The sequence below is a fragment of the Kribbella sp. NPDC054772 genome (assembly GCF_053611945.1).
Window position 1 is genome coordinate 439,537 of the sequence record NZ_JBSHBJ010000001.1, and the last position, 55,556, is coordinate 495,092.

At 69.1% G+C, this 55,556-nt stretch carries 57 protein-coding genes, 1 tRNA gene and 1 pseudogene (1 of these 59 running past the window's edge); 30 read left to right on the top strand and 29 right to left on the bottom strand.

The window, feature by feature from the left end:
• Positions 1-970: ornithine cyclodeaminase family protein (locus tag ACWGID_RS02190; protein ID WP_452193582.1), on the bottom strand; the 970-nt coding region annotated here is incomplete at its 3' end.
• Positions 971-1,015: 45 nt separating this feature from the next.
• On the opposite strand from ACWGID_RS02190, the gene ACWGID_RS02195 reads away from it, so the two are divergent.
• From ACWGID_RS02195 to ACWGID_RS02205, 3 genes are all read left to right on the top strand, one after another.
• Positions 1,016-2,032: a dipeptidase gene (locus ACWGID_RS02195; protein WP_452193584.1), complete on the top strand. Its 1,017-nt coding sequence runs from the start codon at positions 1,016-1,018 to the stop codon at positions 2,030-2,032.
• Between the two features lie 4 nt (positions 2,033-2,036).
• Positions 2,037-3,386: a serine hydrolase domain-containing protein gene (locus tag ACWGID_RS02200; protein ID WP_452193586.1), complete on the top strand. Its 1,350-nt coding sequence runs from the start codon at positions 2,037-2,039 to the stop codon at positions 3,384-3,386.
• A 181-nt stretch (positions 3,387-3,567) separates the two neighbouring features.
• The gene (locus ACWGID_RS02205) at positions 3,568-3,804 is read left to right on the top strand and encodes a hypothetical protein (RefSeq protein ID WP_452193588.1); all 237 of its coding nucleotides are present in this window, start codon (positions 3,568-3,570) and stop codon (positions 3,802-3,804) included.
• 26 nt (positions 3,805-3,830) lie between these two features.
• Here ACWGID_RS02205 and ACWGID_RS02210 read toward each other — a convergent pair whose 3' ends face one another.
• From ACWGID_RS02210 to ACWGID_RS02240, 7 genes are all read right to left on the bottom strand, one after another.
• A complete protein-coding gene (locus ACWGID_RS02210) occupies positions 3,831-6,743 on the bottom strand; it encodes a helix-turn-helix transcriptional regulator (RefSeq protein WP_452193590.1) in 2,913 nt (970 codons plus the stop codon).
• 332 nt (positions 6,744-7,075) lie between these two features.
• Positions 7,076-7,243: a hypothetical protein gene (locus ACWGID_RS02215; protein WP_452193592.1), complete on the bottom strand. Its 168-nt coding sequence runs from the start codon at positions 7,241-7,243 to the stop codon at positions 7,076-7,078.
• Positions 7,244-7,256: 13 nt separating this feature from the next.
• On the bottom strand, positions 7,257-7,385 hold the full coding sequence (locus tag ACWGID_RS02220) for a hypothetical protein (protein ID WP_452193594.1): 129 nt from the start codon (positions 7,383-7,385) through the stop codon (positions 7,257-7,259).
• Positions 7,386-7,839: 454 nt separating this feature from the next.
• Complete coding sequence (locus ACWGID_RS02225; RefSeq protein WP_452193596.1) at positions 7,840-7,998, bottom strand: hypothetical protein; 159 nt, start codon at positions 7,996-7,998, stop codon at positions 7,840-7,842.
• Between the two features lie 1,021 nt (positions 7,999-9,019).
• The gene (locus tag ACWGID_RS02230; RefSeq protein ID WP_452193597.1) at positions 9,020-9,721 is read right to left on the bottom strand and encodes a GntR family transcriptional regulator; all 702 of its coding nucleotides are present in this window, start codon (positions 9,719-9,721) and stop codon (positions 9,020-9,022) included.
• Positions 9,718-10,239: a cysteine hydrolase family protein gene (locus tag ACWGID_RS02235; RefSeq protein WP_452193598.1), complete on the bottom strand. Its 522-nt coding sequence runs from the start codon at positions 10,237-10,239 to the stop codon at positions 9,718-9,720. The genes ACWGID_RS02230 and ACWGID_RS02235 overlap by 4 nt, the downstream gene beginning before the upstream one ends.
• On the bottom strand, positions 10,239-11,690 hold the full coding sequence (locus tag ACWGID_RS02240; protein WP_452193600.1) for a purine-cytosine permease family protein: 1,452 nt from the start codon (positions 11,688-11,690) through the stop codon (positions 10,239-10,241). Before ACWGID_RS02240 ends, ACWGID_RS02235 begins: the two co-directional genes overlap by 1 nt.
• A gap of 85 nt (positions 11,691-11,775) precedes the next feature.
• On the opposite strand from ACWGID_RS02240, the gene ACWGID_RS02245 reads away from it, so the two are divergent.
• From ACWGID_RS02245 to ACWGID_RS02260, 4 genes are all read left to right on the top strand, one after another.
• Positions 11,776-12,621: an alpha/beta fold hydrolase gene (locus ACWGID_RS02245; protein ID WP_452193602.1), complete on the top strand. Its 846-nt coding sequence runs from the start codon at positions 11,776-11,778 to the stop codon at positions 12,619-12,621.
• Between the two features lie 114 nt (positions 12,622-12,735).
• Entirely contained in the window at positions 12,736-13,293 is a 558-nt protein-coding gene (locus tag ACWGID_RS02250) for an NADH-quinone oxidoreductase subunit B (protein ID WP_452193604.1), read from the top strand.
• Entirely contained in the window at positions 13,290-14,108 is an 819-nt protein-coding gene (locus ACWGID_RS02255) for an NADH-quinone oxidoreductase subunit C (RefSeq protein WP_452193605.1), read from the top strand. The genes ACWGID_RS02250 and ACWGID_RS02255 overlap by 4 nt, the downstream gene beginning before the upstream one ends.
• Positions 14,109-14,173: 65 nt before the next feature.
• Positions 14,174-15,037, top strand: a complete 864-nt coding sequence (locus tag ACWGID_RS02260) for a GNAT family N-acetyltransferase (protein ID WP_452193606.1) — start codon at positions 14,174-14,176, stop codon at positions 15,035-15,037.
• On the opposite strand, the gene ACWGID_RS02265 is transcribed toward ACWGID_RS02260, so the two are convergent.
• From ACWGID_RS02265 to ACWGID_RS02275, 3 genes are read right to left on the bottom strand one after another with little or no spacing between them, the layout of a single operon-like run.
• Positions 15,028-15,453, bottom strand: coding sequence for a PIN domain-containing protein (locus ACWGID_RS02265; RefSeq protein WP_452193608.1), 426 nt, complete (start codon positions 15,451-15,453; stop codon positions 15,028-15,030). The two genes, ACWGID_RS02260 and ACWGID_RS02265, sit on opposite strands and share 10 nt — an antisense overlap.
• Positions 15,450-15,671 (bottom strand): type II toxin-antitoxin system VapB family antitoxin, encoded by a 222-nt coding sequence (gene vapB, locus ACWGID_RS02270; RefSeq protein WP_452193609.1) that lies wholly within the window; start codon positions 15,669-15,671, stop codon positions 15,450-15,452. The genes ACWGID_RS02265 and vapB overlap by 4 nt, the downstream gene beginning before the upstream one ends.
• Positions 15,672-15,702: 31 nt before the next feature.
• The gene (locus ACWGID_RS02275) at positions 15,703-16,893 is read right to left on the bottom strand and encodes an NmrA family NAD(P)-binding protein (protein WP_452193611.1); all 1,191 of its coding nucleotides are present in this window, start codon (positions 16,891-16,893) and stop codon (positions 15,703-15,705) included.
• Between the two features lie 61 nt (positions 16,894-16,954).
• On the opposite strand from ACWGID_RS02275, the gene ACWGID_RS02280 reads away from it, so the two are divergent.
• Positions 16,955-17,902: a complex I subunit 1/NuoH family protein gene (locus ACWGID_RS02280; RefSeq protein WP_452193612.1), complete on the top strand. Its 948-nt coding sequence runs from the start codon at positions 16,955-16,957 to the stop codon at positions 17,900-17,902.
• A gap of 12 nt (positions 17,903-17,914) precedes the next feature.
• Here the strand turns inward: ACWGID_RS02280 and ACWGID_RS02285 are convergent, their stop codons facing one another.
• The 4 genes from ACWGID_RS02285 to ACWGID_RS02300 form a co-directional block, all read right to left on the bottom strand.
• Entirely contained in the window at positions 17,915-19,138 is a 1,224-nt protein-coding gene (locus ACWGID_RS02285; protein WP_452193805.1) for an ABC transporter permease, read from the bottom strand.
• A 95-nt stretch (positions 19,139-19,233) separates the two neighbouring features.
• A complete protein-coding gene (locus ACWGID_RS02290; RefSeq protein WP_452193614.1) occupies positions 19,234-19,899 on the bottom strand; it encodes an ABC transporter ATP-binding protein in 666 nt (221 codons plus the stop codon).
• Complete coding sequence (locus ACWGID_RS02295) at positions 19,896-20,948, bottom strand: peptidoglycan-binding protein (protein WP_452193616.1); 1,053 nt, start codon at positions 20,946-20,948, stop codon at positions 19,896-19,898. The genes ACWGID_RS02290 and ACWGID_RS02295 overlap by 4 nt, the downstream gene beginning before the upstream one ends.
• A complete protein-coding gene (locus tag ACWGID_RS02300) occupies positions 20,948-21,472 on the bottom strand; it encodes a hypothetical protein (RefSeq protein WP_452193617.1) in 525 nt (174 codons plus the stop codon). The genes ACWGID_RS02295 and ACWGID_RS02300 overlap by 1 nt, the downstream gene beginning before the upstream one ends.
• 105 nt (positions 21,473-21,577) lie before the next feature.
• Here ACWGID_RS02300 and ACWGID_RS02305 point away from each other — a divergent pair, with 105 nt between their 5' ends.
• Genes ACWGID_RS02305 through ACWGID_RS02320 form a run of 4 tightly spaced genes read left to right on the top strand, consistent with a single transcriptional unit; the run spans position 21,578 to position 25,050 of the window.
• Entirely contained in the window at positions 21,578-22,234 is a 657-nt protein-coding gene (locus tag ACWGID_RS02305) for a response regulator transcription factor (protein WP_452193618.1), read from the top strand.
• Positions 22,231-23,472: an ATP-binding protein gene (locus tag ACWGID_RS02310; protein WP_452193620.1), complete on the top strand. Its 1,242-nt coding sequence runs from the start codon at positions 22,231-22,233 to the stop codon at positions 23,470-23,472. The genes ACWGID_RS02305 and ACWGID_RS02310 overlap by 4 nt, the downstream gene beginning before the upstream one ends.
• A 34-nt stretch (positions 23,473-23,506) precedes the next feature.
• On the top strand, positions 23,507-23,851 hold the full coding sequence (locus ACWGID_RS02315) for a YciI family protein (protein WP_452193621.1): 345 nt from the start codon (positions 23,507-23,509) through the stop codon (positions 23,849-23,851).
• Complete coding sequence (locus ACWGID_RS02320; RefSeq protein ID WP_452193623.1) at positions 23,848-25,050, top strand: RNA polymerase sigma factor; 1,203 nt, start codon at positions 23,848-23,850, stop codon at positions 25,048-25,050. Before ACWGID_RS02315 ends, ACWGID_RS02320 begins: the two co-directional genes overlap by 4 nt.
• Positions 25,051-25,071: 21 nt before the next feature.
• Here the strand turns inward: ACWGID_RS02320 and ACWGID_RS02325 are convergent, their stop codons facing one another.
• Both ACWGID_RS02325 and ACWGID_RS02330 read right to left on the bottom strand, forming a co-directional pair.
• Positions 25,072-25,710, bottom strand: a complete 639-nt coding sequence (locus tag ACWGID_RS02325) for a response regulator (protein WP_452193624.1) — start codon at positions 25,708-25,710, stop codon at positions 25,072-25,074.
• Entirely contained in the window at positions 25,710-26,861 is a 1,152-nt protein-coding gene (locus ACWGID_RS02330) for a sensor histidine kinase (RefSeq protein ID WP_452193626.1), read from the bottom strand. Before ACWGID_RS02330 ends, ACWGID_RS02325 begins: the two co-directional genes overlap by 1 nt.
• A 260-nt stretch (positions 26,862-27,121) precedes the next feature.
• Between ACWGID_RS02330 and ACWGID_RS02335 the strand changes: the two genes are divergently transcribed.
• The 8 genes and pseudogenes from ACWGID_RS02335 to ACWGID_RS02370 all read left to right on the top strand — a co-directional run bounded on the left by ACWGID_RS02335 (position 27,122) and on the right by ACWGID_RS02370 (position 36,254).
• The gene (locus tag ACWGID_RS02335) at positions 27,122-29,344 is read left to right on the top strand and encodes an MMPL family transporter (RefSeq protein WP_452193628.1); all 2,223 of its coding nucleotides are present in this window, start codon (positions 27,122-27,124) and stop codon (positions 29,342-29,344) included.
• A 56-nt stretch (positions 29,345-29,400) separates the two neighbouring features.
• Complete coding sequence (locus ACWGID_RS02340) at positions 29,401-30,159, top strand: methylenetetrahydrofolate reductase (protein WP_452193630.1); 759 nt, start codon at positions 29,401-29,403, stop codon at positions 30,157-30,159.
• A gap of 194 nt (positions 30,160-30,353) precedes the next feature.
• Positions 30,354-30,569: pseudogene (locus ACWGID_RS02345) on the top strand (4Fe-4S binding protein); the annotation flags it as partial.
• A gap of 161 nt (positions 30,570-30,730) precedes the next feature.
• The gene (locus ACWGID_RS02350; RefSeq protein ID WP_452193632.1) at positions 30,731-31,225 is read left to right on the top strand and encodes an NADH-quinone oxidoreductase subunit J family protein; all 495 of its coding nucleotides are present in this window, start codon (positions 30,731-30,733) and stop codon (positions 31,223-31,225) included.
• 1 nt (position 31,226) lies between these two features.
• Complete coding sequence (gene nuoK / locus ACWGID_RS02355; protein ID WP_452193633.1) at positions 31,227-31,544, top strand: NADH-quinone oxidoreductase subunit NuoK; 318 nt, start codon at positions 31,227-31,229, stop codon at positions 31,542-31,544.
• Positions 31,541-33,304: an NADH-quinone oxidoreductase subunit 5 family protein gene (locus tag ACWGID_RS02360; protein WP_452193635.1), complete on the top strand. Its 1,764-nt coding sequence runs from the start codon at positions 31,541-31,543 to the stop codon at positions 33,302-33,304. The genes nuoK and ACWGID_RS02360 overlap by 4 nt, the downstream gene beginning before the upstream one ends.
• Positions 33,301-34,806 carry a complex I subunit 4 family protein gene (locus tag ACWGID_RS02365; protein ID WP_452193637.1) on the top strand — a complete coding sequence of 502 codons (1,506 nt, stop codon included), beginning with the start codon at positions 33,301-33,303 and terminating at the stop codon, positions 34,804-34,806. Before ACWGID_RS02360 ends, ACWGID_RS02365 begins: the two co-directional genes overlap by 4 nt.
• Positions 34,803-36,254, top strand: a complete 1,452-nt coding sequence (locus ACWGID_RS02370; RefSeq protein ID WP_452193639.1) for an NADH-quinone oxidoreductase subunit N — start codon at positions 34,803-34,805, stop codon at positions 36,252-36,254. The genes ACWGID_RS02365 and ACWGID_RS02370 overlap by 4 nt, the downstream gene beginning before the upstream one ends.
• Here ACWGID_RS02370 and ACWGID_RS02375 read toward each other — a convergent pair.
• Positions 36,238-37,086: an arylamine N-acetyltransferase family protein gene (locus tag ACWGID_RS02375; protein ID WP_452193641.1), complete on the bottom strand. Its 849-nt coding sequence runs from the start codon at positions 37,084-37,086 to the stop codon at positions 36,238-36,240. The genes ACWGID_RS02370 and ACWGID_RS02375 overlap by 17 nt on opposite strands.
• A gap of 74 nt (positions 37,087-37,160) precedes the next feature.
• Between ACWGID_RS02375 and ACWGID_RS02380 the strand changes: the two genes are divergently transcribed.
• Positions 37,161-38,177: a lactonase family protein gene (locus tag ACWGID_RS02380; protein ID WP_452193643.1), complete on the top strand. Its 1,017-nt coding sequence runs from the start codon at positions 37,161-37,163 to the stop codon at positions 38,175-38,177.
• On the opposite strand, the gene ACWGID_RS02385 is transcribed toward ACWGID_RS02380, so the two are convergent.
• Together ACWGID_RS02385 and ACWGID_RS02390 are read right to left on the bottom strand one after the other, a co-directional pair.
• On the bottom strand, positions 38,174-38,470 hold the full coding sequence (locus tag ACWGID_RS02385; RefSeq protein ID WP_452193644.1) for a hypothetical protein: 297 nt from the start codon (positions 38,468-38,470) through the stop codon (positions 38,174-38,176). The two genes, ACWGID_RS02380 and ACWGID_RS02385, sit on opposite strands and share 4 nt — an antisense overlap.
• A complete protein-coding gene (locus tag ACWGID_RS02390; RefSeq protein WP_452193646.1) occupies positions 38,467-39,333 on the bottom strand; it encodes a phytanoyl-CoA dioxygenase family protein in 867 nt (288 codons plus the stop codon). Before ACWGID_RS02390 ends, ACWGID_RS02385 begins: the two co-directional genes overlap by 4 nt.
• A 102-nt stretch (positions 39,334-39,435) precedes the next feature.
• On the opposite strand from ACWGID_RS02390, the gene ACWGID_RS02395 reads away from it, so the two are divergent.
• Positions 39,436-40,215, top strand: a complete 780-nt coding sequence (locus ACWGID_RS02395; protein WP_452193648.1) for a helix-turn-helix domain-containing protein — start codon at positions 39,436-39,438, stop codon at positions 40,213-40,215.
• A 10-nt stretch (positions 40,216-40,225) separates the two neighbouring features.
• Positions 40,226-40,960 (top strand): hypothetical protein, encoded by a 735-nt coding sequence (locus ACWGID_RS02400; protein WP_452193649.1) that lies wholly within the window; start codon positions 40,226-40,228, stop codon positions 40,958-40,960.
• Here ACWGID_RS02400 and ACWGID_RS02405 read toward each other — a convergent pair.
• From ACWGID_RS02405 to ACWGID_RS02415, 3 genes are read right to left on the bottom strand one after another with little or no spacing between them, the layout of a single operon-like run.
• The gene (locus tag ACWGID_RS02405; protein ID WP_452193651.1) at positions 40,957-41,532 is read right to left on the bottom strand and encodes a hypothetical protein; all 576 of its coding nucleotides are present in this window, start codon (positions 41,530-41,532) and stop codon (positions 40,957-40,959) included. The genes ACWGID_RS02400 and ACWGID_RS02405 overlap by 4 nt on opposite strands.
• Positions 41,533-42,522 carry a phosphotransferase enzyme family protein gene (locus ACWGID_RS02410; RefSeq protein ID WP_452193653.1) on the bottom strand — a complete coding sequence of 330 codons (990 nt, stop codon included), beginning with the start codon at positions 42,520-42,522 and terminating at the stop codon, positions 41,533-41,535.
• A gap of 42 nt (positions 42,523-42,564) precedes the next feature.
• On the bottom strand, positions 42,565-43,056 hold the full coding sequence (locus ACWGID_RS02415) for a YajQ family cyclic di-GMP-binding protein (protein ID WP_452193654.1): 492 nt from the start codon (positions 43,054-43,056) through the stop codon (positions 42,565-42,567).
• A gap of 82 nt (positions 43,057-43,138) precedes the next feature.
• Here ACWGID_RS02415 and ACWGID_RS02420 point away from each other — a divergent pair.
• A tRNA-Tyr gene (locus ACWGID_RS02420) sits at positions 43,139-43,221 on the top strand.
• Positions 43,222-43,299: 78 nt separating this feature from the next.
• Here ACWGID_RS02420 and ACWGID_RS02425 read toward each other — a convergent pair.
• The 3 genes from ACWGID_RS02425 to ACWGID_RS02435 all read right to left on the bottom strand — a co-directional run bounded on the left by ACWGID_RS02425 (position 43,300) and on the right by ACWGID_RS02435 (position 47,932).
• Positions 43,300-43,839: a GNAT family N-acetyltransferase gene (locus ACWGID_RS02425; protein WP_452193656.1), complete on the bottom strand. Its 540-nt coding sequence runs from the start codon at positions 43,837-43,839 to the stop codon at positions 43,300-43,302.
• Positions 43,840-43,956: 117 nt separating this feature from the next.
• Positions 43,957-44,769, bottom strand: coding sequence for a VOC family protein (locus ACWGID_RS02430; RefSeq protein ID WP_452193657.1), 813 nt, complete (start codon positions 44,767-44,769; stop codon positions 43,957-43,959).
• Positions 44,770-45,016: 247 nt separating this feature from the next.
• A complete protein-coding gene (locus ACWGID_RS02435) occupies positions 45,017-47,932 on the bottom strand; it encodes a hypothetical protein (RefSeq protein ID WP_452193658.1) in 2,916 nt (971 codons plus the stop codon).
• Between the two features lie 216 nt (positions 47,933-48,148).
• Here ACWGID_RS02435 and ACWGID_RS02440 point away from each other — a divergent pair, with 216 nt between their 5' ends.
• Positions 48,149-48,637 (top strand): DUF4913 domain-containing protein, encoded by a 489-nt coding sequence (locus tag ACWGID_RS02440; RefSeq protein WP_452193660.1) that lies wholly within the window; start codon positions 48,149-48,151, stop codon positions 48,635-48,637.
• The gene (locus ACWGID_RS02445) at positions 48,634-49,395 is read left to right on the top strand and encodes a hypothetical protein (RefSeq protein WP_452193661.1); all 762 of its coding nucleotides are present in this window, start codon (positions 48,634-48,636) and stop codon (positions 49,393-49,395) included. Before ACWGID_RS02440 ends, ACWGID_RS02445 begins: the two co-directional genes overlap by 4 nt.
• Here the strand turns inward: ACWGID_RS02445 and ACWGID_RS02450 are convergent.
• Complete coding sequence (locus tag ACWGID_RS02450) at positions 49,392-50,162, bottom strand: endonuclease/exonuclease/phosphatase family protein (RefSeq protein WP_452193663.1); 771 nt, start codon at positions 50,160-50,162, stop codon at positions 49,392-49,394. The genes ACWGID_RS02445 and ACWGID_RS02450 overlap by 4 nt on opposite strands.
• A gap of 94 nt (positions 50,163-50,256) precedes the next feature.
• Here ACWGID_RS02450 and ACWGID_RS02455 point away from each other — a divergent pair, with 94 nt between their 5' ends.
• The 3 genes from ACWGID_RS02455 to ACWGID_RS02465 all read left to right on the top strand — a co-directional run bounded on the left by ACWGID_RS02455 (position 50,257) and on the right by ACWGID_RS02465 (position 53,529).
• Complete coding sequence (locus ACWGID_RS02455) at positions 50,257-51,348, top strand: hypothetical protein (protein WP_452193665.1); 1,092 nt, start codon at positions 50,257-50,259, stop codon at positions 51,346-51,348.
• Complete coding sequence (locus tag ACWGID_RS02460) at positions 51,345-51,863, top strand: YciI family protein (protein ID WP_452193666.1); 519 nt, start codon at positions 51,345-51,347, stop codon at positions 51,861-51,863. Before ACWGID_RS02455 ends, ACWGID_RS02460 begins: the two co-directional genes overlap by 4 nt.
• Before the next feature lie 64 nt (positions 51,864-51,927).
• Positions 51,928-53,529: a purple acid phosphatase family protein gene (locus ACWGID_RS02465; RefSeq protein ID WP_452193668.1), complete on the top strand. Its 1,602-nt coding sequence runs from the start codon at positions 51,928-51,930 to the stop codon at positions 53,527-53,529.
• Positions 53,530-53,577: 48 nt separating this feature from the next.
• Here ACWGID_RS02465 and ACWGID_RS02470 read toward each other — a convergent pair whose 3' ends face one another.
• The gene (locus ACWGID_RS02470; protein WP_452193669.1) at positions 53,578-54,003 is read right to left on the bottom strand and encodes a MarR family winged helix-turn-helix transcriptional regulator; all 426 of its coding nucleotides are present in this window, start codon (positions 54,001-54,003) and stop codon (positions 53,578-53,580) included.
• A 92-nt stretch (positions 54,004-54,095) separates the two neighbouring features.
• Here ACWGID_RS02470 and ACWGID_RS02475 point away from each other — a divergent pair, with 92 nt between their 5' ends.
• Complete coding sequence (locus ACWGID_RS02475; protein ID WP_452193670.1) at positions 54,096-54,980, top strand: LLM class flavin-dependent oxidoreductase; 885 nt, start codon at positions 54,096-54,098, stop codon at positions 54,978-54,980.
• A 32-nt stretch (positions 54,981-55,012) separates the two neighbouring features.
• On the opposite strand, the gene ACWGID_RS02480 is transcribed toward ACWGID_RS02475, so the two are convergent.
• On the bottom strand, positions 55,013-55,556 hold the 3' portion of the coding sequence (locus ACWGID_RS02480) for an aldo/keto reductase (protein ID WP_452193672.1). The gene runs 335 nt beyond the window's last position; only the last 544 of its 879 coding nucleotides appear in the window; the start codon falls outside the window, past its right edge; its stop codon occupies positions 55,013-55,015.

The following is a 55,556-nucleotide window of genomic DNA, read 5'->3' on the forward strand; positions in this document are numbered from 1 at the left end:
GCACCCCCGGGGGGGGCCGGGCGGCCCCCCCTGGGGGCCCCACAAAACCGGGGGGCCCCCCCCCCCGGGGGGGCAACCCGCCCCTCGCCAGTTCGGCGGCGATCGCCCAGTCCTGCGGTCCGACGCCGACGGACTTGAAGACGGTCCGGCCGGTACGGCGGGGCGGTTCGGACAGCGCTGGACCGAGCTCGACCAAGTGCTGCAGCGCGCCCGACGTGACGGCGTCGATGATCTCGCCGGACTCCTCCATCGCCGCCTCCTCCTGGTCGACCACGACGACGCCGGCCGTGGCGAGGAGGTCGCGGGGGAGTTCGCGCATGGACGGCCGGAAGGCGCCGATCGCGTTGACGTGCACCTCGGCCGGAAGGTCGTCGGCGGTGAACAGCGGCGTACTGCTGGAGGTCGCGCAGCACACCACGTGCGCGTCGGCGACCGCTTCCTGGATGCTTGTACTCGCGGTGAACTTCACGTCGGCGAACTCCGCGGCGAGATCCTGCGCGAACGCCCCGGCGCGGTCGGCCGAGCGCCCGGTGACGACGACATCCGCGATCGGGCGTACGGCGAGGACCGCGCGGACCTGGTCGGGAGCCTGAGCGCCGGTCCCGATCACGGTGAGCCGGGTGGCGTCGGCCGGTGCGAGCAGGTCGGTCGCCACGCCGACGACCGCACCGGTGCGCAAGGTGGTGATCGAACTGCCTTCGGCCACCAGCTGCTCGCCGTCGCCGGTCCAGATCACCGTCGCGCGGATCGCCGGCACCTGGTCGAGCGCGATCCCGATCTTCTTCACCACCGCGGTCCCGCTCGGCGAGTGGTACGCCGACATCACCAGCACCGCACCGTTTCCGAAAATCTGCCGCGGCGGCAGCACGAAGTTTCCGGCCGCCAGCTCGCGGAACGCGTTCCGGACCGCGTCGACCGCGACCGGCATCGGAACGGCGTGCCGGACATTTTCCGCTGAGAGCACCTTCACCACGCCGAGCATATTCTGGTTTCCGCCGACCTTCAGGGGGATCGAATGAACCTGCACCAGGACGCGATCGTGGCCGACGCGCACAACGACCTGTTGATGCTGGTGGCCCGGCGCCCGAAACAGGTGTGGCCGGCGTATTTCCGGGACCGCTGGATCCCGCAGCTGCGAGACGGCGGGATCGACGTCCAGGTACTGCCGGTGTTCATCGACTCCGAGTTCCTGCCCGAGGGTGCGCTCCGCGAGACGCTCCGGATGATCGAGGCCGCGCACCGCGTCGCCGAGGCGAACGCCGACCAGGTCGCCCTGTGCACCGCGCCCGGTGACATCGAGGTCGCGACCGCGGCCGGCAAGATCGCGCTCGTCCTCGCCCTCGAAGGCTGCCCGCAGATCGACACCGATCTCGAGCTCCTGCAGACCCTGCAGCGGCTCGGTGTCCGGATGGTCTCGTTCACGCACTTCGGGCGCAGCGCACTCGGCGACGGCTCGGGCGAGGACGCCACCGGCAGCCGCCTGACGCACGCCGGTGTCGAAGCGGTCGGCCTGCTCGAGGAGCTCGGCGTACTGATCGACGTCTCGCACGTCGGTCGGGCCGGCACCGAGCACATCCTGGAGCTCGCCACCAAGCCGGTGGTCGCTTCGCATTCGAGCGCGTACGCGCTGCGCGAGCACCATCGCAACCTGACCGACGACCAGCTGCGCGCGATCGCCGCGACAGGTGGGGTGGTGTGCGTGAATTTCTTCGCCGGTTTCCTGACCACCGCCGAGAAACCGACCGTCGACCACCTGGCCGACCACATCGTGCACATTCTCGAGGTCGCCGGCGAGAACGCCGTCGGGCTCGGCAGCGACTTCGTCGCGGAGGTGTTCGGCGAGAAGATCCCGGCCTGCGACCGGCCAGTGGTCATCCAGGGCCTGGACGCCGAGCTGTACGTCCCCGGCCTCGAAGGCCCGGCCGGCCTGCCCCTGGTCACCGACGCACTGCAGCGCCGAGGGTTGCCCGAAGCAACCATCCGGAAAGTCCTCGGCGAGAACCTGGTCCGAGTCCTGACATCCAAGGAGTGACGACGTGCAGAGCTGGCTCGACACCTTCCTCGCGGATCTGATCACCAAGCACGGCGTGCCCGCCGCCTCGGTCGCCGTCCTGGCCGACGGCGAGGTGAGTACGGCGGCCGCGGGCGTACTGAACCTGAACACCGGCGTCGAGGCGACCGTCGACTCGGTGTTCCAGATCGGTTCGATCACCAAGTTGTGGACGACCACGCTGATCATGCAGCTCGTGGCCGACGGGACGGTGGACCTCGACCGTCCCGTGCGGGACTACCTGCCCGAGTTCAAGCTCGCCGACGAGGAGGCGGCCGCGGTGATCACGCCGCGCCACCTGCTCACGCATTCCAGCGGATTCTCCGGTGACGCGTTCACGCCGACCTCCCGCGGTGATGACGGTGTCGAGTTGTTCGTCCGCGACGTGATCCCCGGGCTGGCGCAGGAGGTTCGGCCGGGTGCCGGGTTCTCGTACAACAACGCCGGGTTCGTCGTGCTCGGGCGGATCGCGGAGGTGCTGCTCGGGAAGCCGTACCACCAGTTGCTGCGCGAGCGCATCGTCGTACCGCTGGAGTTGGAGCGTGTGGCGACGCTTCCCGACGAGGCGTTGCTGTATCGGGCTGCGCTCGGGCACGTGTCGCCGACGCCCGGGGCGCCGCTGCAGGCGGCGCCGGTGTGGAGTCTGGTGCATGCGATGGCGCCGGCCGGGTCGTTGCTGGCGATGAGTGCGCGCGACCTGATCGGCTTCGGCCGCGGGTACCTGGACGCGACGTTGTTCGACCTGGCCACGATCGACCGGTTGTGGGAGCCGCAAGTCGACGTACCGGCGATCGGCGGGTTCGCCCAGCACTGGGGGCTCGGCTGGATGATCTTCGACGTCGAGGGCGGGCGGCTCTACGGTCACGACGGCGGGACGGTCGGCCAGTCGGCGTTCTTCCGCCTCGTCCCGGACAAGGGCGTCGCGGTCGCGTTGCTCACAAACGGCGGCGACACCCCGGCGCTGTACGACGAGTTGGTCGGCCACCTGCTCCGCGAGACTGCGGGCGTCGAGCTGCCGACCCGGCCGGAGCCGCCGACCGAGGCGGTCCGGATCGCGCCCGAGCTGGTGACGGGCCGGTACACCGGCGTACTGATGCAGGCCACGATCACTTTCGAGAACGGGGAGTTCTGGGTTCTCGACGAGGCGGTCAGTGACGAGGCGCGGCTGCTGATGCCGGAGCCGCGGCGGACCCGGCTGGTCCCGCTCGACGAGTCGCGGCTGATCGCGGCCGAGCCGGAGCGCGGGGTGTACGAGGTACTGGCGTTCCGGGAGCCGGTGGACGGTCGCGCGGCGTACCTGTTCCGCGGCGGCCGGCTCACGCCGCGTCGTGACTGAGCGTCAGTCGCGAGATCTCACAGCCGTTGCCTGATCACCGTTTGTGATTGCATTCGGCAACGAACGACGGTTTGAAGTGTGTGTGTGTGTTGACGGAAAGCGCACAGACGGTCGCCAAGCGCTGCGTTCAGAGTTATGGTGATTACTCGGGGGAACGGGGCGAGTACATGGCGGTGAGGCTATGTCGTGGCAACTGTGGGTGCTGATCGCACTCGCTGCGGCCGGAGTGTTGTTGCTGGCGGCGGCGCGGATGCGCCATGCCCGCAGGGTTTTCGACGACATCACCGACCTGGAGCGCCCGACGAAACGCATCCCGGCCGACTCGGCGGGCTCAGTGGCGGCCGATGAGTTGGCGCGCGCCCGGGCCCGAGCCCGCGCCGCCGAACCCGAGCCCGGCCGCCACCGCCGACACGGCTGACAAGCACAGTCAGGAGCTGACTCGGCCTAGTCGAGCAGACCGTCCCGGCGGGCTACGGCCGCGGCCTCGGTGCGGGAGCGAACACCCAGCTTCGCCAGGATGTTCGACACGTGCACGCTGACCGTCTTCTCGCTGATGTACAGCTCGCGCGCCAACTGCCGGTTCGTGCGACCTTCCGCGAGCAACCGCAGTACCTCGGTTTCTCGGGACGTCAGCGCACTGGCGCCGCCGGTGTCGACACCGCCGGTCTCCGTCAGCAGCGGCTGTGCGCCGAGCTCACGTCCGACGTCGGCGGCCAGCGCGGTCTGCTCGTTCGCCTCGGACACCCGGCCGGCGGCTCGGAGCGCGGCCGACAGCCGGACCCGCGACCACGCCTGCTCGAGGACATACCCGTACCCGAAGGCTTCCGCGGTCCGCGTCCAGGCGGCGACGTGGTCTTCGGGCGTCGGCGGGTCGATCCCGGTCAGCCAGCGCAGCCGATCCCACTCCGCTTCCAGCCGCGCCAGCCAGGCGAGCCCTTCGACGCCCATCAACCGGCCCGGCGGCAGTCCCTTCTCCGCGGTCGTCTGCCCGAGTGACACCAGCTCGGCGCCGCGCTCGACCAGCTCCGCGGCGGCCGACGGCTCACCTACGGCGCGGTGACACAGCAACTGCAGCCCGAGCGTGGCGAACCGGATCCGGCCGAGGAACCACTCGGTCTGGAAGACGTCGGCGCACAGCGTGGAGACGTCGCTGATCAGCTTCTCCGCCGCCGCCGGCTTGTCGAGCTCGCGGTACGCGTCGACGGCCGGCTGCAGCCCGATGATCGGCAGCATCACGTCCAGGTCCCACCATTTGCGGGACATCTCGAACTCCTCGGCGACCGCGGTGTCACCACGCCCGCCACGGACCGAGAACTCGACGGCCCGCAGCGCCGCAGCCGCCGCGGCGGGCGTCATCGCGTCGGTGCGTGCGGTCGCGACCGCCGCGTCCCACTCACCGAGCATGAACTGGGTCAACGCCAGCATCCGGCGCGCGTCGAACCCGTACGCCGCCCACTGCCGCCCGAGCTCACCGGCGCGCTTCGTCGCGAACGACAGCGCCGCCTTCGCGTTCAGCAGGTCGCCCTGCTCGTAGTGCGTCGAGCCGAGCAGGAACCGGCTCCGCACCTCGGACGCCGGATCCCCGATCAGCTGCGCCCGGACGGCCGCCTCCTCGAGCTGTTTCGCGGCGGTCTCCGGATCGCCGGCCCGGCGGCGCAGCTGAGCCAACGTGATCCCGGCGTCGCTGGCCGCGGACTCCTGACCGGCCTCGCGGGCGATCTCGAGCGCCTTGTGCGCCCAGCGCTCCGCCTCCATCGGCCGGCCGAGCGCGTCGGACACCCGCGCGTACAGCGACGCGACCTGCGCCTTGAAGACGCTGGCGGGCTCGTCCTGGACCAGCTTGAGCGCCTGCGAAACCGCCTCGTTGGCCTCCTGGTCCTGATCGATGACCAACGCGATGTCGGCGAGTGGGAGCAGCAGCTGCGCCCGCTCCAGCTGCGGCGCCTCGGGCGGCAGGTCGGCGAGCGCCTTGCGGAGAATCTTCACCGCGCGCAGGTGCTGCGAGGACAGCGTCGCGGCCGTCGCCGTCTGGACGATCAGCCAGGTCTTGCCGGTCGGGCTGTCGGCCGAGCGGTTCGGGAGCAGCTCCAGCGCCAGCTCGTAGTGCTTCAGCGCGTCCTGCGGAGCAGCGACCGAGATGGCCTCCTCACCCGCGCGGACCCGCGCCTCGAACGCGACCGGCAGGTTGTGCGACCGAGTGGCGTGCCCCGCGAGCTCAGCCGCCGTACCTGCAACCGTCTGGTCCTTCAGGGCCTGGACGTACGACGCGTGCAGGCGAACGCGCTCGCCCGGGAGCAGATCGTCGTACACCGCCTCGGCCAGCAGGGCGTGCCGGAAGTAGTAGCGATCACTGGTCGGTACGTCGATGATGTGGGCGTCGATCAGCTCGCGGAGCGCCTCGTCGAGTTCACGGTCGGGAAGGCCGGCGACTCCGGTCAGCAACGTGTGCGGGACGCGGCGGCCGGCGACCGCGATCACCCGTGCGACCTGGCGGGCGTCGTCGGACAGCGGGTCGAGACGGACCAGCAGCAGGTCGGCGAGATCCGGCGGGACGACGTCGCCGTCACCCAGCGATGCCGCAGCCGCTAGCTCCTCGGTGAAGAAGGCGTTGCCGCCGGCGCGCTCCAGGATTCGGCGCTCCTCGGCCTCCGGAAGCGGCGTGCTGAGCAGCGAATGCAGCAGCGTGCGGGCCTCGTCGGCGTCGAGGGGGAGCAGGTTGACCCGGCGTACCCGAGGGTTGCGGGTCCACTCGGCGATCGGGCGGCGGAGCGGATGCCGACGGTGCAGGTCGTCGCTGCGGTACGAGACCACGAGGGCGAGGCGCTGCGAGGTCAGCCGGGTGATCAGGAAACCGATCAGGTCCCGGGTCGAGTCGTCGGCCCAGTGGGCGTCCTCAATGATCACGAGGATCGGCTCGCTGGTGGACAGCGCGGTGAACGCGCCGAGCACGGCATCGAACAGTGCGGCCCGGTCGAGCTGCCCCTCCTGCGGAACGGGCTGGGCGCTGAGCATCCGGTGCGCCGGCAGCAGGCGGCCGATCGCGGGGAAGTTGGTCAGCACGCTCTCGACCAGATCCGGCCGGTCGCCCGCTAGACGGCCGAAGATCTCGGAGAACGGCTGGTACGGCAGGCCGGCGTCGCCGAAGTCGGTGCAGTGCCCGACCAGGACGCCGAAACCGCGCTCATGCGCTCCCGTGGCGATCTCGTCCAGCAACCGGGTCTTGCCGACCCCGGCGTCGCCGGACAGCACCACGGCGCCGGCGCGACGCGTACGGGCGTCGTCCACCGCGCTGAGGAGGGCGGCCATCTCGGACGAGCGGCCGACGAGAGGTGTCGAGATCCAGGGCACGTCGTCCATTTTCGCCCCTGGCGCCGACACAAATCGACGGCATCCCGTCCGCGGACCGCAAGACCCACTGCCGGCGGTACCGCTTACCGCTCTTTCGCCGGCGTTTCCCGCCCTCCCAACGGTCGTTCCGCGCGCCGTTCCGCCGGTCGTTCCGCGCGCCGTTCCGCCGGTTGTTCCGCCGGTTGTTCCGCGCGCCGTTCCGCCGGTTGTTCTGTCCGCGGTGCTGTCGGCCGTGCGGTCTGCGGTTTCCGTCGTTTCCGCAGTTTCCGTGGACTTTCCGCCGGAAAGTAGAACGCCGTCCCTGATCGCGAGTGCGGAATCAGGGACGGCGAGCCGGGCGGTCATGCGGCCGTGGTGGGTCGGAGGGTCCGGCGCGCGTGGCGCGACTCGGGCTGCGTGGCCCGCTCCGCGCGCTCCCGGCGCGGTACGGACCAGCTACGCCGGTTCCGCTCCAGCCGGTAGGCCGACTCCGCCTTGACGAGATCTTGGCTCAGTGGAGTGTTGAACATGGTTTTCCTCCCCTCAGGCTTTCCGGCCGAACAGGTGGGTGATGCTCCGGCGGCCCCGGGTGCTCCGGTGCTGCCGGAAGTCGCGGCTGAGGCGCTCCCTGCGGTAGTCGACCTCTGCCTTGACCGATGCGTTGGTGAACATGTGTTCCTCCGTTGTGCGATGCCGGCTCTCTGCCGACACCGCTAAATCTGCTCGCCTGAGGTACCCCCGCACATCGGAACTCCTCCCTATCCCCACCGCCCCCGAGGCCTTAGGCATCCGGACCCCGCCTTAGAACCCACCTAAGGCCCCCCAACCACCGGCTGAACGACCGCCGAAACGACGACCGAGACATGGCGGGAACTAACGCCGGAAATGGCGGGGAAGAAACGGGCCGAAGCGGCGGAAACGGCGGGGCTGGGACGGGCCGAAGCGGCGGGAACGACGGGCTGGGACGGGCCGAAGCGGCGGGAACGACGGGCTGGGACGGGCCCGAAGCGGCCGTGGCAGCCGGTGGAGCGGGAGACGGTGGGGGCGGAAATGACGGCGGCGCGGTCGGCTCCGGGGAGCCGGCCGCGCCGGGTGGGAAGGGGGTCTGGTGGCGGTGAACGTGCCGTCACATCGCGGGACGAGCACGCAGCTCGGGCGCGCATTGCTGCGGCGGTACCGTTTTCTCCGGCCGCTGGAACCAGAACGGCCGCTGGAAGTCCCGCCGAATCCGCTCCTGCCGGTACTTCATCTCTGCCCGCACCGCGTCGGTCGAGTAGAACAACATGACGTCCTCCTGTCGTTGCCCCGACTCTCCGCGCCTGAGGACCACCCCCACATCCGCACATCTCCCTATCCCCACCCGCCCCACCCCCTTAGATGCCGAATTCCCCCCGCCGAGTCGTGAATTCCGGCCCCCTTCACCCAACCCCGACCCACGACTCGCACACCGCCCCACCAACCCCCGCCACGACTCGCCAAGTCCCCACGAGCAGGCCCCCCGAGCCAGCGCGACCCCCAGCCCCGCCACCCGATCACCCCGAGCACGCCGGCCGCGAGCACGTCGCTCCGCGAGCTCGCCACCGCGTGGGTACGCCGCTCCGTCGGTACGCCACCGCGTGGGTACGCCACCGCGTGGGTACGCCGCTCCGCGAGTACGCCACCGCGTGAGTACGCCGCTCCGTGGGTACGCCGCCCCGTGAGTACGCCGCCCGGCGGGTCAGACGATGAGCGCGGCGGCGGGTACCGGCGACAGCCGCCAAATCGCCGCAACGCCCCATCCCCACCCGGGCGGCCCGTCTGACCCCGTTCTTCCGTCGAGTCGTGAGGTTCGGCGCGGTTTATACAACCGCGAGCCACGACTCGCGTACCGGTTCACCAGCCATTCGCCACGACTCGACAGGTGGCAGCGAGGGTGGCGGGGTGGAGATGAGGTGGGGCGGCGGCGAGGGTCGCCGTTGCGAGGCGGGGTGGCGGCGGGGCGGTGGCGCGGGCGGTTGCGCGGGCGGCGAGGGGCGGTGGCGCGGGATGGTGGCGAGGCGGCGAGGGGCAGTGGCGCGGGATGGTGGCGCGGGATGGTGGCGAGTGTGGCGGTGCCGAGGGGCGGTGCCGAGGGTGACGGGGTCGAAATGACGTGGGGTGGTGGCGAAGTGCCGAGGGGCGAGTGTGCCGGAACGGCGTGGGGTGGTGGCGAGGGGTGGTGGCGAAGGCGAGGGGGGCGAGCGGCGGGGTGCGGGTGATGGACGGGGAGGTCGCGTGTGGGCGTGGGGCTTGGTTTGCGGCTGGGTGAGGGGCGAGCAGGTGTGGGGCTAGGTGGGGTAGGTGAGGTTTAGTTCGTAGTGGTTGGGGTCTAGGAGTTCGTCGGCGTGTTCGGCGAAGTGGTTGGTGGCGGTCCAGCTGGTGCGGGTGGTGTGGAGGAACCAGGTGCCGTGGGGGCGGTCGAGGTGGCCGGCTTCGGTGGGGGTGAGGGGGCGGCCGCGGAGGCGTTGTTCGCAGTGGTCGAGGTAGAGGCCGGCGCGGTTGAGGGTGACGCTGATCGAGCCGTTGTCGAGGCCGCGTTCGGGTAGGTCGCGGAGCGGCTCGAGGGCGGGGATGCGGCTGCGTTCGAGCGAGATCGCCGTACCGTCGGTGAGTTGGCGGACACGTTCGATGACCACGACCTCGGGCGATTCGAGACCCAGTCGTGCGGCCAGGGCGGGATCCTCCTCGCGCTCGACCCGTACCGTCCGCATCCGCGTTTCGACACCGTTTTCCGACAGCGCGTGCGTCCACCCCAGCCGCCCGTCCAACGGCCGCCCGTCGAAGAGAACGAACGAGCCTTTGCCGGTGTGTGTCGCGATCAGGTTGTCCTCGGCGAGTACGGCGAGCGCGGCGCGAACCGTGTTCCGGCTGACCGAAAAACGTTTCGCCAACTCCACCTCACCGGGCAGTTGCGATCCTCGCCGTACGACGCCGGACCGGATCTCCCGGGCGAGGACCCGGGCGACCCGCTCGTGCTTCAACGAGATCACCGCAGCTGCTCCAGCCGGACGATCTCGATCATCGGTGCGTACAGCCGCAGGATGTGGAGCGCCTTCTGATGGCTCTCCTCGGTCGAGCCGACACACGCGTCCTCGACGACCTGGACGTGGACGCCCGCATCCACCGCGGAAAGCGCTGTACTGATCACGCAGCAGTCCGTCGTCACGCCGCCCAGTACGAGCCGACCATCGCTCCCCACCCGCGCCGCCAGTTCGGGGCCCCAGGCACTGAACGTCGTCTTGTCCAGCGTCGGCTCCCCGCGGAACTCGTCCACCAGCTGGTAGTCGTCGGCATCCGGCGGCTGCAGCGCGAACGGAAACGCCTCGTAGTAAGGAATCCACGCGCCATCCGGCCGCTCCGGCGCAACGAACCGAGTGAACACGATTTCCGGTGTGAACAACTTGATCAGTTCCCGCGCCGGCTCGATCACGCGCTCGAAGCCTGGCGTGGCCCAGCCCGACGACGGGTCGGCGAAGATCCGCTGCAGGTCGATGAGTGCGAGCACCATCAGGCCTCCTGGCGGCGTACGGCGGCCCGCCCGCCGAACCACTGCGCGGCGAACCCGAGCACCAGCGCGACCAGTACGCCGAGGTTCGCGAACGCCCACGCGCCTTCCTTGCCACCGAGACCGAACGCCCCGAGCAAGTAGCCCTGCCATGTCAGCCAGGACGCAAGCGTGTTCGTGACGAGCCCCCAACCGATGCCGGTAGCAACAATCATCGTCGCCACGGGCAACCAGCGGATGTCGCCGTACCGCCCGCTCGGCCGGTAGAGATCGTCCTCCGCGTAGTCGCGCCGGCGCGAGGCGATGTCGGCGAGCATAATCCCGCACCAGGCCGCGATCGGTACGCCGAGGGTGATCAGGAAACCCTGGAACTGTCCGAGGAACTCGCCGCCGTAGAACACCACGTAGATGGTCCCGCCGATCATCACCACACCGTCGATGAACGCGGCGACGTACCGCGGAACCGGCAGGCCGAGCGACAGCAGCGCCAGCCCGGACGAGTAGATGTCGAGCACCGCCCCGCCGACGAGCCCGAGCACCGCGACGATCACGAACGGCACCAGGAACCAGGTCGGCAACGCCTCGGCGAGCGCACCGATCGGGTCCGCGGCGATCGCCTTGCTCAGGTCCGCCGACGACCCGGCCAGCAGCAGACCGAAAATCAGCAGTACGACGGGAGCCACCGAGCCACCGAACGTCGTCCAGCCGACCACGCCACGACTCGACGCCCGCCGCGGGAGGTACCGCGAGTAGTCCGCGGCCGCGTTCACCCAGCCGAGCCCGAACCCGGTCATCAGGAACACCAGTGCGCCGATCACGGCCTGCGTGGACCCGCTCGGCAGCGCGGACACCGTGCTCCAGTGGATCTGGTCGGCGACCAGGATGATGTAGACGACCGTGAGTACGCCGGTCACCACCGTGATCACTGTCTGCGCCCGCATGATCAGGTCGAACCCGAGCACCCCGCAGGCCACGGTCAGCGCGCCGACCACGACCAGCGCGATCACCTTGGTCAGCGCGCCGCCGCCCCAGCCGAGTCGCTCGAACACGGTCGCGGTGGCGAGCGTCGCCAGGATCGTCAGCACGGTCTCCCAGCCGACGGTCAGCAGCCAGGACACCAGCGACGGCAGTTTGTTGCCCCGGACACCGAACGCGGCGCGGCTGAGCACCATCGTCGGCGCTGACCCGCGCTTGCCGGCCAGTGCGATCAGGCCGCACAGCAGGAAGGAGAACACCACGCCGATCAGCCCGGCGATCACCCCCTGCCAGAACGAGATCCCGAACCCGAGGGCGAACGCGCCGTAGCTCAGTCCGAGGACGGAGACGTTGGCGCCGAACCACGGCCAGAACAGATGGCTCGGGCGGCCCTTCCGATCCGCGTCGGCGATCACGTTGAGGCCGTTGCTCTCCACCGAGAGCGCGCGGGTCTGCTGCGTGTCGAGCTGGTCCGTCATGCTGACTCCCACCCCTGAAATGGACCTGTTCAGTCCTGTTCAATCACGGTAAGTCCGGCCGGTCGGGTGGTCAACAATGAACCGCATGGAGCTCAGCGCGGAGGTCGACGGATTCAGGCTGGCGTACGACCGGGACGGCGAAGGCCCGCCCGTGGTGCTGTTGCACGGTTGGCCTGGAGACCGCACGGACAACCGTCGGCTCGCGCCACTGCTGGTGGAGCGCGGATGTGACGTGGTGGTGCCGGACCTGCGCGGCCTCGGGTCTTCGATCGGATCGGCCCCCGACCCGGCGCAGTACGGCGCCGACGCGCAGGCGCGGAGCGTGGTGGCGCTGATGGAAGAGCTCGGCCTCGACCGACCGGTGCTCGCCGGGTACGACATCGGCAGCCGGATCGCGCAGCGGATCGCGCGGACCACGCCCGAGCTGGTGGAGGGACTGGTCATCGCACCGCCGCTGCCAGGGATCGGGAAGCGGGTGTTCTCCGAGCAGGCGCAGGCGGAGTTCTGGTACCAGGCGTTCCATCGGCTGCCGGTGATCGAGGAGCTGATCGACGGGAAGCCCGACGCGGTCCGCGCGTACCTGACCCATTTCTGGACACATTGGTCCGGGCCAGGCTTCCAGCCGGAGCTCGACCATCTGGTCGAGGTGTACTCCGCGCCGGGCGCGTTCACGGCGTCGCTCAACTGGTACCGCGCGGGCGCGGGTGCGGTGGCCGTGTCGGCGGCCGAGACCGCGCCACCGTCGTACGACCGGATCGCCGTACCGACGGTGGTGCTGTGGCCCGAGTTCGACCCGCTGTTCCCGCGGGCGTGGTCCGATCGGGTGGACGACTTCTTCAGCGATGTCCGCGTCCGCCCGGTCGACGGCGTCGGTCATTACGCGCCACTCGAATACCCGGAGATCCTCGCCGAGGAGATAGTCGGACTTTAGGGCATGTCTGACGACCCAGCACCTACTGCGCGGCACTCGGCGCGCACCGAGCTACCGCACCGAGCACCTGCTCGCTACGGCGCTGGGTCGTCAGACATGCCCTAGGCTGACCACATGGCCGAGACCGAGCTGGGGATGCCGACCGTACGGCCGGCCGTGGGCGCGTTGGCGAAGCTCGCGCCGGAACCGGTGCGGTACCTGCTGAACTGGGGCCGGAAGTACTCGCTCTGGGTCTTCAACTTCGGGCTGGCGTGCTGCGCGATCGAGTTCATCGCGGCGTCGATGGGGCGGCACGACTTCATCCGGCTCGGCGTGATCCCGTTCGCGCCCGGGCCGCGGCAGGCCGACCTGATGGTGGTGTCCGGCACCGTCACCGACAAGATGGCGCCGGCGATCAAGCGGCTCTACGACCAGATGCCGGAGCCGAAGTACGTGATCTCGTTCGGCTCCTGCTCGAACTCCGGCGGTCCCTACTGGGACTCGTACTGCGTGACGAAGGGCGTCGACCAGATCATCCCCGTCGACGTGTACGTCCCCGGCTGCCCGCCGCGGCCCGAGGCGTTGCTGCAGGGCATCCTCAAACTGCAGGAGAAGATCGCCGGCGAGCACGTCGCGAGCCGGTACGACGAGCCCTCGGCGGCGGCCCTCACGCGCGGTCTGGTGCAGCCGTGAGCAGCGACGCTCTTGAGGCGCTGACTGGCGCCGGGATCGCTGCGACGTCGTCCGACAGCTTCGGCCCGACCGCGATCGACGTACCGGCGGAGTCCTGGGTCGCGGCCCACGAGGTACTGCGGGATGCCGTCGGGCTCACGTTCTTCGACTTTCTTAGCGCCTCGGACGAGCTCAAGGACGGCTTCCGGGTGGTCACGCACCTTGCGGACTTCTGGGGCGGATCGCATGTCGACCACGTGCTCGTCCGCACGCTCGTGCCGCGCGACAACCCGGTGCTCCCGACGCTGAGCGAGCTGTACGCCGGGGCGAACTGGCACGAGCGCGAGACGTTCGAGATGTTCGGGATCGGCTTCGACGGGCATCCGAACCTGACCACGTTGCTGCTCCCGGACGAGTTCGAGGGGCATCCGCTGCGCAAGGAGTTCGTGCTCGCGTCGCGGGTCGCGAAACCGTGGCCCGGGGCGAAGGAGCCCGGCGAGTCCGACCACGCTCCGGCGGGCGCTCCGAGCCGCCGCCGGACGCTGCCACCCGGCGTACCCGATCCGGAGACCTGGGGCCCGCGCCCGGCCGGCTCGCCCGACCCCGACCCCCTGGCCCCCGCCGAAGCCGCCGCCACCCCCGCCCGCCCCCGCCGCGGCGCCGCCGGAGCCGAACGCCGCACCCGCCGCCAAAGCCCATCGCCGGCCGCCACCCCCGCCGAGCCTGCAGCCCCGGCGCCCGGCGCAGAGCACGCCGCCCCGCCTGCGGAGCCGCCTTCTGCGGGTGATGCTGGTGGCGAGAAGCCGGACGCTCAGCCGCCGGCCGGTACCTCGTGATTCCGTCGGCGGAGGAGCTGGCTCGGTACACGTTGGCCCGTCAGCACCCCATCACGCGCACCTGGGTGGACGACCGCACCCGCCTCACAACGCTGGCCGAGGAGCACGCGGCGCTCGACATCCTGCTCGCCGAGGACCTGGACATCGCCGCGCAGCGCGCCAAGCGCCTCGCCCCGGGCAAACCGGCAGAATCGATGCTCAACCGATGGGTTGCCATCAGCAACGATCTCTCCGCGATGTTCAGCATGCGCTTCGAGAACATGAACCTCGAGAAACCGTTCGTCGACGCGACCCCGATGACCCGCTCACCCCAACCGGCCGACCTGCCCGCGCTCGCCGCCGCCGCGCTCGAGCACTACGGCATCCACCACCCGCTCTACCTCAGGTTGTGGAGCGCGGACGCGAGCGTCGCCGGCACTGAGCCCGACCGACGGTTCCTCGCCGCGCCGATCAGCGAGTTGCGGCGACACGACGTACCACCTGGTCTGGCGCTGCGGGCGACGAGAAGCGTCGACCACTACGAGGAGGCGGCGCGCGCGTACGACGCGGTGGACGCCGACCACCCGCACCATACCGAGGAAGCGGCGCTCCAGGACCGCGACGATCTCCAGGAGTCGGCGGACGACGGGCTGCTGTTCGATGTCACCGTGAACGGCGAGTGGGCCGGGTACGTCGCCGCGGTGATCAAACCCGACGACGCCCTCGGCCTGCCCGCGTACGTCGTCCGCGAGGTCCTCCTCGCGAAGCGGTACCGCGGCCGCGGCTACGGCCGGCACCTCACCACCCTGCTCGCCCAGGCCCTCCCGGACCCGACCCGCATCCTGATCGGCACCATCCACTCCGCCAACCACGGCGCCCGCACCGCAGCCCTCACCGCCGGCCGCCAAGACATCGGCGGCTGGCTTCAACTCCCGCTCGGTCAGCCCTGACCCAGTCGTTCCGTCGGCTGCCCGGTGAGGTTGGCGATGAGTTCGAAGTCCTTGTCCACGTGCAGGACGATCAAACCAGTCTGCTCCGCCGTGGCGGCGATCAGCAGATCAGGCACCGAAGGCGCTCGATGCTGACCGGAAGCCGCGAGTTGGGACTGCACGACAACGGCGCGACGCTCGATCGAAGGAGTTGCGTTCTCCACCGGCATCGCCGCGATCGGCGGCTGCTGCAGGAACGAGCGATGTTCGTCCGCGGATCGCGCTGAGAAGCCGACCTCGAGCAACGTCACTGTGGCGATGTGTACGAGCCCGCGATTGATGCGGTTCGCCCAGTCCTCTCGGTCGGGCGCCGTGCTCAGGCGCACCAAGGCGGACTTGTCGATCAGCCAGCGCCGGGAGTCGGCGGTCGGCGTCACGACCAGGCCTTGTCCATGACGTCAGGGTCGTCGAGGTCGCGGGCAAGGTTCGAGAAGCGCTCCAGGTCGGCAACGGTCACGGCGACCTCCGAACGCCCGGCCTCCTGACTGAGCTGCCGGCGCAGATACTCGCTCCTGGACAGTCCCAGCCCGGCGGCCCGGTGGTCGATCACCGCGAGCACCTCGTCCGGGACATCGCGAATGAGAACGTCGCTCATGCCGTCACCTCCTGTCTGATATCTCATGATATCAAGCGCTCGGGGGTGTGTGGTAGAAGACCTCCTCGCGGGTGATTTGGCCGGCGGTGAGGGTGTAGAGGGACAGTTTTGTGGTGCGGGAACGGGCGCCGGTGCGGACGTTGAGTTGATCGAACGCGAACCGGACGGCGAAGCGGTCGTCGAGGAGCAGCGGGCCGACGACGTCGACGCCGAGGTACTCGATGTCGGCGTTCAGGCGGCGGGCGTTCTCGAGGATCGCGTCGGCGCCCTTCATCTCGATCTCCTCGCCGCCGGTCTCGAGCGGGGCGATGCGGACGACCTCGGGTGCGGACAGGGCGAGTGCCTGGTCGAGGCGGCCGGTAGTCAGCGCGTCGACGTACCGGCGGGCGACCTCGGCCGTCGACGGAACGCGGAACTCGGCGGCGTGCTCGCGGGCCCACTCGGCGAAGGTGAGCGCGGGGCGGCCGGTGAGTTCGCTGACGGTGCTGGTGACGGGTTCGGGGTTGTCGACGAGTGAGGCCCAGTACGCGACCGAACTCTCGGCGAGGATCGGGTCGAGACCGAGGTCGAGCATCGCCTGTCGCGCCGCCGCGTCCGGCACGGCCTCGACGCGCATCTCCTTGCCGATCACCCGGGCGATGGTCTGGATCTGCTCGGCCTGGGTGAGTACCTCAGGGCCGGTCAGGTTGTAGATCTGCCCGATGTGCCGGTCGTTGAGCAGCGCGAGTACGGCGACCGCGGCGATGTCCCGTTCGTGGATCAGCGAGCGGCCGGCCTCGGGCGACGGGACCCGGACGATGTCGCCGGTGCGGAAGTCGCCGGCCCAGTTCTGCGCGTTCACCGCGAACCCGCCCGGGCGCACGAACGTCCAGTCCTTTCCCGCGTCCTCGAGCAGTTTCTCGACGTCGGCCCAGACGCCGCCCGACGGCGCGTTGAGCGAGGACAGGTAGACGACGCGCCGGGGGAGTTCGCCGATGATGTCCGCGGCTCCGTCCGCGCTGAACGACGGCCAGAGCAGGAAGGCCGAGTCGACGTCCGCCGCGGCTCGGCGGACCGCCTCTGGGTCGTAGAGATCGCCCTGGATCAGCTCGACGTCCGGCGGGAAACCGGCGAGGTCCGGCGTACGGACGAGGGCTCGGACGGTCACGCCCGCGGCGCGCAGCCCGTCGACGACATGCCGCCCGACGCGGCCGGTGGCTCCGGTGACAAGAACAGTGGTCATGCCCCTACCCTTTGACCTGAACCATGGTTGAGGTCAAGCCGAACCCACTAACATGCTGTGCATGCTGGAGTTCGTGGTGCGGGTGGTGGGCGTGCTGGTCGCCTTCCTGGTGGCGCCGTTGCTGGTCGGCCAGGCCGAGCACAAGGTGATGGCACACATGCAGTCACGGCTCGGCCCGATGTACGCCGGTGCGTTCCACGGCTGGGCCCAGCTGGTCGCGGACGGCGTGAAGTTCGTCCAGAAGGAGAGCGTGACGCCGGCCGCCGCCGACAAGCGGGTCTTCGAGTGGGCGCCGATCGTGGCGATCCTCCCGTACCTCGCCGCGCTGGCCGCGATCCCGCTGGCGCCGGGCATCGTCGGCGCGGACCTCGACTCCGGGTTGTTCTTCGTGCTCGCGGTGATGAGCATCGGCGTACTGGGCTCGCTGATGGCCGGTTGGGGCAGCGGCAACAAGTACAGCCTGCTCGGCGGGCTCCGGGTCGCGGCGCAGCTGATGAGCTACGAGCTGCCGTTCGTGCTGTCCGCGGCGAGCGTCGCGGTCGCCGCCGGCACGCTGAGCCTGACCGGCATCGCGCACGCGTGGAACCCGTGGTGGCTGCTCTGGCAGCTGCCCGGTCTGGTCGTCTTCTTCATCGCGGGTCTGGCCGAGTTGCAGCGGCCGCCGTTCGACATGCCGGTCGCGGACTCCGAGGTGATCTTCGGCCCGTACACGGAGTACACCGGTCTGCGGTTCGCGATGTTCCTGCTCGCCGAGTACGCCGGGATCGTCGTACTCGCGGCGCTCACGACCGTGCTGTTCCTCGGCGGCTGGAGTGGTCCGGGGCCGGAATCGATCGGCTGGATCTGGACGCTGCTGAAGGTCGCGCTCGTGTCGCTCGTGGTGATCTGGGTGCGGGTGTCCTTCCCGCGGCTGCGGGCCGACCAGTTGCAGAAGCTCGCGTGGCAGGGCCTGGTGCCGGTGGCGCTGATCCAGCTCGCCCTCACCGGCATCGGCGTCACGTTGTTCTGAGCGCGTCGGTCGTCATGCTGTTCTGAGTGCTTCCGTCGGCGAGAGCCGGGCCGCCCGGATCGCGGGGTAGAGGCCTGCCAGTCCGCCGATCAGCAGCGTCGCGAGAACCCCACCGACCAGCGACCACACGGGAATCACCGTCAACCAGCTCTGGTACGACGCATACGCAGCGGTGACCGCGGATCCGATCAGCGCGCCGCCGAGGCCGCCGAGCGCGGAAAGCAGCAGCGACTCGGTCAGGAACTGGGTGCGGATCTGGCCGCGGGTCGCGCCGAGCGACCGGCGGAGCCCGATCTCGGCGCGGCGTTCGAGGACCGAGATCACCATGATGTTCGCGACCCCGACGCCGCCGACCAGGAGCGCGACGGCGCCCAGACCGAGCAGCAGTCCGGTGAACGCCTGGCCCGCGGCCTGCTTCGCGGCCAGTGCGTCCGACGGACGCGAGACCTCGACCTCGTTCGGCGCCTCCGGGTTGGCCGTTGCCCCGAGCACCGATCGGACCGCCGCCACCTGGGCGTCGTCCGAGCGGGTGTAGATCGTGGTCGGGTGGCCGTCGAAGGACAGCTTGCCGGCGGCCGGCCAGCCCATCAACGCGGAGCTGTCCAGCTCGGGGGCGAGTGCGGCCGGCTCCAGAATGCCGAGCACGGTGAACCAGGAGTTTCCGATCAGTACTTGAGTTTCCGGACCGGCCTGGGTGATTCCGAGCCGTTCCGCGGCGCTGGCGCCGAGAACGGTTGCCGGAAACTTTCCGGTGGCCGCATCGATCCACTTTCCGCTGCGGACCGTCGCGCCGATCGTGGCGAGCAGGTTCGTCCGGGCGGCGTACGCGATGATGCCGTTCGTCTCGACGTCCGGGATCTTGTTCGTCCGGTAGACGGAAGCGTCGTCGACCTTGCCGATCGCCGACTCGGCCCGGACCGGCGCGATCCGCGCGACCATCGCCTCCGCGGCGAGTGGCAGTTGCGCCTGCTCCCCGGTCAGCCGGGTGCCCGGTGTGACCGTCAGCAGGTTGGTCCCCAGCGCGTCGAGCTGCCCGTCGAGCTCGGCCCGCGACGACGACGAGATCCCCACGACCGCCACCATCGCCGCGATCCCGATCGCGATCCCCAATGCCGACAAGAACGCCCGCCCCGGCCGGGTCCGCAACCCCACCGCCCCCACCCGCACAACATCGCCCACCCCCAACCCCACCGGCCGCAACTCCCCACCCCGCCGCCCCCGGCCGCCTCCATCCACGCCGCTGGGCACGTTGTCGTTCTTGGTGTTGGTGTCGGTGTCGGTGTTGGTGGTCGGGCTCGGAGAGGGGCTGGGGCTGGTGTTGTCGGGGGTGCTCACGTGTGGGTCTCCTCGATGATTCGGCCGTCGCGCATGCGGATCTGGCGGGGGAGGGCGGCGGCGATGTCTCGGTCGTGGGTGATGACGACGACGGTGGTGCCGGCGGCGTGCAGGTCGCGGAGAAGTTGCATGACGCCGGCTCCGGAGGCCGAGTCGAGGGCGCCGGTCGGCTCGTCGGCCAGGAGTACGGCGGGTTCGCCGGCGACCGCCCGCGCGACGGCGACGCGTTGGCGTTCGCCGCCGGACAACTCGTGCGGCTCGTGGTCCAGACGGTGCCCGAGACCCACCCGCTCCAGGGCGGCCGCGGCGCGTTTGCGGCGTACCGAACGCCGGAGACCGGAGTACAGCAGGCCGTCGGCGACGTTGTCGATCGCGCGGACGCCGGCCGCCAGGTGGAACTGCTGGAACACGAACCCGATCCGCGTCGCGCGCAGTGCGGACAGCCCGGCTTCGGACAGCCGGGCGACGTCGTACCGGTCGATCCGGACCGTGCCGGAAGTCGGTCGGTCGAGGGTGCCGAGGACATTCAGCATCGTGGACTTTCCGGAACCGGACGGACCGACGATCGCGACCAGCTCGCCGCGATCGATCCGCAGGTCCACGCCGTCCAGCGCGGCGACGCCGCCCGGGTACCGCTTGGTCACCGCGGTCAGCTCGATCATTTGGGCATCCCGACCGTGGTGCCGGCCTTGATGCCGGCGCCGCTGATCTCGACCTGACCGTTCGCGAACAGGCCGGTCTTCACCGGCACGTAGTGCGTCGCCGTGCCGTCCGTGACCTCGACGCCGAAACCGCCTTCCCGGAGGGCGACCAGGGCCGCGACCGGAACGGTCAGCACGTTCTTCCGTTCCGAGGCGGTGAAGGTGACGTCGGTGGCCGCCGACGACCAGGCCGACACCGTTTTCTGGTCCGCGATCGCGACGATCACCTCGACCTTTGTTTCCGGATCCTGATCCGGGCTGTCCGCCGGAACGATCACCGTGGACACTTTCTGGATCTTTCCCGGAACGGATTTTCCGTCCGGAAGCGCGACGCTGACCGCCGCGTTCGGTGTCGCCAACCGCTGGTCCGCCGCGTCCAGCTCGACCGTGACGGCGCGCGTCGTACCGGTGTAGGTGAGCACCGGCTGGTTCGGAGCGAGTGGCGAACCCTCCTGCGCCTGCACGCTGTCGACGCGGATGTGCCCCGGCGCGAACAGCACCTGACCGAGCTCCACCACCCCCGTCTCGTCCAGACCGAGGTCGTCCTGCCATTCCTCGACGGCCGCGGCGGTGGCATCGGTGTACTCGTCGTCCACGGTGAACCCGGAGTACCCCATCGCCTTCAGGTTCTCCTCGAGCTGCAGTACGTCGTTGCCCTCGGTCCCGACCGCGAGTCGCCGGTACGCCGGGAGCGCGCCGTACAGCAGCGTGGTCGGCTTGTTGTCGATGCTGTAGACGGTGTTTCCGCGGCGCAGCTCCTGCCCACCGTCGGGTACTGCGGTGACGGTTCCGGCGGCCCGGCTGACCGCGGCGGACGTCGTACCGAAGCCGAGCCGGCCGTCCTCGGTCTCGGTGTCCTTCAGGGTCTGCTGGGTGACCTTGGCGGTGTTGATCGGCACGGCCGGCGCGGTCGCATTCGTTGCCTGGCCGGTGTCGCCCCGGTTCACCAGGAACGCGCTTGCGGCGCCCCCGGCGGCCAGGACGACCACAACCGTCAGTGCCTTCCGCATCAGTTGCCCGCCAAGATGCTCTGGCAGGCGTCCTGGGCCTTCTGGAAGTCCGGGTCGTCGGCGACGCCCGGGCCGATCATGATTCCGCGCTGGTCCGGCTTCGGGTCCGGAAACTTCTCGACCCCGTTCTTGCGCATGCACTCGGCGTACTTGCGGCCGTTTTCCTGCTGCTGCGGGTTGGCACCGCCCTCCGACTGCGGGTTGTACTGCCGGCAGGCTTCCATCGCTTTCTGGACCTGCTCCTGGGTGACGCCGGAGTTCTTGTCGAACTTCAGCATCGGTCCCTTGCCAGGCTCCGGGTCCGGGACGTTCAGGCCCTGCTCGCGCAGGCATTGGGTGAACTTCACCGCCATCTCGTCCTGGCTGAGACTGGCCGGCGCGCTGCCGGCCGTACTGCCCGGCGTCGTGGACTGGCCCTGGGATCCGCTGCCGGAGGCGACCTGAGCGTCCGGCTTGTCCGCGCCACAACCGGTCAACAGGACCGCGGCCGCGAGCACGGTGGCGGCCAGGATGGTCTTGAGCATTGGTGCTCCTCTCGTTTCCGGCAACGTTCCGGCAGCGGCCGTTTCCGGGCCGTTTCCGAGTGCGGAAACACAGGGGAAACAACGCCGTCGGGGATCATGGGGATCGTGCGGGTACTGGTGGTCGAGGACGAACCGTTGCTGGCGGCAGCGATCGCGGAATGGTTGCGGGACGAGGCGCATGCCGTCGATGTGGTTGGTGACGGCGGCGCGGCCCTGGAACGCCTGGCGGTGAACGAGTACGACGTCCTCGTGCTGGATCGCGACATTCCGGTCGTGCACGGCGACGACGTGTGCCGGAAACTCGTGGATTCCGGTTCCGACACGCGGGTGCTGATGCTGACCGCGGCGGCCGCGGTGACGGATCGGGTGGAAGGGCTCGGGCTGGGGGCGGACGACTACCTGACCAAGCCGTTCGCGTTCGCCGAGCTGGCGGCGCGGGTGCTCGCGCTGGGGCGCCGCAGCCGGCCGGCCGATCCGCCGGTACTGCGGCGTTCCGGCGTGGCGCTGGACCCGGCCCGGCACGAGGTGTTCCGCGGCGGCCGGTACGTGCCGTTGTCCAAGAAGGAATTCGCCGTCCTCGCGGAGCTGCTGCGAGCCGACGGCGCGACCGTGTCGGCCGAACAACTGCTGGAGAAGGCATGGGACGAGCACGTGGACCCGTTCACCGGAGCGGTCCGGCTGACGATCCTGAAACTACGCCGGAAACTGGGCGAGCCGGGACTCGTCGAGACCATCACCGGCGTCGGCTACCGCATCCCGTGAGCCGGCTCTCGCTGCGAGGGCGGCTGACGTTGTTGTACGGCGGCCTGTTCATGGTCGCCGGGGTCGTGCTGCTCGGCGTCACGTACGCGCTGTTCTCCGCGAATCTGGGCCAGCAGTACCGCGTGATCGTGCAGGGCACGTACCTGACGCCGCCATCCGGCGGGAACCCGACCGTCGCGATACCGTCGGCTCGGCCGCCGTCGCCGAACGGGTCCAACCAGGTCTTCGTCCTGAACAAGGACGGCGACGTCCTGACCGGTTCGGACGCCGAGCGGGTGATGAAACAGCAACGCGAGCTGGTGCGGAAGGCCGCGATCAAGTCGTTGTTGACCCAGGGCAGCATCGCGCTGATCGCAGTCGGCGCGCTGGCCGCCGGGTTCGGGTGGTTGGTAGCGGGGCGGGTCCTGGCGCCGCTGCATCGGGTCACCGACACGGCGCGCCGGATCGCCGCGTCGCCGTCCTCGTTGCACGAGCGGATCGGTCTGCGGGGGCCGGACGACGAGGTGAAGAACCTCGCGGACGCGTTCGACACGATGGTCGAGCGGCTGGACCATTCGTTCGACGGTCAGCGCCGGTTCGTCGCCAACGCGTCGCACGAACTGCGGACGCCGCTGACGCTCGGGCGGGCGCTGGTGGAGGTCGCGATGCATCGGCGTACGGCGTCCGCGGATGTGAAGGAACTGGGGGAGAGCCTCCTGACGATCAATGCGCGCCACGAGCAGTTGATCGAGGGGTTGCTGATCCTCGCCGACTCGGAGAAGCAGCTGACGACGTCGTACCCGGTGAACCTGAGCGACGTCGTGACCCACGTGAGCAGCCAGCTCTCGAGCGAGGCGACAAAGGCCGGCGTCGAGGTGATCCGCGGCCCGGGCGACGCACCGACCCGGGGCGACGCGCTGCTCCTCGAACGCCTCGTCCACAACCTCGTCGAGAACGGCATCCGCCACAACGCCGACGTGTCCGAGCGTTGGGTCCGGGTGCTGAGCCGGACAGCGGGGGAACGGGTCGAGCTGGTGGTGACCAACACGGGACCCGAGATCCCGCCGTACGAGGTGGAGAGTCTGTTCAAGCCGTTCTACCGGCTCGGCGCCGAGCGGCTGGTGGGTGGAAAGGGCGCCGGTCTGGGGTTGTCGATCGTGCGTTCGGTCGCTGAGGCGCATGGTGGAAACGTGACCGCCGTACCGCGGCCGGGCGGAGGCTTGGAAATTACCGTGGTGCTACCTGTCGATCCCGGCTGACGTGGTTCGTATAGATGACGAGAAGGAGGCAACCATGACTCAGTACCTGCTCAGCATCTACCAGCCCGACGGCCCGCCGCCCGCACCCGAGGTCCTCGAACCGATCCTGCGCGACCTGCAGACCCTCAACGAGGAGATGCGGTCCGCCGGCGTCTGGGTGTTCGCCGCGGGCCTGCACCCGCCGGAGACCGCCACGGTCCTGAAGGCGAAGGGTGACGAGGTCCTGATCACCGACGGCCCGTTCACCGAGGGCAAGGAACATCTGGGCGGCTTCACCGTCATCGAGGTGGACGACCTGGACGCCGCCCTGCACTGGGCCCGCCGCCTCGCCGAAGTCCTCCGCAACCTGTCGGTAGAAGTGCGACCGTTCCAGTCGTGACCGACGTCGCCGCGATCTTCCGGGCCGAGCACGGGCGAGCAGTCGCCGTACTGACCCGGGTGTTCGGGGACCTGGAGATCGCCGAGGACGCGGTCCAGGACGCGTTCGCCACGGCGCTGGAGAAGTGGCCCGCGAACGGCGTACCGCCGAGTCCGGCCGGCTGGATCATCACCACTGCGCGGAACCGCGCGATCGACCGCCTGCGCCGCGAGTCCGCGCGCGCCGACAAACAAGCCGAGGCAGCGCTGCTGCATGCGCAGGACGAGCCGGAGGAGGTGGGCGTGGTGCAGGACGACCGTCTCCGGCTGATCTTCACCTGCTGCCACCCGGCGCTCGCGCTGAACGTCCGCGTCGCCCTCACCCTCAGGATGCTCGGCGGCCTGAGCACCGCCGAGATCGCGCACTCGTTCCTGGTCCCGGAGCCGACGATGGCGCAGCGACTGGTTCGCGCCAAGGCCAAGATCCGCGCGGCCGGCATCCCGTACCGGATCCCCGCCGAGGCCGATCTCCCCGACCGCGTCCGCGGCGTCCTCGCCGTCGTCTACCTGATCTTCAACGAGGGGTACGCCGCTTCGTCCGGCGACTCGCTCGTTCGCGACGAGCTCGCCCTCGAAGCCATCCGCCTGGGCCGTCTGCTCGTCGACCTGATGCCCGACGAACCCGAGGCGGTGGGGTTGCTCGCGTTGCTGCTCCTCCAGCAGTCCCGGCGCCCGGCGCGGGTCGCTGCCGACGGCTCGCTGATCCGCCTGCCCGATCAGGACCGCGGGACATGGGACCGAGCGCTGGTCACCGAAGGACAAGATCTCGTACGCCGATGTCTGCGGCGTAATCAGCCTGGTCCGTACCAACTGCAGGCCGCGATCAACGCCGTCCACGCCGACGCGCCGACTGCCTCAGCCACCGACTGGGCACAGATCATCCAGCTCTACGACCATCTGCTGACCCTCGACCCCTCGCCGGTGATCGCCCTCAACCGAGCCGTCGCGGTCGCGGAGGTGGACGGCCCGGCGGCGGCGCTCGAGCTCGTCGACGACCTCCCGCTCGAGACTTACTACCTCTTCCATGCCATCCGGGCCGACCTCCTCAACCGCCTGAACCGCCCGGCCGACGCACGCGAGGCGTACGACACCGCCATCGACCTCTGCGCCAACACCACCGAACGCACCTACCTCACCCGCCGACGCGCCACCGTGTCCTAACAGGTCGTGACAGCACACCGCTCAGCGCTCGCCGCGCATGATGACAGCGATCTGGGTCCGATTGGTGAGGTCGAGTTTGGCGAGGATGCGGGAGATCGCGGCCTTGACGGTGGCCTGGCTGACGTACAGGCGTGCCGCGATCTCCGCGTTCGAGGCGCCACCGGCCACGGCGAGCGCGACCTCGAGTTCCCGCTCGGTCAGCGAGTCCGTCCGGGAGTCCGTGGGCTCACCGGCCGTTCGGATGTCCTGGAGCAGCGGGCGGGTGACCGCCGGCGAGAGTACGGCGTGTCCGGCGGCGACGGCACGAACGGCGCTGGCGATCTCGGCGGGCGGTGTGTCCTTGACCAGGTAGCCGACCGCCCCGGCGCCGATGGCCTTGCGAACGAGGTCATCGGCATCGAAGGTGGTGAGGACGACGATCCGGGACGCGCGCAGCTCCGGCGTCGCGGTGATCTGCTGGGTCGCGGTGACGCCGTCCATGCCGGGCATCCGGACGTCCATCAGGATGACGTCCGGCCGGAGCTCGGTCGCGGCGGCGATCGCGGCGGCTCCGTCGGCGGCCTCGCCGACCACTTCGATCTCGGGATCGATCCGCAGCATCATCCGCAGCCCGGCGCGGAGCAGGGTGTCGTCGTCGACGAGCAGCACGCGGATCGTCATCAACGGCTCCACGGCAACCAGGCGGAGAGCTGGAAGCGCTCGTCGGCCGTGACCGTCACCTCGAGATCGCCGCCGGCCAGAGCTGCCCGCTCGCGCAGACCGATCAGCCCGGAGCCCGAGCCGGGCGTCGTCGACGGTGCGGGTTCGGTCGGCAGCCACGACGTGAGCCGCAGCCGCACACCGGCCTCCGGATCCCCGGACAGCTCGACGTTCACGGTGCTGAGCGGCGCGTGCTTGCGGGCATTGGTCAGGCCTTCCTGGACGATCCGGTACAGGGTCCGGCCAGTATCTTCCGGCAGGTCGCTCAGATCGAGGTCGATCGCGACCTGGAGCTCAGTGGCCGCGCTCGCCTCCGCCAGCAGCGCGGGCAGGTCCGCGGCGCCCGGCTGCGGCGCGGCGGTGCTGTCGTCGGTGTCGGTGCGCAGCACCTGGACGGCGCCGCGCAGTTCGTGCAGGGCCAGATGGGTCGTCGAGCGGATCGCCTGCGCTGCCTGGGCGAGTTCGGCCGAGGTCGTGTCCGTGCTGCCGACGGCGACCTCGAAGGCGCCCGCCTGCACGCTGAGCAGGGACAGTCGATGCGCGAGTACGTCGTGCATCTCGCGGGCGATGCGGTGCCGTTCGGCGATCCGGGCGTGCCCGGCGTGCTGCTCGCGGCTGGCCTCGGCCCGATCGGCGCGCTCGCGCAGCGTCTCGACCAGTTGCCGACGGGCCTGCATGAACATGCCCCACCCGGAGACGCCGTAGTAGAAGACGCACGCCCACAGCAGCTGCCAGTCCGCGCCGTCGGCCGGGTAGAGCCGTGTCGACGGCCAGGTCGTGGCAGCGATCACGGTTGCGATCAGCAGCGCGGTGCGCCAGCTGCGGTGGGCCGCCACGGTGACCACGGCGATCACAGCCAGCCCGCCGGCAAGCGTCGAGAAGGTGGCGATTCCGGCGATGAAGATCGCGAACACCACCGGGAACCGACGGCGCCACCACAACGCCACGAAGCCGAGAGCACCACAGACTCCGTCGGCCACGCGCAGCGCCACCGGATAGCCGTCCAGGCCGTGCAGCAGGCTGTGCTGCCCCGCCAGTCCCAGGCCGAGCGCGAACGCCGTCAGTTCGGCGAAGACGAGGAACTGGCCCCGTGCCGACTCGATCGAGCCCATTGCGCCACCGTACCCGCCGCCGGCCGATCGGACCCGACGGAACAGCGAATGTAGCCGATCGGACCGGTCCGGCGGGCCGATCGGCATCACAATGTGGTTGCCGGTAGCACCGAAGTGTCGACTTTCGTCCACGTCTGCGGCACCAAGGTTTGCAGTTGTGTGTAGTGCGTTGCCAGGACCGAAACGGGCCCGCCAGACTCGCGATCAGGGCCTCCGCTGGAGGCCGCCCGATTCGGTCGACCGGCGAGAAGAGAGTTCCCGTGGCCTCGTTCCTGTACAAGATCGGCTCCTTTTCCTATCGCAGGTGGTGGGTCGTCCTCGCGCTCTGGATCGTCGCCGCGGTAGCGATCGGCGGTATCGGCTCGGCGGTGTCGAAGCCGTTCAAGGACGACTTCAACCTGCCGAACAGCCAGGCGGTGAAGGCGCAGGAGGTGCTCCAGCGCGAGTTCCCGCAGACCGCCGACACGGCGGCACCCACCGCGACCGTCGTGTTCCAGTCCAAGAACGGGCAGCCGCTCGACCAGGGCGCGAACGCGGCCGCGATCGACGCCGTGGTCGCCAAGTTGCGCGAGGTCCCGCAGTTGACCGCCGCCCAGCGCGCCGCTGTGGTCAACCCGACCAAGGGTCCGGCGACTGCCGAGACGATGAACAAGGACCGTACGGTCGCCGTCCTGACGATGATGTTGGACGCGAAGCCGAGCGGAGCCAGCCTCGGCGTCTCGCAGGAGACCATCGACACGGTAGCTGCGGCGACGGAGATCGGCACCAAGGCCGGTCTCACGGTCGAGACCGCGGGCGCGGCCAACAAGCCCTCGGCCGAGCCGCCGCTGGAACTGGTCGGCATCGTGGTCGCGATCATCGTTCTGATCATCACCTTCGCGGCCCTGCTCTCGGCGCTGATGCCGCTGACCGCCGCGATGATCGGTATCGCGTTGTCCACCTCGATCATCTCGATCGGTACGGCGTTCCTCACCCTCGGCACCTCCACCACCGGCCTGTCCACGATGATCGGCCTGGCGGTCGGGATCGACTACTCGTTGTTCGTCATCTCGCGCTACCGCCAGGAAACGACCACGACGAAGGATCGTGCCCACGCAGCCGGTGTCGCGGTCGCAACGGCCGGTTCGGCGGTCGTCTTCGCAGGTCTCACGGTCGTCATCGCACTGTGCGGTCTGACCCTGACCGGTCTGTCGTTCCTCGGCCAGATGGGTCTGGGCGCGGCGGTCACCGTGGTGCTCGCCGTCCTGGTCGCCCTGACCGTGCTGCCGGCCCTGCTGGGGCTCTTCAAGTCGGTCGTCTTCAAGCCGCGGCTGCCCGTGCTCTGGACCCCTGAGCGGACCGGGCGGCGCACCCTGGGCGACCGCATCGGGGTCGAGCTGACCACCCGGCCCTGGCCGTACCTGATCGCCGCGATCGCGATCCTGGTGCTGTCGGCACTGCCGCTGTCCAAGCTGGAGCTCGGGTTGGACACGGCGGCGCAGTCGGACAAGGCGGCGATCAAGATCGAGAAGGACGCGTTCGGCGCCGGCAAGTCCTCGCCGCTGATCGCGGTGATCTCGGCGGACGACAAAGCCGGCGCGACGGCCGCCGCGGTCAAGTTCGCCGAGCAGGTCAAGGAACTCGATCACGTTGCCAAGGACGGCTTCGTAGGCCCGATCCCGAACCCGAAGGGGAACGCGGCGCAGTTCATCATCGTCTCCGACTCGGGGCCGTCCAGTCCGGAGACCACCAAGCTCCTCGACCAGGTCAGGGACAAGGCGGACAGCGTGGCCGCCGAGACCGGAGCGTTCGTCGGCATCGGTGGCGTCGCGGCGATCCAGGCCGACTTCTCGCACGCGCTGACCAGCAAGCTGCCGCTGTACCTGATCGTCGTCGTCGGGCTCGCGTTCCTGCTGCTGATGGTCGTGTTCCGGTCGGTGATCATCCCGCTGATCGCGTCGCTGGGTTTCCTGCTCTCGATCGCGGCGACCTTCGGGGCCACCGTCGGCGTCTTCCAGGACGGCTGGCTGGGCTGGATCAAGCCGGAGGACCGCGGGCCGATCCTGGTCTTCATGCCGATCTTCCTGATCGGCATCGTCTTCGGCCTGGCGATGGACTACCAGGTCTTCCTGGTCAGCCGGATGCGCGAGGAGCACCACCACGGGGCCGCGCCGATCGAGGCGATCCGGACCGGCTACCGGGCCGGCGCCCGGGTGGTCACGGCAGCCGCAGTGATCATGATCTCGGTCTTCGCCGGATTCACCCTTTCCTCGGAGACCTTTCTGAAGCTGATGGGCTTCGCGATGGCGGCGGCGATCGTCTTCGACGCGTTCCTGGTGCGGATGATCATCATGCCGACCACCATGGCGGTGCTCGGGGAACGCGCGTGGTGGATGCCGAGGTGGCTGGACCGCCTGCTGCCCAGGATCGACGTGGAGGGCGAGAACCTGCGCGTACCGGCCCCGGAACCGGTCGTCGAGGAGCCGCAGCCGGCCGCCCGCTGACGCCGGACCCTACGGAATCCCCCGCGCACCGCCGGGGGATTCTGTAGGGTCCAGTCGTGCCGGGATTCGAGTTGATCTGTGAAGTGGAGCCGCCGACCCGGCCGGATCTGAAGAAGGTCCGGCACCAGATCGGGGTGATGAGCCCGATCGCCGACGGCTTCCTCATCCCCGACAACCACATCGGCCGGGCGACGGTCTCCAGCGTCGCGGTGGCGAACGAGGTGCAGTTGATGGGCGCCCGCGGCATCGCCTGCCTGAACTCCCGGGACCGCAACCTCCTCGGGTTCCGGCGGGACCTGCTGACCGCGGCGGCGTACGGCGTCGAGCACTTCCTGTTCGTGCATGGCGACGACCCGGCCGAGGGCGCGCGCACCAGTCAGCTGACCGTGCGCCAGATGATCGAGCAGACCCGCGAGACGACGTACCCGGGGTGTGAGCCGTTCAAGGTCGGCGCCGCGACCCGGCTCACCAAGGTCCCGCGCTGGAAGGCGGAGGCCGACTTCCTCTACGTCCAGGTCAGCTACGACCTCGACGAGCTGCTTCGCTGGCGCGAGTCGGTCGCTCTCGACATCCCGGTGTACGCCGGCGTGATGGTGCTCGCCTCGGCGAAGATGGCCCACAACCTCGCGGCGCTGCCGCAGCTGAAGATCCCGGCGAGCCTGGTCGAGGCGGTCGAGAGCGATCGTGACGCCGGCGTCGACCATGCCTGCGAGCAGATCCTGAAGATCCGTGACTCGGGAGCCTTCGACGGCGTTCACCTGGTACCGGTCAGCCGCTACCGCCAGGTCGCGGCCCGCCTGGAACGCGAGTTGTGAACACGGGCGGATCAAGGCGTGGGACGCTAGTGTCCTGATCAACAGACGGGAGGTGGAGCGTGGGGCTGCCTGGTAAGGGGCTGGTCGAGGGGCTGAAGGTCACCGCGAGGACGCTGGCCCGTCGGTCCGTCACCGAGCAGTATCCGGACGTTCTGCCGGAGTTGCCGCCGCGGAGCCGGGGCGTCATCGCGTTGATGGAGGAGAACTGCACCTCCTGCATGCTGTGCGCCCGGGAGTGCCCGAGCTGGTGCATCTACATCGACTCGCACACCGAGACCGCGCCGTCGGTCGGTGAGCAGGCGCGGGAACGCAGCCGGAACGTGCTGGACCGGTTCGCGATCGACTTCAGCCTCTGCATGTACTGCGGGATCTGTATCGAGGCCTGCCCGTTCGACGCGCTGTTCTGGTCGCCGGAGTTCGAGTACGCCGAGACCGACATCCGCAACCTGACGCACGAGAAGGACCGCCTCCGCGACTGGATGTGGACGGTCCCCGCGCCGCAGCCGATCGACCCGGGACCACCCGAGCAGATTGCTGAGCAGAGTCCGGAGCAGACACCCGAGGACGAGGCGTGACCACAGCCCTGTTCTCCGTCGCCGGCGTGGTGGCGGTGGCCGCCGCCGTGCTCGTCGTCACCTCCCGCCGGATCGTGCACGCCGCGCTCTGGCTGGTCGTCGCGCTCGGCGCGGTGGCCGGCTGCTTCGGTGCGCTGCACGCCGAGTTCGTCGCGCTGGTCCAGATCCTGGTGTACGTCGGTGCGATCGTCGTACTCGTCCTGTTCGCACTGATGCTCACGAAGGCGCCGACCAATCCGCTGCCCGACCTCACCACCGGTCGGAGCCCGTTCGCGGCCGTGGTCGCGGCGGTCCTCGCGCTGGTCCTCGGCTCCGGCATCGTACTTGCCTTTGGCAACGAGAAGATCAAGCCGGTGCCGGACGGATCGGCGCAGGCTGTCGGCACGAGTGTGTTCAAGACCTGGGTGCTCCCGTTCGAGGTCCTCTCGGTTCTCCTGCTGGCGGCGCTGATCGGAGCGATCGCCCTGTCGGTGCGGAAGAAGGAGGACTGACGTGCCGCTGATCCTCCCACTGCTGCTGGCCGTCGTCCTGTTCTGCATCGGTGTGTACGGCGTGCTCGCCCGCCGCAACCTGATCACCATGCTGATGTCGTTCGAGCTGATGCTGAACGCCGTGAACCTCAACCTGGTCGCCTTCGACGCGTGGCGGGTCGACGAAGCCACCGGTCAGACGCTCGCGGTCTTCGTGATCACGCTGGCCGCCGCCGAAATCGGTCTCGGGCTGGCGATCGTCCTGCTGCTGTTCCGCGGTCACGGCCACGTCGACGCCGACGCTGCCCGGGACCTGGTGGAGCAGGAGGAGCCGTCATGATCGCCACCGTCTGGCGGGTCGTCGGTGTCGGGTTCTCACTGCTGATCCTGTTGTTCGCGGTGCTGCTGCATGGCGTCAGCCCGGACCAGGCAGCCTTCCTGAACTCGCAGGTCGGCGACCTCACGATCGGCTTCGCCGTGCGCACCGACGACCTGACGGTTCTGCTCCTGACAGTCGTCGGGGTGATCGCGACGTGCGTCCAGGTCTACTCCCTCGGATACCTGCAGGAGCGCCCGGCGTCGTACCACGCGCTGGTCACCTTGTTCACCGCGGCGATGGTTCTCGTGGTGGTCTCGGACAGCCTGTTCCTCCTGCTGATCGGGTGGGAGGTGATGGGCGCCTGCTCGTACCTGCTGATCGGTCACTACTGGGAACGCCGGGACGCCCGGTCCGGTGCGGTGAAGGCGTTCCTGATGACGCGGTTCGCGGACGTCGGTTTCCTGTTCGGAATCTTCGTGCTCGGTGTCGGCGCGCACACTTTCCGGATTTCCGACCTCGATCCGGCGAAGATCTCGCCCGCGGTGCTGACCACCGGAACGTTGCTGCTGCTGGTCGGCGTGGTCGGAAAATCCGCGCAGGTTCCGCTGCAGACCTGGCTCCCGGACGCGATGCCCGGTCCGAGTCCGGTCAGTGCGCTGATCCACGCGGCGACGATGGTCGCGGCCGGCGTTTTCCTGATCGCCCGGATGTACAACGTTTTCTCCGCGGCGCACACGACGCTCACGGTGCTCGCGATCGTCGCCTGCGTGACGATGCTGTTTTCCGCGCTCTGTGCGATGGCGGCGGTCGAGGTGAAGCGGGTGCTCGCCTGGTCGACGGTCAGCCAGCTCGCGATCATGTTCTCCGCGCTGTCCCTCGGTACGGCGGACGGCCGGCACGCCGCGCTCTTCCACCTCGTCACGCACGCCGCGTTCAAGGGTCTGCTGTTCCTCTGCGCCGGCGTGCTCCTGCACCAGGTCGGCAGCGCGGCCATCGTCGTCCTTCGTCGGTACACCCGCCGCGGCCGGTTGCGGAAAGCGCTGCGGGTCACTTTCGTGACGATGACGATCGGGCTCGCCTCGCTGGCCGGCGTACCGGGGTTCGCCGGGTTCTTCTCCAAGGACGCCGTGATCGACGCGGCCTGGGAGAAGGCGCGGGACGGTTCGGTGGTCGGGTGGGTCGTACTGGTCTCGGTCTGCGTGACGGCGGCGTTCACCGCGTTCTACTGCATGCGGCTGTGGCTGTGGGTGTTCTTCCGGACGCCCGCGCTGGCCGCCGGCGCCGAGGCCTTCGAGGGAGGTGACGCGTCCGGGGAGCTGGACGATCCCGACACCTCGAAGCTGCGCGACGCGCCCTGGGTGATGCTCGCACCACTCGTCCTGCTCGCCATCGGCGCCATCACTCTCGGGTACGCCGATGGCGCGCACCTCAACTGGGTGATCGGGCTGGTGTCCACCGCGCTCGTGGTGCTCGGAGCGCTGCCGGCGTACTCGTTGTGGCGCCGCGGTGCGGATCCGCGGCCGGTTCTCCTGGAGCGTGAGTTCGGCGTGGACCCGGCGTACCACGCGATGTTCGTCGTGCCGGTGCGGTGGTTGGCGAAGCTGACGGTCGCGGGCGATCGCGACGTCATCGGTGCTTATGTACGGGCGGCCGGTCGGTCGGGGACTCTGGTGTCGCAAGGGTTCCGGCGGCTGCAGACCGGCAACGTGCAGACCTATCTGACCGCGGCCGTGATCGGTGTCGTCGCGCTGGCCGTGCTGGCGGGGGTGATCGGCTCGTGAACGCGATCCTGCTCGCCGTACTGGCGCTTCCGCTCCTCGCTGCGATGGCGTTGTGGGCGATTCCGCCGACGATCGGGGACCGCCTGGCCGCGAAGTACGGCTCGGTGATCTCGGGGCTGGTGCTGGTCGGGTCGGTGCTGCTCTGGCCGCGGACGAGTGGTGGTTGGTTCGCCTACGTACCACGGAACGGCCCGACCACCGACATCAACGTCGCGTGGATCCCGTCGCTCGGCGTCCGGTTCCACGTCGGCGTCGACTCGATCTCGGCGCCGCTGATCGTGCTGACCGCGCTGCTGACCTTCCTGTGCTGCCTGTACTCGCTGAAGATCACCCCGAGGATCGGCCGGACCCGCTCGCTGATCGCGCTGCTGCTGGTGATCGAGACCGGTGTGATCGGGACGTTCTCGGCGCTCGACCTGGTGCTGTTCTTCGTCTGCTTCGAGATCGTGCTGATCCCGATGTGGCTGGTGATCGACATCTGGGGCGACCACCACGACCCGGCCGGACGGAAGCGGGCCGCGACCACGTTCATCCTGATGACGGTGCTCGGGTCGGCGTTGATGCTGCTCGGGTTCCTGCTGGTCCAGCGGGTCGCCGGGACGTTCGACATCGTCCAGCTGACCGCCGCGCCGGTGCGTGGCGGGCACGGGGTCCCGTTGGCCGCGGCGCTGTTGATCGCGATCGGGCTGGCGGTGAAGGTGCCGCTCTGGCCGCTGCACATCTGGCTGCCGGACGCGCACGCGAAGGCGCCGACGGTGGGATCGGTGCTGCTCGCCGGCGTCCTGCTGAAGCTGGGCACGTACGGTCTGATCCGGATCCTGGTGCCGATCCTTCCGGACGCGACCGCGACCATCGCGCCGTACCTGGGGGCCTTCGCGACCGTGGCGGTCGTCGCCGGGTCGCTGGCCTGTCTGGCTCAGACCGACGTGAAGCGGCTGATCGCGTACTCGAGCGTCGGGCACATGGGCTTCATCGTGCTCGGCATCGCGACGATGTCACCGGCCGGTCTGCGCGGGGCGTTGTTCGCGAACATCGCGCACGGCGTGATCACCGGCCTGCTGTTCTTCCTCGCCGGAGCGATCAAGGACCGGCACGACACCAGCGACCTGCGAGCGATCGGGCGGGCCCTGTACGCGCGGTTGCCGCGGATCGCAGGCCTGCTGACGTTCGCCTGCCTGGCGTCGCTCGGCCTGCCCGGGCTGGCCGGGTTCTGGGGCGAGATGCTGGTGCTGCTCGGGGCGTACGACCCGGCGCCGTGGTTGCCGCGGACAACTTTCCTGGTGTTCATGGTGGTCGCCGGGGTCGGCACGGTCCTGACCGCGGCGTACTTCCTGCGGCTGATCCGCAACCTCTGCCAGGGTGACCCGGCGGAGTACCCGCGGACCGCCTTCGCGGTCGACCTCAGCGGTATCGAGCTGATCACCTGGACTCCGCTGATCACACTGACCGTCCTGCTCGGCGTCTGGCCCGGCCTTCTTCTGCAGCAGTGGGGGGCGTTGTGAGTCTGACGTGGACCGACTGGCAGGCGATCGCGGTGCCCGTGGTGCTGGCGATCGGCGCTGTCGCCGTACTGCTGATCGACAGTTTCTGGAAGAGTGCCTCGGCCGAGCTCCGGCATACCGTGGTCACCTTGCTGACCAGCGCGGTGATCCTGTTCGGGCTGGTGTTCGTGTGGGCACACCGGGGCGACTTCAAGCCCGCGTTCTGCCAGCCGGCGGTCGAAGGGCCGGCGCGGTGCAGTCTGGTCTTCGAGCCGTTGACGGCCGGGTTGTGGGCGGTGCTTCTGGTCGGTGGGCTCGGAGTGGTCGGCCTGTCGGCGTACCGGTTGCTGGCCGCCGACATACCGATCGGGGAGTACCACTTCCTGCTGCTGAGCGCGTTGACCGGTGCCACCGTGCTGGCCGGCGCGCGGGATCTCGCGACGCTGGTGATCGCGCTCGAGGTGGTGTCGCTGCCGAGCTTCGCGATGGTCGCGCTCCGACGGGACCGGCGCGGCTCCGAGGGCGCGATGAAGGCGTTCCTGGTCTCGGTGCTGTCGACCGCGGTGATGCTCTTCGGCGTCTCCTACCTGTACGGCGTGACCGGTTCGCTGTACCTCAACACGGTGGCTAACCGGTTGGTCGGACTGGACCCGGATCTGCGCCGCGTCGCGTTCGCGGCCGGTCTGTTCGTGATGGTCGGGTTCGCGTTCAAGATCGCCGCGGTGCCCTTCCACGCCTGGCTTCCGGACACGTACGTCGGGGCGCCGGTCGAGGTCACCACGTTCCTCGCGGTGGTGTCGAAGTCGGCCGGGGTCGCGGGACTTCTGGTGCTTGTGACATCTGGGATCGCGCCGGCCGGGTCAGAACTGCGGACGGCGGTCGCGATCCTCGCCGCCGTCACGATGACGGTCGGCAACCTGGCCGCGCTGCGTCAGGTCGAGGCGGTCCGCCTGCTCGCCTGGTCCTCGATCGGACAGGTCGGTTTCCTGCTCGCGCCGCTGGCCGTCGGTGACGCGCAGGCAGTCGTCGGCTACCTCGCGGCGTACGTCGTGGTCACGCTGGGAGCCTTCGGTGCGGTCGCCGTCGTGCAACGGCACCGGCCCGGCGGTCTGCTCAGCGACTACCGCGGCATGGTCCGCTCCGAGCCCGGGCTGGCCGCTGCCCTGATCTTCTTCCTCGTCGTCCTGGCCGGTCTCCCGCCGGGGCTCGCGGGCCTGTTCACCAAGTTCGCCGCGTTCCAGGCCGTCATCGACGCCCACCTCGGCTGGCTCGCGATCGTGATGGCGATCAACGTGATGATCGGGCTCGCCGTCTACCTCCGCTGGGTCGCCGAGCTCTTCCGGCTGCCCGCCGACGACCCGTTCTCGGTCGACATCGAGACGCCGGCCGTCGCGATGATCTCCTTGTGCGCCGCGGTCACCGCTGTCGTCTCGGTCCTCCCCAGCATTCTGTTCACCCTCGCGACCTAGCCAGGAAGTCCTCGTACTGCGACCACACCCGTCGCCACAAGGCGTCGCGGTCGGCCTGGGAGTAATGGGGGAGCGGGAGCCGGAACACGTCGGCCAGTGCGGTGAAGTAGCTCCGGGGATCTTCGAGCAGCGTGTTGTCGACGCGGTCCGCGAACGTCTCGCTCAGTCCGACAGAACGCAGTACGACGACCGACTCCGGCGTACGCCGGAACGCCGACGCGACCCGGACGAACGGGGACGTGGGGTCGGCCGACAGATAGGCGTGCTGGTCGGCGAACGCGTCCAGCGTGACGGCGGCGGACTCGAAATCCATCCCGATCAGGTTCGCCCGCGGGTCGTGATCGAGACGCCAGCCATCAGTCTTCTCGGACCGGCGAAGCCGCAGCGTGAACGGGTACTGCGCTGCCTCGCCGGGCTCGAGCGGCATCGGCTGCCGCAGCCCGTCGCCGAGGCCGGCGTCCACGAGCCAGACCCGCTCCGGATCCTCGGCCAATCCGCTGACGGTGAGCACCAGATGACTGCCGTCAACGCCGCCGGGCCGGTTCACGGTCTGTACGCCGCCGCGGTGCATCCGCACGTCATACCCGAGCTCGGTGAGCAGCCGTGCGAAGGTCCCGTTCAGCTGGAAGCAGTACCCGCCTGCCTCGCGCGCGACGATCCGCTTCGCCACGTCCTCCGGATCCAACGGTCCGCCCGGGACGAGCTGATACTGCACCGTCTCGTACGGCACCTGATCGACGAACGCTTCGTGTAACTCGATCAACGCCTCCAGCCGCGGCGGCCCGTCGTACTGCTCAACCCCGATCCGCCGCAACAACCCAGCCGTATCCATGCGGCCTAGGCTAGATCGGGTCGTCGGCTGGACACGGCAGTGCCGGTCGGCCGCTGAGCTGGCAATGTATGGCCATGACCTCTGAGCGGATCTATGTCGGGAGCTACACCAGTCAGCCCGGTGGTGGGGACGGGATCGCGTTCGGGCCCCTGGACGCGATTGAGCCGGTGGTGACGACCGTCGACCCGTCGTTCCTGGTCAGGTCCGCGGACGGGCGGTTCCTCTACGCCACGAACGAGGAGGAGGGCGGTCAGGTCGCGGCGTTCGCGGTCCAGCCGGACAACGGGCTCGAGCTGCTCAACCAGCAGCCCACGAACGGCATGCACCCGTGCCACCTCGACATCGACCCCTCGGGCCGGTACCTGCTGTCGGCGAACTACTCGTCGGGGTCGGTCGCGATCCACCCGATCAACGACAACGGTGCTCTCGGCGACGCGACGCAGTACCTGCAGCGGGAGGGCTCCGGGCCGAACCAGGAACGCCAGGAGGGTCCGCACGCGCACCAGATCGCGTTCGACCCGGCCGGTGCCTACGTGTTCGACGTCGACCTCGGGTCCGACACGGTCTACTCCTCGACGCTGACCGCGGACGGTCAGCTCGAAGAGGTCGACCGGCTGCACATCCACCCGGGCGCGGGCCCGCGGCACCTGGTGTTCCACCCGAGCGCGGGCGCGGCGTACGTGATCAACGAGCTCGACTCGACGCTGACCGTCTGCAATTACGCCGACGGGAAGCTGCAGATCGTGCAGACCGCCTCGACCCGGCCGGCCGACTCGCCGGGCGAGAACTTCCCGGCCGAGCTGCTGATCTCCGCCGACGGCCGGTTCCTGTACGGCTCGAACCGCGGCGACAACACGATCGCGGTCTTCGCGATCGCCGCCGACGGACAGAGCGTCGAGCTGGTGCAGACCATCTCGTCGGGCGGCGACTGGCCACGGCACCTGGCTTTCGGAAACGACGGGAAAACGTTGTACGCCGCGAACGAGCGCTCGGACCAGATCGTGACCTTCGCCATCGACGACAACGGCCAGCTGGCCGCTCACGGGGAGCCGGTCAGCTGGCCGAAGCCGGTCTGCGTACTGCCGATCTAGACGAGCTTCTCGAAGAAGAACTCGTGCTTGAGGAACGAGACGTCGTACTCGTGCCCCGGGTACGGCGGGTTCAGCTGCGACGCCTGGAACAACCGCCAGCCGTCCTTGAGCGCATCGAGCCCGGTCGCGTACGGCGGTTCGTCGCTGTCACCCGTGGTGGGGTGCGTCGCGCCCGTCCCGTCGTACTCCGACCAGCCGACCGTCCGCGCGTCCAGCGCCGAGGAGGCCAGGTAGAGCACCAGCACCTTCTGGCGAAGACCGGTCTGGACTGGGGTTTCCGCGGTGGAGGTCATGCCATCTCCTTCTTGCCGCCGGCGTGCGGGTTGTTGGCGCGGTCGGCGACCACCCGCTGCGGGCGGTTCGAGACGCGGGTGACCCAGTAGTTCGGGTCGTAGGTGTCGTCGCCGCTCAGGGCGCGCCACATCAGGATGCGGTTGTACCGCTCGAGCCGGCCGGTGGCGTTCTCGTACCAGGGAAAGTTCTGCTCGAGCTCGGCCGCGACCGCGTCGTCGTACAGGTCGTCGGTGTTCCAGAGCCGGACCTGACGGACGGTCGGGTTGAACCGGATCTTGAACATGTAGCGGTCGAGGTCGCTGTCGTTCTTGCGGCCGCCGTGCCAGATGCCGTGGTGCAGGAACTGCACGGTGCCGGCCGGGCAGACCAGCCGGGTCTGGCCGAGCAGGTTCTGGTAGCGACCGGTGTCGGACTCGTTGGTCCGGCGCAGGTGGCTGCCGGGAACGCTGAGCGTGCCGCCCATCTCGAGCGTCACGTCCTGCGGGTAGTACATGAGCTGTACGTCGAAGGCGTCGGTGCGGACGTCGATGATCGCGTCACCGTGCAGGTTCTGCGCCTCGCCCTCGTGCGCCTTGCGGATGTGGACCGCGTGGTGGTCCACGGTCGGCTCGGGACCGACCAGACTGTGGATCGCGCCTGCCACCTCGGGCAGTTGCACCAGCCGCTGGACGAAGTCGCTGTCCATGAACGCCTCCGACAACGGGGTGCCGTACGGAACCCCCGGAATGCCGTTCTTCAGGACCTCGATCGCCTGCTGGTTCATCTCGTCCGGTACGACGGCGTCCATCCGGAGTGCGCCGGTCGCGACGAAATGCGCCACCTGGACGGAGGTGAGCAGATGCTTGCGATGCGGATGGGGCATGGAGACTCCCTGTTCGCGGTAGTGGTCACTACTCCTCCAGGCTAGGTGGGAAGAACGTGTGAGCGCGTGGGCTGTGATCACTACTAGTGGTAATTTTTCACCATGATCGAACTGCACCTGCAGACCCCGCCGGAGGTCGTGAACGCCGGCGCGGGCATCCACGGAGTCCGGAAACTGCGCGACCTCTTCCGCCTCCCGGACCTCTGGCAGCTGCACCTGTACAACTACTCCGCCGAGCTGACCCTGTTCGGTACGACGTATTCCGTCGCGCCCGGGTACGTCTCACTGACGCCGGCCGGAACGCAGGTGCAGTTCGACTACCGCGGCCGTTCGGAACATCTGTACGCGCATTTCCGGCCGGTCGAGATCGGCGAGCCGTCGTACGTTCCGGTGGTCCAGGACGCAGGCGATGCCGCGCCGCTGCTGTCGCGACTGCTGCGCTCCGCGATCGAGTCCTCCCCGTCCGGTTCGGCCCGCACCACCGCGGAGGTCTGGACCGCGCTCTGGCGGATCGCCGAACTGACCCCGGCCACCACGGAGGCCGGTCACCCGGCCGTGTCCACCGCGATCGCGCACATCGAGGCCAACCTCGCGCAGCCGCTCGCCGTACCCGACCTGGCTCGGCTGGCCGGCGTTTCGCACAACCACCTGACCCGCCTGTTCCAGGCCGAGACCGGGCAGACCGTGATCGCCTACGTCCGGACCCGCCGGATGGCACGCGCCCGGCACCTGCTCGTGTCGTCGACGCTGTCGATCCCGGCGATCGCGGCCTCTGTGGGCGTCCCCGATCTGCAGGCGTTCAACAAGACGTGCCGGCGGGAGTTGGGGGCGTCGCCGCGCTCGGTGCGTAATGCCATGGCCGGGAGCGGGACGGGAGGTTAGCGTGCGGGACGTGTACGAACTGATCCCGGTCGCCGACGGTCCGCAGTACGACGAAGAGGCTGAGCAGCGCTTCAGCGAGGAGTGGCCGGAGTTCATCTTCCACGACGTCGAGGTGGGGCGCTGGCGGGACCGGCGGCTGGAGTACTTCCCCGAGTGGGAGTTCTACCTGGTGTCGTCGGACGAGCGGCTGATCGCCGGGTGCTGGGGCGTGCCGCTCCCGTGGGACGGGACGGTGGCGGACCTGCCCGGTGGGTTCACCGACTCGCTGGCGCGGGCGGTGACGTCGTACGAGGCGGGCGTCGTACCGAACACCTTCGTACTGATGGCGGCCGCCGTCCGCTCCGACGAGCAGGGGCAGGGCCACGCCGGCCGCGTCATCACCGCCGTCCGCGACCGCGCCATCGCCGGCGGTCTGGCGCACGTCATCGCCCCCGTCCGCCCGACGCTGAAGTCGAGCTACCCGCTGACGCCCATCGAAACCTTCATGACCTGGACCCGCGACGACGGCCTCCCACTCGACCCCTGGCTCCGCACCCACGTCCGCCTCGGCGCCACCCTCCTCGCCCCGGCCCCCGCCTCCCAAACCATGACCGGCACCGTCACCGACTGGGAACAGTGGACCAAAATGCCCTTCCCCTCCACCGGCACCTACACCATCCCCGCCGGCCTAACCACCCTAGAAATCAACCGCGAGTCCAACTCAGGCACCTACAAAGAACCCAACATCTGGCTCCGCCACGCCTAGTCCGCAGGCTTCCGGCGCGCACCTTCAGGCGTGAACCGCATCGACTCGACGAGGGGCACTCCACACCGGGCCGCCAACACAGCCTGATCGCTCGCGACGTGGAACCAGACGATCGCCTCTCCGGGCCGGCCGTAGCCGATCGCCTCCTTGACGACACCTCCGATCTGCACACTCGGCTCACCGAGCTGAGCGAGGACGTCGGTCCACGAGCGATCGCTCGCGCAGTACTCCGTCAGTTGCCCGCGAAGGTCGCCGTACTCGGCCTCGCTGAGCGTCCGGTCAAGCGACAGCCAGCCGTGCTGGTGCGCGTAGTCGGCGTACACCGAGGCAACGGCGCCGGTGCGGTCTCCCGGCAGCACCGTCTGCACCATTCCAGTGACGCCGATGGATGACCACGCACCGGCGGCCTCCAGCGCCCCGCGCCACGTACGACGGTCGCCGGTCTCCGTCACGTACACGACCCGGTCGAGCATGTAGTCCAGACCGAGCTCACCGCCGTGCATTCCCGGTCGACGGATCGCGTTGCTCAGCCCTTCGATGAAGTGCTGCTGGATCTGTTCGACCGTGAGCATCTAGCGGACCGCCAGGGCGGCCAGACCGGTGGTGAGGATGCCTTTGGTTACTTCGAGGCAGTAGGGCTCGTCGGGGCCGGTGATGGCTTGGTGGGACCAGCCGATGACGTCTTCGAAGGCTCGGACGTGGCGGTAGTAGTGAACGGCGTCCTCGTCGAGCACGTGCGGGCCGTATCCGGTCAGGAACGCGGCGCGTTGGGCGGCGGTCGTCGGGCCCACGTCGCCCATGCCGCCGAGCATGAACATCAGGTCCTGCTCGCGCGGCGCGTAGATCACGTCGTCCCAGTCGATGAGGTGCAGCGCGTCGTCGACCAGGACGTTGCCGATATGCGGATCCCCATGACACACGACCCGCGGTCCACTCGGTGCCGGCGGACGATTGGTGAGCAGATCCGCGATGACCCCGTCGTACTGCTTCCACACCGCGGCCAACTCCTCCTCGACCTCCCCCTCGGGAGTCTCGAGCCGCCTGCGGACCTCCTCCGCCAGCGCAGGCGTCCGCGCGTCGATGTGGCTGTGCTTGGGCAACGCGTCCCGCAACCGCATCGGCGGCTCCGAGTCATGCACCCGCCTCAGCAGTACGCCGTACTCCGCCCACTGCTCGTCCGTCAGCCCGGTGTCGGCCGCTCGCACACCGTCGATCCACGGCGTGACCGTCAGCCGCTTCTTGTTCCCGTGGAACGTCCACAGGCCGCCCTCGGTGGTCCGGATCATCTCCGGTACGCCGGGCAGACCGCTGTCCGCGAGGAACGCCGCGACCTGATGACCCGTGTTCGTCCCGGCGCCGCTCCACTTCACGGCGTACGAGTTGGTCGCCGTACTCATCTTCCAGACCTGCGCGGCGACGTCCGCCCCGTCCGCGACCGGTGTGAGCTCCACCACCTCGAGCCCGAAGTCCGCCAGCAACCACTTCCGCAGCAACGTGTCACCCACGCCCGCCAGCATGCCCGGCAACCGGCCCGGTGGCGAGCCGATTACCGAGCCGATCACCGGGCCTGCTGTGGGCGCTGTGGGTGCCTGTGGTGCTGTGGGTCAGCGGTAGTTCACGAACTGGACCGCGAAGTCGTAGTCCTGGCCCTTGACCAGCGCTTGGACCGCCTGCAGGTCGTCACGGCTCTTGCTGGACACCCGCAGCTCGTCGCCCTGGATCTGCGCCTTGACGCCCTTCGGGCCCTCGTCACGGATCAGCTTCGAGATCTTCTTCGCGTTCTCCTGCGTGATCCCGGCGTCGATCGTGGCGTTGATCTTGTAGATCTTCCCGGACAGCTTCGGCTCGTCGGCCTCCAGCCCCTTGAGCGAGATCTGCCGCTTCACCAGCTTGTCCTTGAACACGTCCAGCACGGCGTTCACCCGCTCCTCGGTGTTCGCCTGCATGTCGATCGCCTCACCGGACCACTTGATCCCGGCGTCGACGTTCTTGAAGTCGAACCGCTGGCTGATCTCCTTCGCCGCCTGGTTCACGGCGTTGTCCACCTCCTGGTGATCCACCTTGTTCACGATGTCGAAGGAGGACTCCGAAGCCATGGCACTTCCTTTCCGATTTGCTGTCAGGGCCACTACCTGTTGTATCGTCTCCCACGCCGGTTCACGAACCGGCAGCCACCCTGGCGGGTTGCCCGAGCGGCCAAAGGGAGCAGACTGTAAATCTGTCGGCTTATGCCTACGCAGGTTCGAACCCTGCACCCGCCACGAGTGCGAGAAAGTGGCCCGTGACCTGCGAAAACGCAGCTCACGGGCCATTTTCGTATCTGGTGGTCGACGGCGCGATCAGGCTCTCGTGCCGCGCTCGATTCGGTACAGGACGTTGGGGCGCAGCGGGCCTTCGGGTTCGGTGGGGTCGTCGAAGTCGTCGGCTGGGTTTCGGGTCATGCCGATCCGGCGCATTACTGCTTGGGAACGGACGTTGGTGGCAGTCGTCACTGCCAGGATCTCGGGGAGTTCAAGCGTCTCGAAGCCGAAGGCCAGGCCGGCCAAGGCGGCCTCGGTGGCGTAACCGTGGCCCCAGGCCGAGCGTGCGAGCCGCCAACCGATCTCCACGCCCGTGAACGGCATGCCGTCATCCACCGGGTCCAAGCCCGCGAAGCCGATGAACTCGCCGGTGGCTTGCACCTCAACCGCCCACCATCCGAAGCCTCGCTGGTCGAAGTCGGCCTGGAACTGCGCCACGGAGGCATCGCTCTGTTCGCGGGTCAGCAGGTCGCCCAGGTGCTCCCGGACCTCGGGATCAGCATTCATCGCCGCCCACGGTTCAAGGTCGGACTCTTGCCATCGACGGAGCACGAGGCGATCGGTACGCAGTTCAGCCATGCGGCCAGCCAACGCGAGCGCCGTACCCCAGGCAATCCATTTTCCTCGCGACGACTGAGCCGGCCGGCGCGCCCGGGTCTGGAGCCCGCCCGAGCGAGAGCAGGTGTTGTTCCTGGTCTATTCGCCCTTGTAGCAGAGGCAGAACGGATGGCCGGCTGGGTCGGTGTACACGGGGCAACTGCCGCCCTGCGGTGGTAGCAAGGTCCCGCCGAGCTCGAGGGCGAGGCGTTCATTCTCGGCGCGGTTGTCGACGCCGATGTCGAAATGCATCTGCGGCGGATAGGCGGGGTCGGGCCACCGCGGTGGTTGGTACGTCGGGACGCGCTGCAGCGCGAGCATCGGGAGCCGGTCGTCGTCGCGGGCGATCACGATGCGGTCGGGTGACTTCTCAACGGTACGGGGCATGTCCAGTACGCCGCTCCAGAAGCGCGCCAGGGATACCGGCTCCGCGCAGTCGATCACCACGCGGATGAGCGTGCCGAGTCGGTCCGTGGGTTCGGTGCGGCCGGGGTAGAGGCAGAAGGGGTGGCCCACCGGGTCGGCGTACACGCGCCAGCCGGGGAACTCCTCCAGCTTCGTCGCCCCGTACTCCAGTACCGCCCGCCCGGCGGCATCCAGGTCCGCGACCTGTACGTCGAGATGGATCTGCGTCGGCCGCGCGGGGTCGCGCCAGCGCGGCGGCCGCATCGCGCCCTCACCAGGCCCGACCCGTCCGTCGGTGAGCATCGCGTAGAACCCGCGAAGCTCGTCCTCCCGCTCCTCGGGACAGCCGACGACGACCCAGAACCGTCCGTCCTGTTCGTCGGGGTCGACCGACGTACCGACCACCTTGGTGGCCTCGTCGAGCACCACGCTGACAAATGCCTGCCCACGGTCGCCGTCGAGGACAACGCGGACCAGACGTTCGTTGACCTGCCGCGCACTGCTCACCGTCCGATCCGAACCCGCAAACTCCTCCACCCTTGGGCGCCACGTCGCGTCGATCCACGGACCCGGATCCCATCCGCCGAAGTCGCTGACCGCGTTAGCTGCCGGAACGTCGGCCTGCTCCAACGCGTCAACCCACCGGCATGCGACGTCAACGGGATCTTGAGGCATCTCGGCAGTCTGACCCTGGCCGGCCAGCCGATCAAGGCCTGGAACCCGCCCCCAGCCGCGCTCGCTCAACTCGGCGGGGTTATCGCTCTCGGGGAGCGTTCCCTACTCGGCGAGGGCTGCCGCTTTCTGTGTGTGGTGATGTCTCGGGCGTCCGGACGGCGGTGATTGGGGTGTCGATCAGGCGGCGCAGTCTTTCGAGGTCGGCATCGTGGGACTGCTCTTGTGATGCGGCGATGGTCAGGGCCGGGAGGACGAGACCTTCCGGTACGTCGGATTCGCGCCAGAGCTGGTGTGCCTTCTCGAGGGTCTGGTCGAACTCGGTCTGCACGTAGGCGCGGGAGTCGACTGTTCCGTGGAGTGCGTGATTGTCCACGGCGTCCGCGGTGTGGGCGAGGCGTTCCAGGGTGATGAGGCGTTCGGCCAGGAGGGGTTTGCCGGGTGGTTCTGCGGCGAGGCGGCGTACCGCTTGGGTTGCGGCGGCTCGGGCCTGGTCGGTGAGGCCGCCGGTGACGCGCCCGCCGTCGGCCGGGTCGACTGTGGTGGGATCCGGGAAGAGGTGCCGGCGGCCGTTGCTGTTGGCAATGGATTCGTAGCGTTCGATGGCGATTCGCAGCTGGTCGCGGGCGTCTGGCGGTGCGTCGGGGTAGTCGAGGTCGGACGCGCGGTTGTCGATTTGTTCGAGGGCTTGGACTCGTTGCGATCGGGCGGCTCGGTCGGCGGGGGATTCCGGCTCGCCTGATGGGACGTTGTCGAGTTCGGCTCGGCGTACGGCGGCTCGGATGTGGTCTGTGGTTGGGGAGTCGATGGTTCTGGGCTGCGTGGCGACTGTTTCGGCCTGCATGGTCAGTTGGGTCATGAGGTAGCGGGTGATTGCCCGGTGTTCGAGGAGTTCGGTCTGGTTGACGGCGCGGACTGCCTTGTTGGATTCCAGGCCTTCGTGGACACCTAGCTCGCGGCGGCGGAACCGATAGCGGGCGGCTGGCGTCGCGGTCATCGAACCCACCGCGCCGGCGCCGGTCAGGACCACCGCGAGGCCCGGCAGGTCGAAGACGAGGTCGAGACCGACCGCACCGGTCACCCCACCGAGCGAACCCGCGGCCGCCTGGACGGCGTACGCCGACAGCGGTGCACGCGCCGGCGGACGGGGACCGGTCGGTGGGGTGGTGACTGTTGGGAGGCCGTGCGCTGCAGCCTTGGTCGACAGGTCCGACGGCAGACCGGCCAGCTGCTCCAATTGGTCGGCGAGCTCGCGGAACGCGCGCAGTCGCGGCTCCACTGTTCCAGCGAGGGCTGCTGCCTGAGCGGCCTCCTGGTGGGTGCGTGACCACTGCTTCGAGGCGTCGCGCGCAGGTTCGTCGCGGTTGAGGAAGTACTTGTCGCCCATCGCACCGGTCAGCGCGCCGAGCAGCCCCGGGCCGGCGGCCGCCAGCATGCTCTGCAGTTCGGGGCTGACGTGCCGCGCAAGCGCAGTCGGCTCCGCGCCGCTCGTACGACGCCCTCCGAGCAACGCCCGTCGCGCAGTACCTGACACGTTCTCGATCAACTGAGCAGCCAGACTGACCGTAAACGGCGGAGACCCCGGAACCTGCACAACTCCTGACGTCCCACAGACTGCCGTGCCTGCCGCGCCTGCCGCGTCACCGACCGTCCCGCCTTCCGCGCCAGCGACCGCCGCGCCTGTCGCGTCACCGACTGTCGGGCTTGCCGGCTCACCCGGTTGCTGGGCTGGCGGTGCGTGGGGTGCTGCGGATGTCGGGACGTTCTGGGGAGCGGCGTGGGTTGGAGTGTCTGGTGTGGCAAGGGCCGTGAGGGCGCGGGTCAAGCGGGTTTGGAGGTCGGCGATTTCGGTGGTCAGTTGGTTGGCGTAGAGGGTCGGGTCGGAGAGGCGGAGGCGTTCCGTGGCGTCGATGCGGCGGAGGCGGAAATCGAGTTTCTTCGTGTCGACGAGGCGTTCCGCGAGGGACTTGGCGAGGGCGGACGACGCGATGACCATGGCGGTCGACAGCGCCGGTACACCGAAGGGCGTGAGCGCGCCCGCGACCGCGGCCGTGGCGAGCGTCGGCATCGTGTGCCGGCGGAGGTAGTTCCGCCACGCCGTTGCCCGCGGCATCTTCTGCTCCGGCGGCCGGAAAGTTTCCGCACCGTCGATCAGACCGAGCAGTCCGGGATGCTCGTACTCGCGTTGTTTCCGTTCCGCCGCGTACGCCGGTTTCCGTCCGGTCATTTTCTGCCGGTCCAGACGCCGCTCGGCGAACGAACCGACGCTCGCGTTCACGATCGTCGGAATCGCGATCCCGAGACCCACGAGCGGGTTGCCAGTGAACGCCGCCGCCGCGGTGCCGATCACCACGCCGGACACCCCCGAGCCCCCGACTGCCTTCGCGAAGTACCCCTGCTGATCCACCCGATCTTCGAGCGGCCGCCGCGCCGGATCCGCGGCTCGGTCGAGAATCTCCCGCTCTTCCGCGGTCAGCAACGCCCGCAGCAACTCAGCATTCGGCTGCCCGTCGGCCACCCCCATGGTGAGCGCAAGCCCCCGGATCTTCTGACGCTCCGCGGCCCCGGGCCGCGTTCGTTCCGCCGCCAGGGCTCCTCGCTGCCGAAGCTCAGCCCGATACCCGGCATCAACCGGCCGCTGTACGGCGTCGACGTCAGGCGTACCGCCGGGCCCGAACACCCGCTCGTCGTCTGCGCTCTTGCTGCGCAGGACCGCTGCGGCTTCGGCCAGGCCGCGGGCGAGGGCTGGCGCGACATCGTTTTCCGGAAGACGTTCCGAGAGTTTCAGGTCGACGGTCGGTACGCCGTTCTCGTCGTCCACGGAGTACTCGAGGGTCACACCCGGCGCGAGCGGACCGACCCGCTTGATCAACCGAAACGTCTCAGCCCTGCCGGTCGTGATCGTGTACACGCCATTGCCGTCGTGCCGCACGTCGCCGAGATCGACAGCCAGTTGCTCGGGGTCGTCCAGCAAGCGTCCCGACTCGGCACTCACCATCACCCATCCGGGAATGAAACGCGCCGACCGGTGCCACAACCACTCGGCTGTCACTACCAGTCCCCTCGTTGAGTTAGGCAACCCTAACTTAACTGGCCACTGGTGTGAACAGTGGGACCGGAGGCGCCGAAGGAGCCCTGTGGATAACCCGAGCGAGGGCGGTTTTGTGGTGTGAGCTGTCACGTGGCGACGATCAGATGAACGGATGTGATGTAGATGGCGGGCAACGGTGACAGGCCATCAGGGCGGTCGGACCTGACGCTGTCCGACCTCGCGGCGATTCAGCACGCGATGGACGGACTGCGTCAGACTTCGGCACGTCCGGCCACGACTGGGGTTCGGCCGAGTTTCCCTGACCTGGAGGCCTGGGTGCACGAGTTCTTCGTGCTCACATTCGGTCGGGGTCCGGAGCAGGCGCGATGGTGTGCCATGTGGTGGGATCACCCCGAGGCGGTACTCCGGCTGAGCGCGCTGTGGCGTACGTGGGAGACCGCCTCGCTGGATCCGGTGTACGGCATAGCCGGCTGGATTCATGATCACCTCGATCCCAACCTTGCTGTGCTGTTCGGTGCTGAAGGTCCCTTCGCCCAGTGTGCTGATGGGCAGCACGTCCCACCGACGACATTGCCGGTCAGCCCGCCACCAGATGACTTCGGCCATGCGCCACAGCACTGGTGGGAGGTTCTGAACGAGGACGACAGGTGACCCCGGTCGAACTCCGTCGGCAGGAGTTTCTCGACGCACTGACACGGTTGGGCACCTGGCTGGGTTCAGAAGGTATTGAATACCGCATCATCGGTGGCCTCGCCGTCGCCGCGCACATCGACGAGGGCCGCTCCCTGGACTTCGACCGCGGCGGCGCGGCCAACCCGACGCAGCGCATTCCGGATGTGGACCTGCTGGTGCCGCGTCATCGGCTCACCGACGTCAAGTCGTACGCTGCAACGGCGAGGAACGGCGTACCGCCGTTCAAGGTCGATACTGTCGCGGCGGACGTTTATGTCGACTTTCGCCCGGACCGAGAAAAGTCCTACCTGACGCACCGTCAGATGATGTTCCCAGTCCCGAGCAGACTCTTCCGGTCACGCACGGCGAACCTGCTCGGTCGGCCGATTGAAACCATCGATCCGCGGACCTTGCTCCATACGTTCGGGACAATCGGTGGCGTCGTTCGGCAGAAGGATGTGCCGAAGATGATCCGGCTGGCCGAGGCGATCGGGAGTGGCAGGGCGCTCAGTTGGCAGACCGAGCGAGACTGCGAGGTCTTCGGCAGGTTCATGCTGGCGCGCAAGCGGCAGTCGCCGGCGTTCATCGCGGCGAAGGCCGGCTGGGAAGGTGCTCTGGACGTTCTGCCTCCGAAGACCGCAGGAAGGTTGAGCCAGCGACTTTCGCCCGCGGCGCAGCGAGTGATGGGGCAGATGAATCGGACCGGTGCCCAGGATGGCCGCGGGCTGGGGCGCTAGCCGATCTGATCGGGTGACTGGAGTTGGGCCAGTAGGCCGATGTGGTCCGAGACGTGTCCGGGACCGCTGGGTAGGCGGTGCTTGTCGGTGAAGACGAGGGCGGTGTGTTCGACCTTGATGGTCGGCGTGACGAAGATGAAGTCGATGCACTGGGGCGTGCTACCCGGCGGGAGGTAGTCCGCGTGGAAGGTGGGCGGGCAGTCGCCGTCGAAGGCGTCGCGCAGGCCGAACTCGGCGTAGAGCGGGCTCTCCCGGGAGATATTGAAATCGCCGCAGGCCACCGCGGGCGGAGTCGCCGACCGCGCGAGCATCCCGAGTTGCGCACGCTGCACCTCGAAGAAACGGTTTTCCGCCGACCAGTCGCCGTCCGTGTTGGCGACGGGGTGGACGTTGAGGATGCGGAGTCCGCCGGCCAACTCGGTTGCCAGTACGCCGCTCTGCAGCGCATTGAGACGCGCACGCCAGGGGATGCCCGCGTGGCGAGAAGGTTGCGGGAGGCGGGCGTAGGTGACGCGTGTGAACGGCAGTCGGGACAGCGTGACCAGGCCGCCTGCCGGGCCGATGAGTGACGGGCGGTAGGCGGCGTACGGGAACGTTTTCCTCAGGCGCGCGAGTTGGCGATAGGTGAGGACTTCCTGGAGGCACGCCACGTCGATGGTCGAGTCGGCGAGCTCGGTGGCGATCGCGGTGTGGCGCTCGGCGATCCGCGTTCCGGGCAGTGGGAGGCCGCGGGTGTTGAGGGTGGCGAGGGTGAGTCGCGTGGTCATGGTGCGGGTCATCGTACGGTTGACCCCGGGGGAATAAGGGCGGGACCGTCGCGGGTTGCGATGCTACGTCGGAGTGTTGAGGAAAGGCCGGAGGATGAAACCCACCGAGTTCGTGAAGGTCAACGGGCAGTTCTGGGGCGAGCACCTGAAGGGTGTGGCCGGGCATCTGCCGGTGAGCCACCGGACCGAGCTGCCGGGGCCGATGCTGTTCCCGCGGATGATGGTGCTGACCGAGACACCGGACTGGAACATCCTCGAGCTCGTCGGGCTGAGCCGCGAGTACCGGAGCCTCGAAGTACGCCGGCAGAAGCTGGGGAGGGTCGAGGAGTACTTCGGGCTGGGCGACGGCGGCACCGTGGTCGCGAATCTCGAGGGCGAGAACTGGTTCAAGGACGCGACGATCGCGACCCAGGCCGGACGGAACGCGCTGGACGAGCAGTTCCCGACCGCCGCGAACATGCTCGGAAACGAGGTGGTCGGCCCGGCGGACGAGCTGCTGCGGTTCGCGCCCGGAAACTACACGACCTTCGACCGGGCGCTGCTCGTGCACACCGCCGGCGGCTCGCTGCGGGCGCACTGGGTGTTCTTCGCGCTGGCCATCCACCGCTCGGAGCCGGCCGACAAGTACCTCGATTTCCTGCGCAGCTACACCAGCTCCCAACCGCACCTCGACCCGGCCGGCACGATCAGCCTGCCGGTCGACGCGGACACGCTGAAGGCCGACGCGTTCGAGAGCACGTACCTCGCGCACGGTCTGCAGGACTCGACTGTCGACGATTTCCTCGATCAGCACGAGAGCATCCTGTTGTCCGCGCTCGGCGCCACGAAGCTGGTCCGGCAGCCGGCGCTCGACGACGTACACCCTGACTTCATCCTCGAGCGCCCGGACGGCAGCCACATCGTCGGCCGGCTCGAGCTCCCGGTCGTCGACACGGTCAACGGAAAGAAGCGCCGCCGCGTTTTCCGTACGCCGGTCCAGGACAGCGCGGCCGAGCTCGCGCGCGCCGCGGAGTACCTCGCGAACCCGGAGCACCGTTCCCAGGTGAAGTCGAAGTACGACGTCGACGTGGCCGACCCGCGGCAGCTCGTGATCGTCGCGAGCCAGGAGCCGGTCCCGCCCACGGACGGCGTCGAGGTCGTCGACTACGACACGATCCTCCGACTGCACCTGGCCGCCGGCGCGTGACGCGGTACTTCGTCTACGGCCGGGACCGCTCCGGTTCCGGCGAGGTGAAGGCCCGGTTGACCGAGGAGCACTGGGCCTTCATGGACGGGTACGCCGCGGAGCTGATCGCCCGCGGCCCGACCCTCACTGAGGACCGGGAGGAGTCGACGGGCAGCCTGCACGTCGTCGACCTCCCGGACAGCGAGGCGCTGAAGACCTTCGTGTACGACGAGCCGTACTACCTCGGCGGCGCGTTCGACACGGTCGACGTCTACCGCTTCGCCGACCACACCGGCCGCACGATGTGGGAGTTCGCGACCGCGGTCGAGGGCTACGGCCGTTTCCTCGTCCTCACCAAGGACGCCCCGAAGCCACTCACCTCGGACCACCTGATCCTGTACGGCGACCTGCTCGACGGCGATCGCCACGTGGGCAGGGCCGCCTTGGTGGAAGCCCCGGACGCGGCGGCCGTCGCGCGGTTGATCGAGGCGGACGAGGCCGAAGTACACCCGTGGGAGTTCGGCGGCAGGCGGTAGCGAGTTGGCGACGTTCTCGCCTGGGTGACGGCTCGGATTCACCTCCGGCGCCCAGCGTGGACCTGTGATCGATGACGAAGAGCTGTTCGAGTCGCACTTCTCACGGCGTGGATTTCTCGCGTCTGCCACGGTCGTCACCGGTGGTTCACTGCTGACGACCGCGGCCCCCGCTCAGGCCGCCACGGCCGGTTCGGTTCCGCAAACGGCGCCTGCGGCCGACCCGGTGACCACGCCGCGGGTCGGCGGGCTGCACCTGCAGTTCGGCGTCGACGCCGCGACCGAGGTAACGGTTTCCTGGCACACCCGCCAGCCGGTCCGTCGCCCGCGCGTTCTGCTCGGTGGTCCGGACGGTGACTTCGAGCGCACCGTGACCGCGGTCAGCACGAACTACACCGACGCCAAGTCCGGGCAGATCGTGTACGTCCAGCACGCCCGGATCACCCGGCTGCGCCCGGCCGACGAGTACGTGTACGCCGCCGTCCACGACGGGGCCGAGGCGGAATTCGGAACGTTCCGCACCGCGCCGAAGGGGCGGTCGAAGTTCACCTTCACGAGCTTCGGTGACCAAGGGACGCCGACGCTCGGAAAACGCTACGTTCCGCCGGCGGGCGTGACGATCCCGAACCCGCCGTACGTGAACGACAATCTCGGTTCGCCGGCCGCGGGTGACGTCACCGCCGGGGTGGAGCGGGTCCGTCCGCTGTTTCACCTGTTCAACGGGGACCTCTGCTACGCCAACCTGTCCGAGGACCGCGTCCGGACCTGGAACGACTTCTGGGAAAACAATTCCCGCAGTGCACGGAACCGCCCGTGGATGCCGTCGGCCGGAAACCACGAGAACGAACTCGGAAACGGTCCGATCGGGTACGAGGCGTACCAGACGTACTTCGCCTTGCCGCGGCAGAGCGGTCAGACGGACGTGACGCGTGGTCTCTGGTACTCGTTCACGGTCGGCTCGGTGCGCGTCATCAGCCTCGCGAACGACGACGTCTGCTACCAGGACGGCGGAAACAGCTATGTCCGTGGATATTCCGCCGGTGCGCAGAAGGCCTGGCTGGAGAAGGAACTCAAGGCGACGCGGGCGGACCGGGACATCGACTGGATCGTGGTCTGCATGCACCAGGTCGTGGTGAGCAGCGCGGACCAGGCGAACGGCGCCGACCTCGGAATCCGGCAGGAATGGGTTCCGCTGTTCGACAAGTACGGCGTCGACCTGGTCGTCTGCGGTCACGAGCACCACTACGAGCGCTCGCACCCGATCCGCGGCCAGCAGCCGAACCCGACGCTGACCCCGATCCCCACCACCACCCGCACCGACGTCGTGGACACCTCCAAGGGCACCGTCCACATGGTCATCGGCGGCGGCGGTACGTCGGTCGGCTCGAACGGCGTGCTCTTCAACCCGCCGGCCTGCCGCGTGATCACGTCGGTCGGCGCCCCGGACCCGAAGACGGGTAAGCGCCCGCCGGTGTACGTGACGGAGCCCGCGCCCTGGTCAGCCGCGCGCAACGCCGCTCACCCGTACGGGTTCGCGGCCTTCACCGTCGACCCCGGCCACCCGGGCGGCCAGACCACGATCGAGGTCAAGTACTACGACGTCCTCGGCCCCGGCGGCGACCTGCGCGAGTTCGAGACCTTCACCCTCCAGCGCCCGCGCCGCGACTAGCGCGCTGAGGTGACGCGTCGGCCGCCCGCCGACGCGTCGCAGGGTGCATCAGGACCGGGCGGCGATGGACTGCAAAGCGGTGGTGAGGGTACGGCGGGTTGCCGGCGGAAGGTCCGCGGTCAAGGTCTCGATGCGCGCGACGACCGCGTCGTGGGCCTCGTGGGCGAGGTCCTTGCCCGCGGTGGTGAGCTCGATGTGACAGGCCCGTCGGTCACTGGGATTCGGGATCCGCGCGACCAGCGTCCGGCGCTCCAGCCGGTCGACCATGCTGGTCAGGCTGGACCGCTCGATGCTCAGGATGCGACTGAGTTCGGTCATGCCGAGCGGGCCGGTGAGCAGCACGCACAGGAGATGGGCCTGCTGCGGGGTGAGGCCGAGCGGTCGGCTGCTTTCGGCGTGCACGTCCTGCAACCGGTGCATCGTCTGCACCAGCGCACTCGCCAGGTCCTGGTCCCGGGCCGTCGTCGTCACCATTCGTCCATGATAGTCCGCTGGCCTAATAGTTTGTGGTTCTAAGTTTCTGTGCTACTACTAGTTAGGACATCGAACTATCTGAAGGAGCGGTCATGAACGTGCGGTTCGGCTACGGATCACCCGACAGCGTGCGGGACGTCGCGGACATCGTGCGGTTCGCGCAGCAGGCGGATCGCGACGGTCTCGACCATCTGACCCTCTCGGATCACCCGTACGTCCCGAATCTGCTCGACGGGTACGCCGCCATCGCTTTCCTGCTCGGCCGCACCGAGCGCCTGTCCGCGTTCGTCAACGTCACCAACCTCCCGCTCCGCCCGGCCCCGATGCTCGCCCGGACGGCGACCTCACTGTCGGCGCTTTCCGGCGGACGCTTCATCCTCGGACTCGGTGCCGGTGGCGCCTGGGACCGGATCACCACGATGGGCGTGCCCGAACTGCGCCCGGCCGCCGCGGTCGAGGCCTTCGAGGAAGCCATGCAACTCGTGCACGGGATGTCCGAGGGCGGCCAGCCGGCGCCGACCAAGCACTACCCGATCGGTGAGCTCCGCCCGGCGCCCGTGCCTGCGCCACTGATCTGGACCGGATCGAACGGTCCGAAATCGCTTGCCGCGACCGGTCGTCAGGCAGACGGCTGGATCCCGGGCCGCGCCGCCGACTGGCTGAGTGACCGCTACCGCTGGTCCCGCCCGCTGATCGACGAGGCCGCGCTCGCCGTCGGCCGGAAACCGTCGGACGTGGCGACCATCTACAACCTGCCCGGAACGATCACCGCCGCGCCACTGCGCAGTACCCGCGACGAGGACGGCCGCTGGATCGGCGGCTCCCCGGCGCAGTGGATCGAGGAACTCACCGACGCCGTGCTCAACCACAACGCCGCCGGCTTCACCTTGTTTCCGGGGCGTTCCGAGCCGTACGACGTACAGCTCACCCGCTGGTCCCAGGAAATCGTTCCCGCGGTCCGCACCGCGATCAGCTGATCAATCCAGCGCCGGTCTCACCGCAGCGCCGATCAATCCAGCGTGGCGAGTTCCGTCGCCGAGAGCTGCAGAGCGCCGGCCGCGACGTTCTCCTCGAGGTGGGCGATGTTGCCGGTGCCCGGAATCGCCAGGACGTTGGGCGCCTGGTGCAGCGTCCAGGCCAGCCGGACCTGCTGCGGTGTGACGCCGTGCGCGGCAGCGATCGTCTCGACGGCCGACGAATGGTCGGTGCTCGGTCCGGACTCGCGGGCCGAGCCGGCGATCGCGAAGAACGGGACGTACGCGATGTCTCGCGCGGCGCAGTACCGGATCAGCTCGTCCTCGTCCCGCCGCAGGTCGACGGCGTAGCTGTTCTGCACGCACACCACCGGCGCGATCGCGAGCGCTTCCTCGAGGTGGTCGAGGCGGACGTTCGAGATCCCGAGCTGCCGGATCAGGCCCTCGTCGCGGAGCTCGGTGAGCCAGCCGAAGCGTTCGCCGATCGACTCGCCGGGCTTGTTCATGATCCGCAGGTTCGCGACGTCCAGGCAGTCGACGCCGAGTTGCCGCAGGTTCGTCTCCACCTGCTCACGCAGT

Bases quoted from the DNA above. Each gene is read 5' to 3' on its own strand.
- ACWGID_RS02195 (WP_452193584.1), top strand. From the start codon at position 1,016: ATGAACCTGCACCAGGACGCGATCGTGGCCGACGCGCACAACGACCTG.
- ACWGID_RS02205 (WP_452193588.1), top strand. From the start codon at position 3,568: ATGTCGTGGCAACTGTGGGTGCTGATCGCACTCGCTGCGGCCGGAGTG.
- ACWGID_RS02210 (WP_452193590.1), bottom strand. From the start codon at position 6,743: ATGGACGACGTGCCCTGGATCTCGACACCTCTCGTCGGCCGCTCGTCC.
- ACWGID_RS02215 (WP_452193592.1), bottom strand. From the start codon at position 7,243: ATGTTCAACACTCCACTGAGCCAAGATCTCGTCAAGGCGGAGTCGGCC.
- ACWGID_RS02220 (WP_452193594.1), bottom strand. From the start codon at position 7,385: ATGTTCACCAACGCATCGGTCAAGGCAGAGGTCGACTACCGCAGGGAG.
- ACWGID_RS02225 (WP_452193596.1), bottom strand. From the start codon at position 7,998: ATGTTGTTCTACTCGACCGACGCGGTGCGGGCAGAGATGAAGTACCGG.
- ACWGID_RS02235 (WP_452193598.1), bottom strand. From the start codon at position 10,239: ATGGTGCTCGCACTCATCGACCTGCAGCGGATCTTCGCCGACCCGTCG.
- ACWGID_RS02240 (WP_452193600.1), bottom strand. From the start codon at position 11,690: ATGACGGACCAGCTCGACACGCAGCAGACCCGCGCGCTCTCGGTGGAG.
- ACWGID_RS02245 (WP_452193602.1), top strand. From the start codon at position 11,776: ATGGAGCTCAGCGCGGAGGTCGACGGATTCAGGCTGGCGTACGACCGG.
- ACWGID_RS02250 (WP_452193604.1), top strand. From the start codon at position 12,736: ATGGCCGAGACCGAGCTGGGGATGCCGACCGTACGGCCGGCCGTGGGC.
- vapB (WP_452193609.1), bottom strand. From the start codon at position 15,671: ATGAGCGACGTTCTCATTCGCGATGTCCCGGACGAGGTGCTCGCGGTG.
- ACWGID_RS02275 (WP_452193611.1), bottom strand. From the start codon at position 16,893: ATGACCACTGTTCTTGTCACCGGAGCCACCGGCCGCGTCGGGCGGCAT.
- ACWGID_RS02280 (WP_452193612.1), top strand. From the start codon at position 16,955: ATGCTGGAGTTCGTGGTGCGGGTGGTGGGCGTGCTGGTCGCCTTCCTG.
- ACWGID_RS02290 (WP_452193614.1), bottom strand. From the start codon at position 19,899: ATGATCGAGCTGACCGCGGTGACCAAGCGGTACCCGGGCGGCGTCGCC.
- ACWGID_RS02295 (WP_452193616.1), bottom strand. From the start codon at position 20,948: ATGCGGAAGGCACTGACGGTTGTGGTCGTCCTGGCCGCCGGGGGCGCC.
- ACWGID_RS02300 (WP_452193617.1), bottom strand. From the start codon at position 21,472: ATGCTCAAGACCATCCTGGCCGCCACCGTGCTCGCGGCCGCGGTCCTG.
- ACWGID_RS02315 (WP_452193621.1), top strand. From the start codon at position 23,507: ATGACTCAGTACCTGCTCAGCATCTACCAGCCCGACGGCCCGCCGCCC.
- ACWGID_RS02325 (WP_452193624.1), bottom strand. From the start codon at position 25,710: ATGACGATCCGCGTGCTGCTCGTCGACGACGACACCCTGCTCCGCGCC.
- ACWGID_RS02330 (WP_452193626.1), bottom strand. From the start codon at position 26,861: ATGGGCTCGATCGAGTCGGCACGGGGCCAGTTCCTCGTCTTCGCCGAA.
- ACWGID_RS02360 (WP_452193635.1), top strand. From the start codon at position 31,541: ATGATCGCCACCGTCTGGCGGGTCGTCGGTGTCGGGTTCTCACTGCTG.
- ACWGID_RS02375 (WP_452193641.1), bottom strand. From the start codon at position 37,086: ATGGATACGGCTGGGTTGTTGCGGCGGATCGGGGTTGAGCAGTACGAC.
- ACWGID_RS02380 (WP_452193643.1), top strand. From the start codon at position 37,161: ATGACCTCTGAGCGGATCTATGTCGGGAGCTACACCAGTCAGCCCGGT.
- ACWGID_RS02385 (WP_452193644.1), bottom strand. From the start codon at position 38,470: ATGACCTCCACCGCGGAAACCCCAGTCCAGACCGGTCTTCGCCAGAAG.
- ACWGID_RS02390 (WP_452193646.1), bottom strand. From the start codon at position 39,333: ATGCCCCATCCGCATCGCAAGCATCTGCTCACCTCCGTCCAGGTGGCG.
- ACWGID_RS02395 (WP_452193648.1), top strand. From the start codon at position 39,436: ATGATCGAACTGCACCTGCAGACCCCGCCGGAGGTCGTGAACGCCGGC.
- ACWGID_RS02405 (WP_452193651.1), bottom strand. From the start codon at position 41,532: ATGCTCACGGTCGAACAGATCCAGCAGCACTTCATCGAAGGGCTGAGC.
- ACWGID_RS02415 (WP_452193654.1), bottom strand. From the start codon at position 43,056: ATGGCTTCGGAGTCCTCCTTCGACATCGTGAACAAGGTGGATCACCAG.
- ACWGID_RS02425 (WP_452193656.1), bottom strand. From the start codon at position 43,839: ATGGCTGAACTGCGTACCGATCGCCTCGTGCTCCGTCGATGGCAAGAG.
- ACWGID_RS02435 (WP_452193658.1), bottom strand. From the start codon at position 47,932: ATGGTGAGTGCCGAGTCGGGACGCTTGCTGGACGACCCCGAGCAACTG.
- ACWGID_RS02440 (WP_452193660.1), top strand. From the start codon at position 48,149: ATGGCGGGCAACGGTGACAGGCCATCAGGGCGGTCGGACCTGACGCTG.
- ACWGID_RS02450 (WP_452193663.1), bottom strand. From the start codon at position 50,162: ATGACCACGCGACTCACCCTCGCCACCCTCAACACCCGCGGCCTCCCA.
- ACWGID_RS02455 (WP_452193665.1), top strand. From the start codon at position 50,257: ATGAAACCCACCGAGTTCGTGAAGGTCAACGGGCAGTTCTGGGGCGAG.
- ACWGID_RS02470 (WP_452193669.1), bottom strand. From the start codon at position 54,003: ATGGTGACGACGACGGCCCGGGACCAGGACCTGGCGAGTGCGCTGGTG.
- ACWGID_RS02475 (WP_452193670.1), top strand. From the start codon at position 54,096: ATGAACGTGCGGTTCGGCTACGGATCACCCGACAGCGTGCGGGACGTC.